General features: G+C 62.7%; 47 protein-coding genes, 1 tRNA gene and 1 pseudogene. 34 read left to right on the forward strand and 15 right to left on the reverse strand.

The window, feature by feature from the left end:
- Positions 1-167 precede the first annotated feature (167 nt).
- The 3 genes from AB3X89_RS33165 to AB3X89_RS33175 form a co-directional block, all read right to left on the reverse strand.
- The gene (locus tag AB3X89_RS33165; protein ID WP_368587033.1) at positions 168-1,730 is read right to left on the reverse strand and encodes a SulP family inorganic anion transporter; all 1,563 of its coding nucleotides are present in this window, start codon (positions 1,728-1,730) and stop codon (positions 168-170) included.
- A 108-nt stretch (positions 1,731-1,838) separates the two neighbouring features.
- Positions 1,839-2,474, reverse strand: a complete 636-nt coding sequence (locus AB3X89_RS33170; RefSeq protein WP_368587034.1) for a carbonic anhydrase — start codon at positions 2,472-2,474, stop codon at positions 1,839-1,841.
- 227 nt (positions 2,475-2,701) lie between these two features.
- Entirely contained in the window at positions 2,702-3,253 is a 552-nt protein-coding gene (locus tag AB3X89_RS33175) for a hypothetical protein (protein WP_176380822.1), read from the reverse strand.
- A 186-nt stretch (positions 3,254-3,439) separates the two neighbouring features.
- On the opposite strand from AB3X89_RS33175, the gene AB3X89_RS33180 reads away from it, so the two are divergent.
- The 30 genes and pseudogenes from AB3X89_RS33180 (at position 3,440) to AB3X89_RS33325 (ending at position 31,679) form a co-directional block, all read left to right on the forward strand.
- On the forward strand, positions 3,440-4,747 hold the full coding sequence (locus tag AB3X89_RS33180) for a branched-chain amino acid ABC transporter substrate-binding protein (RefSeq protein ID WP_368587035.1): 1,308 nt from the start codon (positions 3,440-3,442) through the stop codon (positions 4,745-4,747).
- A 194-nt stretch (positions 4,748-4,941) separates the two neighbouring features.
- Positions 4,942-5,214 (forward strand): 30S ribosomal protein S15, encoded by a 273-nt coding sequence (gene rpsO, locus AB3X89_RS33185; protein WP_008920609.1) that lies wholly within the window; start codon positions 4,942-4,944, stop codon positions 5,212-5,214.
- A 346-nt stretch (positions 5,215-5,560) separates the two neighbouring features.
- A complete protein-coding gene (gene pnp / locus AB3X89_RS33190; protein WP_368587036.1) occupies positions 5,561-7,696 on the forward strand; it encodes a polyribonucleotide nucleotidyltransferase in 2,136 nt (711 codons plus the stop codon).
- 150 nt (positions 7,697-7,846) lie between these two features.
- Positions 7,847-8,863 (forward strand): NAD(P)H-quinone oxidoreductase, encoded by a 1,017-nt coding sequence (locus tag AB3X89_RS33195; RefSeq protein ID WP_368587037.1) that lies wholly within the window; start codon positions 7,847-7,849, stop codon positions 8,861-8,863.
- 97 nt (positions 8,864-8,960) lie between these two features.
- Positions 8,961-9,737, forward strand: coding sequence for a triose-phosphate isomerase (gene tpiA, locus AB3X89_RS33200; protein ID WP_368587038.1), 777 nt, complete (start codon positions 8,961-8,963; stop codon positions 9,735-9,737).
- An 82-nt stretch (positions 9,738-9,819) separates the two neighbouring features.
- Positions 9,820-10,215, forward strand: a complete 396-nt coding sequence (gene secG, locus AB3X89_RS33205) for a preprotein translocase subunit SecG (RefSeq protein WP_018431499.1) — start codon at positions 9,820-9,822, stop codon at positions 10,213-10,215.
- 112 nt (positions 10,216-10,327) lie between these two features.
- Positions 10,328-10,412, forward strand: a tRNA-Leu gene (locus tag AB3X89_RS33210).
- 157 nt (positions 10,413-10,569) lie between these two features.
- Positions 10,570-10,929, forward strand: coding sequence for an NADH-quinone oxidoreductase subunit A (locus AB3X89_RS33215; RefSeq protein WP_018420012.1), 360 nt, complete (start codon positions 10,570-10,572; stop codon positions 10,927-10,929).
- 62 nt (positions 10,930-10,991) lie between these two features.
- Positions 10,992-11,471 carry an NADH-quinone oxidoreductase subunit B family protein gene (locus tag AB3X89_RS33220; RefSeq protein ID WP_006052903.1) on the forward strand — a complete coding sequence of 160 codons (480 nt, stop codon included), beginning with the start codon at positions 10,992-10,994 and terminating at the stop codon, positions 11,469-11,471.
- A 20-nt stretch (positions 11,472-11,491) separates the two neighbouring features.
- A complete protein-coding gene (locus AB3X89_RS33225; RefSeq protein WP_368587039.1) occupies positions 11,492-12,094 on the forward strand; it encodes an NADH-quinone oxidoreductase subunit C in 603 nt (200 codons plus the stop codon).
- A 9-nt stretch (positions 12,095-12,103) separates the two neighbouring features.
- The gene (locus AB3X89_RS33230) at positions 12,104-13,357 is read left to right on the forward strand and encodes an NADH-quinone oxidoreductase subunit D (protein ID WP_013088937.1); all 1,254 of its coding nucleotides are present in this window, start codon (positions 12,104-12,106) and stop codon (positions 13,355-13,357) included.
- Between the two features lie 133 nt (positions 13,358-13,490).
- Entirely contained in the window at positions 13,491-13,976 is a 486-nt protein-coding gene (gene nuoE / locus AB3X89_RS33235; protein WP_013088938.1) for an NADH-quinone oxidoreductase subunit NuoE, read from the forward strand.
- Complete coding sequence (gene nuoF / locus AB3X89_RS33240) at positions 13,973-15,301, forward strand: NADH-quinone oxidoreductase subunit NuoF (protein WP_176109123.1); 1,329 nt, start codon at positions 13,973-13,975, stop codon at positions 15,299-15,301. The genes nuoE and nuoF overlap by 4 nt, the downstream gene beginning before the upstream one ends.
- Positions 15,302-15,429: 128 nt before the next feature.
- Positions 15,430-17,763 carry an NADH-quinone oxidoreductase subunit NuoG gene (nuoG, locus tag AB3X89_RS33245; protein WP_368587040.1) on the forward strand — a complete coding sequence of 778 codons (2,334 nt, stop codon included), beginning with the start codon at positions 15,430-15,432 and terminating at the stop codon, positions 17,761-17,763.
- Positions 17,764-18,828 (forward strand): NADH-quinone oxidoreductase subunit NuoH, encoded by a 1,065-nt coding sequence (gene nuoH, locus AB3X89_RS33250; protein ID WP_368587041.1) that lies wholly within the window; start codon positions 17,764-17,766, stop codon positions 18,826-18,828.
- 15 nt (positions 18,829-18,843) lie between these two features.
- Positions 18,844-19,332, forward strand: coding sequence for an NADH-quinone oxidoreductase subunit NuoI (gene nuoI / locus AB3X89_RS33255; protein ID WP_013088942.1), 489 nt, complete (start codon positions 18,844-18,846; stop codon positions 19,330-19,332).
- Positions 19,333-19,524: 192 nt separating this feature from the next.
- The gene (locus AB3X89_RS33260; RefSeq protein ID WP_368587042.1) at positions 19,525-20,217 is read left to right on the forward strand and encodes an NADH-quinone oxidoreductase subunit J; all 693 of its coding nucleotides are present in this window, start codon (positions 19,525-19,527) and stop codon (positions 20,215-20,217) included.
- Between the two features lie 20 nt (positions 20,218-20,237).
- The gene (gene nuoK / locus AB3X89_RS33265) at positions 20,238-20,543 is read left to right on the forward strand and encodes an NADH-quinone oxidoreductase subunit NuoK (protein ID WP_006052894.1); all 306 of its coding nucleotides are present in this window, start codon (positions 20,238-20,240) and stop codon (positions 20,541-20,543) included.
- A 17-nt stretch (positions 20,544-20,560) separates the two neighbouring features.
- Complete coding sequence (gene nuoL / locus AB3X89_RS33270; protein ID WP_368587043.1) at positions 20,561-22,627, forward strand: NADH-quinone oxidoreductase subunit L; 2,067 nt, start codon at positions 20,561-20,563, stop codon at positions 22,625-22,627.
- Between the two features lie 14 nt (positions 22,628-22,641).
- Complete coding sequence (locus AB3X89_RS33275) at positions 22,642-24,132, forward strand: NADH-quinone oxidoreductase subunit M (protein ID WP_018431493.1); 1,491 nt, start codon at positions 22,642-22,644, stop codon at positions 24,130-24,132.
- A 24-nt stretch (positions 24,133-24,156) separates the two neighbouring features.
- Positions 24,157-25,629 carry an NADH-quinone oxidoreductase subunit NuoN gene (gene nuoN, locus AB3X89_RS33280; RefSeq protein WP_368587044.1) on the forward strand — a complete coding sequence of 491 codons (1,473 nt, stop codon included), beginning with the start codon at positions 24,157-24,159 and terminating at the stop codon, positions 25,627-25,629.
- Positions 25,629-25,925, forward strand: coding sequence for a DUF2818 family protein (locus tag AB3X89_RS33285; RefSeq protein ID WP_018420024.1), 297 nt, complete (start codon positions 25,629-25,631; stop codon positions 25,923-25,925). The genes nuoN and AB3X89_RS33285 overlap by 1 nt, the downstream gene beginning before the upstream one ends.
- Positions 25,926-25,970: 45 nt before the next feature.
- Positions 25,971-26,561 (forward strand): NUDIX domain-containing protein, encoded by a 591-nt coding sequence (locus AB3X89_RS33290; protein ID WP_368587045.1) that lies wholly within the window; start codon positions 25,971-25,973, stop codon positions 26,559-26,561.
- Between the two features lie 294 nt (positions 26,562-26,855).
- A pseudogene (locus AB3X89_RS33295) lies at positions 26,856-27,134 on the forward strand (hypothetical protein).
- Between the two features lie 29 nt (positions 27,135-27,163).
- The gene (locus AB3X89_RS33300; protein WP_368587046.1) at positions 27,164-27,688 is read left to right on the forward strand and encodes a helix-turn-helix transcriptional regulator; all 525 of its coding nucleotides are present in this window, start codon (positions 27,164-27,166) and stop codon (positions 27,686-27,688) included.
- 216 nt (positions 27,689-27,904) lie between these two features.
- Positions 27,905-28,330: a DUF1178 family protein gene (locus AB3X89_RS33305; protein ID WP_368587047.1), complete on the forward strand. Its 426-nt coding sequence runs from the start codon at positions 27,905-27,907 to the stop codon at positions 28,328-28,330.
- A 48-nt stretch (positions 28,331-28,378) separates the two neighbouring features.
- Positions 28,379-29,575 carry an acyl-CoA dehydrogenase family protein gene (locus AB3X89_RS33310; RefSeq protein WP_368587048.1) on the forward strand — a complete coding sequence of 399 codons (1,197 nt, stop codon included), beginning with the start codon at positions 28,379-28,381 and terminating at the stop codon, positions 29,573-29,575.
- Between the two features lie 10 nt (positions 29,576-29,585).
- Positions 29,586-30,713, forward strand: a complete 1,128-nt coding sequence (locus tag AB3X89_RS33315) for an acyl-CoA dehydrogenase family protein (RefSeq protein WP_368587049.1) — start codon at positions 29,586-29,588, stop codon at positions 30,711-30,713.
- A 34-nt stretch (positions 30,714-30,747) separates the two neighbouring features.
- The gene (locus AB3X89_RS33320) at positions 30,748-31,206 is read left to right on the forward strand and encodes a MaoC family dehydratase (RefSeq protein ID WP_368587050.1); all 459 of its coding nucleotides are present in this window, start codon (positions 30,748-30,750) and stop codon (positions 31,204-31,206) included.
- Positions 31,203-31,679, forward strand: coding sequence for a MaoC family dehydratase (locus AB3X89_RS33325; RefSeq protein ID WP_368587051.1), 477 nt, complete (start codon positions 31,203-31,205; stop codon positions 31,677-31,679). Before AB3X89_RS33320 ends, AB3X89_RS33325 begins: the two co-directional genes overlap by 4 nt.
- 98 nt (positions 31,680-31,777) lie before the next feature.
- On the opposite strand, the gene AB3X89_RS33330 is transcribed toward AB3X89_RS33325, so the two are convergent.
- The 6 genes from AB3X89_RS33330 to AB3X89_RS33355 all read right to left on the reverse strand — a co-directional run bounded on the left by AB3X89_RS33330 (position 31,778) and on the right by AB3X89_RS33355 (position 38,129).
- Entirely contained in the window at positions 31,778-32,479 is a 702-nt protein-coding gene (locus tag AB3X89_RS33330; protein ID WP_368587052.1) for a glutathione S-transferase N-terminal domain-containing protein, read from the reverse strand.
- A 125-nt stretch (positions 32,480-32,604) separates the two neighbouring features.
- Entirely contained in the window at positions 32,605-33,864 is a 1,260-nt protein-coding gene (locus tag AB3X89_RS33335; RefSeq protein WP_368587053.1) for an acyl-CoA dehydrogenase family protein, read from the reverse strand.
- 58 nt (positions 33,865-33,922) lie between these two features.
- Positions 33,923-35,029 carry a phosphotransferase gene (locus AB3X89_RS33340; protein WP_368587054.1) on the reverse strand — a complete coding sequence of 369 codons (1,107 nt, stop codon included), beginning with the start codon at positions 35,027-35,029 and terminating at the stop codon, positions 33,923-33,925.
- A 20-nt stretch (positions 35,030-35,049) separates the two neighbouring features.
- Positions 35,050-35,766 carry a histidine phosphatase family protein gene (locus AB3X89_RS33345; RefSeq protein ID WP_368587055.1) on the reverse strand — a complete coding sequence of 239 codons (717 nt, stop codon included), beginning with the start codon at positions 35,764-35,766 and terminating at the stop codon, positions 35,050-35,052.
- A gap of 21 nt (positions 35,767-35,787) precedes the next feature.
- Complete coding sequence (locus AB3X89_RS33350) at positions 35,788-36,576, reverse strand: oxepin-CoA hydrolase, alternative type (protein WP_368587056.1); 789 nt, start codon at positions 36,574-36,576, stop codon at positions 35,788-35,790.
- Positions 36,573-38,129 (reverse strand): 3-hydroxyacyl-CoA dehydrogenase, encoded by a 1,557-nt coding sequence (locus AB3X89_RS33355; protein WP_368587057.1) that lies wholly within the window; start codon positions 38,127-38,129, stop codon positions 36,573-36,575. Before AB3X89_RS33355 ends, AB3X89_RS33350 begins: the two co-directional genes overlap by 4 nt.
- 127 nt (positions 38,130-38,256) lie before the next feature.
- Between AB3X89_RS33355 and AB3X89_RS33360 the strand changes: the two genes are divergently transcribed.
- A complete protein-coding gene (locus AB3X89_RS33360; protein ID WP_368587058.1) occupies positions 38,257-38,904 on the forward strand; it encodes a glutathione S-transferase family protein in 648 nt (215 codons plus the stop codon).
- A 109-nt stretch (positions 38,905-39,013) separates the two neighbouring features.
- Here the strand turns inward: AB3X89_RS33360 and AB3X89_RS33365 are convergent, their stop codons facing one another.
- Complete coding sequence (locus AB3X89_RS33365) at positions 39,014-40,186, reverse strand: pyridoxal phosphate-dependent aminotransferase (protein WP_368587059.1); 1,173 nt, start codon at positions 40,184-40,186, stop codon at positions 39,014-39,016.
- Positions 40,187-40,325: 139 nt separating this feature from the next.
- Positions 40,326-40,832: a putative toxin-antitoxin system toxin component, PIN family gene (locus tag AB3X89_RS33370; protein ID WP_368587060.1), complete on the reverse strand. Its 507-nt coding sequence runs from the start codon at positions 40,830-40,832 to the stop codon at positions 40,326-40,328.
- A 57-nt stretch (positions 40,833-40,889) separates the two neighbouring features.
- On the opposite strand from AB3X89_RS33370, the gene yaaA reads away from it, so the two are divergent.
- Complete coding sequence (gene yaaA, locus AB3X89_RS33375; RefSeq protein WP_368587061.1) at positions 40,890-41,672, forward strand: peroxide stress protein YaaA; 783 nt, start codon at positions 40,890-40,892, stop codon at positions 41,670-41,672.
- Between the two features lie 51 nt (positions 41,673-41,723).
- Complete coding sequence (locus tag AB3X89_RS33380; RefSeq protein ID WP_368587062.1) at positions 41,724-42,890, forward strand: M14-type cytosolic carboxypeptidase; 1,167 nt, start codon at positions 41,724-41,726, stop codon at positions 42,888-42,890.
- 153 nt (positions 42,891-43,043) lie between these two features.
- On the opposite strand, the gene AB3X89_RS33385 is transcribed toward AB3X89_RS33380, so the two are convergent.
- The 4 genes from AB3X89_RS33385 to AB3X89_RS33400 all read right to left on the reverse strand — a co-directional run bounded on the left by AB3X89_RS33385 (position 43,044) and on the right by AB3X89_RS33400 (position 46,905).
- Positions 43,044-43,619 (reverse strand): hypothetical protein, encoded by a 576-nt coding sequence (locus AB3X89_RS33385; protein WP_368587063.1) that lies wholly within the window; start codon positions 43,617-43,619, stop codon positions 43,044-43,046.
- 174 nt (positions 43,620-43,793) lie between these two features.
- Positions 43,794-44,468, reverse strand: a complete 675-nt coding sequence (locus tag AB3X89_RS33390; protein ID WP_368587067.1) for an energy-coupling factor ABC transporter permease — start codon at positions 44,466-44,468, stop codon at positions 43,794-43,796.
- 127 nt (positions 44,469-44,595) lie between these two features.
- Positions 44,596-45,477 carry a LuxR C-terminal-related transcriptional regulator gene (locus tag AB3X89_RS33395; RefSeq protein WP_368587064.1) on the reverse strand — a complete coding sequence of 294 codons (882 nt, stop codon included), beginning with the start codon at positions 45,475-45,477 and terminating at the stop codon, positions 44,596-44,598.
- A gap of 213 nt (positions 45,478-45,690) precedes the next feature.
- Positions 45,691-46,905: a DUF2863 family protein gene (locus tag AB3X89_RS33400; RefSeq protein WP_368587065.1), complete on the reverse strand. Its 1,215-nt coding sequence runs from the start codon at positions 46,903-46,905 to the stop codon at positions 45,691-45,693.
- 271 nt (positions 46,906-47,176) lie between these two features.
- Here AB3X89_RS33400 and AB3X89_RS33405 point away from each other — a divergent pair, with 271 nt between their 5' ends.
- The gene (locus AB3X89_RS33405; RefSeq protein WP_368587066.1) at positions 47,177-48,292 is read left to right on the forward strand and encodes an AI-2E family transporter; all 1,116 of its coding nucleotides are present in this window, start codon (positions 47,177-47,179) and stop codon (positions 48,290-48,292) included.
- The last annotated feature ends 163 nt before the right edge of the window (positions 48,293-48,455 follow it).

The following is a 48,455-nucleotide window of genomic DNA, read 5'->3' on the forward strand; positions in this document are numbered from 1 at the left end:
CCAGCACCCCAGCGCCTGCAGTGCCTTGCGATCGAGCAATTCTCCCCCTGATGTCCCCTCAATTCAGGCATCAGATTACGCAATTGGCAAAAATCGCTCCACGCTTTTCTACGAAGAACCTTTTTTTCGCGGTCATCGCGCAAGCGCGGCGACCCGATACGCCGAGACTACTCCGCCGTCGTGCGCCGCAGCGACCAGCCGTTCGTTGCGCGCGCCTGCTCGCGGACCTGATATCTGAGGTCGACGGTGATCCCGCGGCGGGGCGCATCCGCGACGAACGCGTCCAGCAGTTCGCGCACGTCGTGATCGACGAAATCGGCGCGTGTCGCGTCGACGATGACGGTGGCGCCATCCGGAATCTGCTCCAGATAGTGCTTGAGCGGCACCTTGCCGAGAAACGACACGTCCTTGCGAAACGACAGCAGGTAGTGATCGCCATGCTGCGCGAGCACGATCGGGCCGCGCAGGTTTGCGTACAGCGCGAACAGCATGCTGCACAGGATGCCGAGCACGATACCGATCAGCAGATCGGTGACGAGCACACCAGCGACCGTGACGATAAACGGTGCGAACGGCGCGAATCCCTGTCGCGCGAGCCCGGCGAACAACGACGGCTTGGCGAGTTTGAAGCCGGTGAAGATCAGGATCGCGGCAAGGCAGGCGAGCGGGATCAGGTTGATCACGCTCGTGAGCGCGAACACGCTGATGAGAAGCAACACCCCATGAACGATCGCCGAGAGCCGGCTTTTTGCACCGGCATGCACGTTCGCGGAGCTACGCACGATCACTGCGGTGATCGGCAGTCCGCCGATCGCGCCCGCGATCAGATTGCCTACGCCCTGCGCCTTCAGTTCGCGATCGGGCGGTGCGCGGCGGCGTTCCGGATCGATCTGTTCGACCGCTTCGAGGCTCAGTAGCGTTTCGAGACTTGCGAGGATGGCGATCGTGATCGCAACGCGCCATATGTCTGGATTGATGAGCTGGGCGAACCGCGGTCCGAAGTCGGCCGACGCGAGCACGGCCTGCAGTGCCGCGAACGATTCGAGCGACGGCAACGCGACCCGCCGTTCGGCGGGCGGTGCCAACGATGGCGCGACGAGATCGAGCGTGAGGGTCGCGCCGATGCCGAGCAGCACCACCGCGAGCGGCGCCGGCATGATGCGCACGACGGCGAAGCGGCGCAGCGCGCGCGTTTCCCAGCCGGCGAGGATTGCGAGCGACAGCAGTGTGATCAGCACGGCGGTCAGCGAGATTGGGCCGAGCGGCGTTGCGACCTCCGCCGCCGAGAGGACGGAGTGAGCGGTGCCGGCCAACCCCAGCGCTACGGGAAACTGCTTCAGGATCAACAGCACGCCGATGGCCGCGAGCATCCCCTTGATCACCGGCGACGGCACGTAGGCCGCCAACCGACCAGCCCTGAGCATGCCGAAGCCGAACTGGATGACGCCCGACAGCAGTACGGCCAGCAGGAAAGCGGAAAAGCCGCCAAGCCGCGCGATGCCGTCGACGACGATCACGACGAGGCCGGCGGCCGGGCCGCTTACGCTCAGACGCGAGCCACTCAGCGCGGCAACCACGAGCCCGCCAATGATGCCCGACACCAGTCCGGCAAACGGGTCGACGCCCGATGCATGAGCAATGCCGAGGCAAAGCGGCAGCGCGACCAGAAAAACGGCCGTTCCGGCGAGCACGTCGCGCTGGAGCGCGGAGAAGGAGGTTTGAGTATCCATGGAGTCCAGAAGCGGGAGTAGGGTGGCGGGCGACGAACAGCGGTGGCTCGATGACGATTCCGCTGTCGGCTCCGTCCGCGGTTTGAATGGGGCGCGCGAGGCGCTTCGCTAGGCCGCGCTGTGCGCGGCGGTCGGGCAGGTCATCGCGTCGTCGGCGCTATAGCCGGAGGTGAGAACCTTGATGCGCCCGTCGTCGAGCGCAAAGATCCAGCCGTGCACGAGCGGCGGCGCATCAGCCTCGTGCACGATCGGGCTCGCCCGTAGCTGCCGCACCTGTTCGAGCACATTCAGCTCGGCGAGGCGGTTCACGCGATCCGATTCGCTCGCCGCGCCGTCCAGTTCCGGGCGATGCGTTCGCGCGAGCGCGCAGAGCGGCGCGATACGCCGGTTTACATGCGGCAGCGCGGGGTCGGGCGGCAGCAGCGCGGCGCGCACGCCGCCGCAGCCATAGTGCCCGCAGACGATCACATGGCCGACCTTGAGCACTCGCACCGCGTATTCGAGGACGCTCGCGACGTTGTCGTCGCCGGGATCAAACAGGTTGGCGATGTTGCGATGAACGAACAGATGGCCGGGCTCGCAATGTGTGATCGTTTCGGCGGGCACTCGGCTGTCCGCGCAGCCTATCCACAGAATGTGCGGATTCTGTCCGCGCATGAGGTCGCGAAAGAATGCCGGATTGCGCGTCGCGGTTTCATGGGCCCACGCGACGTTGGCGACCAGCAGGTGTTTGGGGCGGTTCATCGTAGCAACTCCGTAACACAGGCAATTGACCTGGCACCGGATCGAAACCGCGGCTGTGCGGTCGATCGCGAGCCGGTGCCTAACGGTGTTTACGATAACCTTTCTTTTGCGAAATGGTTGACGCGAGCAGGATAAAATTCTTCTCTATGCTCAAGGAATAAAAAAGCCGCCTATGGCTAGCGGCTTTTTTGAGATTGGCTTCTTCTTTCGAAAACGGCGCTCTGGACTCAGAACAGGCTGCGGCGGTCGGGCTCGTGCAGCGGGTCGGGAGTCTTCTGCGTGAGGCGCAAGATGCCCTGGTCGTCGAAGTAGAAGCTGTACAGCATGTACCAGACGTTGTCCTCGAGATACCGATAGGTCCACACTTCGCGCCTCATCATCGGGAAGTACGACGTTTCGACCGGACGGCCGAAGTTCACCAGCACGTCGCTGCGCGTCCATTTGCCGATCTCGGCGCGGTAGAACTCGTTGGGTTGCAACACCTGGCGCATGTTGACGATCTTGCCGGCCGCGTCGATGTCGGCGGCGGTGGTGGTTTCGCCCATCGGTTGGGTCGGCCACATCAGGCGCTTGCCGCCGTCGGGCAGGTCGTAGGTTTCGCGCGGCGGTCCGAGCCGCGCGATCACCGTCGATGCATCCGCTCCCTGTTGATACTGCTGCCACGGCTGGGCGCAGCCGGCGAGCGCGAGCACGCTCAGGCAAACGAACGCGGCGCGCCGCAGACTCGCGCCGGCCGGGGTTGTGATAGAGGCCGCCGTGCGGTGATGGCGGTTCGACATGTATTCCTCCGATGGCGTTTGCATAGCGGTTCTTATCATCGAGACGCACTATTTTGACACGCGCCACGGCGAAAGAATGGCGCTGCCCGAACGTGCGTCGCCTCCAAAGGGAACGGATGCGCCGGCTTGCCTATTCCGTGCGCGTGGTTCTATGATCCGCGCTTCGAAGATTCAGGCAGGACGACCATGACGGCGATGTGGCAACGGGCGGCGGCGGTTGCGCTGACGGCGATCTCAATGGCGGCGGTTGGCGTGGGCGTGGCGCGGGCGACGAGTTCGGAGGTGAATCCGATCGGCAAACCCTCGGGCGCCCCGATCCGGCTCGCGCTGATCGAAGGCATGTCTGGCCCGTTCGCGAACGCGGGCGCGGCAGTCGAGCGCAATCTGCGCTTCGGTGTCGAACAGGTCAACGCGCACGGCGGCGTGAAGCTCGCAGACGGCGCGCATCCGTTCGAACTCGTCGTGCTCGACAGCAAAGGCAGCACAGAGGAAGCGCTGACGCAATTGCGCGCAGCCGCGGATCGCCATATCGGCTACATCCTGCAGGGCAATAGCTCGGCGGTCGCCGCGGCGCTCATCGGCGCGATCGATAAGCACAACAGCCGCGAGCCGGACAACCGCGAACTGTTCCTGAACTACTCGGCCGACGACCCCGCGCTCACCAACACGAACTGCAGCTTCTGGCACTTCCGCTTCGACGCGCACGCGGGCATGCGGATGGCCGCGCTCGCCGAGGTGATCGAGCGCGACAAGACGGTGAAAAAGGTCTACCTGCTGAATCAGGACTACAGCTTCGGCCACGACGTAAGCAGCCTCGCGCGCTCGACGCTCGCGGCGAAGCGGCCTGACATCGCGGTGGTCGGCGACGAATTCCACCCGATCGGCCGAGTGAAGGACTTCGCGCCGTACATCGCGAAGATCCGCGCGAGCGGCGCGGACGCCGTGATCACCGGCAACTGGGGCAACGACCTGACGTTGCTCGTGAAGGCGGCGCGCGAGCAGGGCCTCGACACGAAGTTCTACACGTTCTACGGCAACAGCCTCGGCGCGCCGGCCGCCCTCGGCGACGCGGGCGTGGGTCACGTGATCGCCGTGGCCGAGTGGCATCCGAACGTCGGCGGCGCGGCTTCCGATGCATGGTACGCGGCGTTCCGCGCGCGCTATCCGGCCGCGCAGGACGACTATCCGGTGCTGCGTATGCCACTGCTGATCGACACACTCGCCGCCGCGATGAACCGCGCCGGCAGCGCCGATCCGACGGCGGTCGCGAAAGCGCTCGAGGGCATCCGCTTCGACAACGGTTTTCACGCATCGTGGATGCGCGCCGACGACCATCAGCTGATCCAGCCCCTTTACGTGATGCAGATGGACAAAGCCGGCACCCCCGGCGTGCATTTCGATAACGAAGGTTCCGGCTATGGCTTTCGCACGGTGCTGGCGCTGCCAGCCGAGCGCACGATATTGCCGACAGTCTGTCGGATGCGACGCCCCTGAGAGACGCGCGATCCGCCTTGCTAGCGCGGGCTTCGCGGCCGAAGTCGGCTGTGCTACAATACGCGTCCCGTTGTTGGGCTGGGTTCTCATTCAGCTAATTCAGCCACGAACGGGGCTCAGTAAATTGTGAAACGGGTATCCCACGGCACGGCCTTTCTTCCGTGACCGCCTGTCCAGTTATCAAGGAAATTGACATGTCCGCAGTTGAAGCAAGCAAGAAGTCCGAAGTCGTCGCGCAATTCGCACGCGCAGCCAACGACACCGGCTCCCCCGAAGTTCAGGTCGCGCTGCTCACGACCCGTATCAACGAACTGACCTCCCACTTCAAGGAGCACACGAAGGATCACCACAGCCGCCGCGGTCTGCTGCGCATGGTGAGCCGCCGTCGCAAACTGCTCGACTACCTGAAGGGCAAGGACGCGGATCGTTACCGCAGCCTGATCGAGAAGCTGGGTCTGCGTAAGTAATCGGCCAGTCGTTCAGCAAGATGCCTGTGTCAGTTTCGCTGATACAGGCATTTTGTTTTTGCACGGCGCGCTTCGTGTAACGCGCACCGCCTGTGATCCGCGGCGTATGCCGGTTCGCGCGGCGTCCACGGGCAAGCGTAGTAGCAGTAGCAGAGCAGCAGTAGAAAAGCAGTAACAGGAAACAAGGCCGGGCTTCAGGGCAGAGTTTTGTGTCATTCCAGCGGTTCGCGCGCGCTCGCAGCACGTGACTCTCTGGAATGGCATAGCACGACTCTTCCCATGCGGCGCCGGCCCCGGCGTTGCCGCGCCGCTTCCGGTCTGCGCGGCATTACGATGAGGAAAAGCAATGACTATGTTCAATAAGATCGTCAAAGAGTTTAAGTGGGGGCAGCACAACGTTCGCCTCGAAACCGGTGAAATCGCTCGCCAGGCGAGCGGCGCGGTGATCGTCGACGTCGAAGACACCGTGGTGCTCGCCACCGTGGTCGGCGCGAAGACCGCGAAGCCGGGTCAGGACTTCTTCCCCCTCACCGTCGATTACATCGAAAAGACCTACGCCGCCGGCAAGATCCCGGGTGGCTTCTTCCGTCGCGAAGGCCGTCCGTCGGAAGGCGAGACGCTGATCTCGCGCCTGATCGACCGTCCGCTGCGCCCGCTCTTCCCGGAAGGCTTCTACAACGAAGTGCAGGTCGTGATTCACGTGCTGTCGCTGAATCCGGAAATCCCCGCCGACATCCCGGCGCTGATCGGCGCATCGGCGGCGCTCGCGGTGTCCGGTCTGCCGTTCAACGGCCCGGTCGGCGCGGCACGCGTGGCCTACATCAACAACGAATACGTGCTGAACCCGACGCGTCCGCAGATGAAGGAATCGGCGCTCGACCTGGTCGTCGCCGGTACGGAACGCGCGGTGCTGATGGTCGAATCGGAAGCGCAGCAACTGAGCGAAGAGGTAATGCTCGGCGCCGTCGTGTTCGGTCATGAGCAGATGCAGACCGCGATCGACGCGATCCATGAACTGGTCCGCGAAGGCGGCAAGCCCGAGTGGGACTGGCAGCCGGCCGCGAAGAACGAAGCGCTGATCGCGCGCGTCACGGAACTCGCGCAAGCCGATCTGCTCGCGGCTTACCAGATCCGCGACAAGCAGGCTCGCTCGACCAAGCTGAAGGAAGTCTACGCGGCGACCTCGGCGAAGCTCGAGGAAGAAGCGGCGGCAGCCGGTACCGTGGCGGCCGACAAGGCGTCGGTCGGCAACGTGCTGTTCGACATCGAAGCGAAGATCGTCCGTACCCAGATCCTGAACGGCGAGCCGCGCATCGACGGCCGCGACACGCGCACCGTGCGCCCGATCGAAATCCGCACCGGCGTGCTGCCGCGTACCCACGGCTCGGCGCTGTTCACGCGCGGCGAGACGCAGGCGCTGGTGGTTGCGACGCTCGGCACGAAGGGTGACGAGCAGAGCATTGACGCGCTCGAAGGCGAATACCGTGAGCGCTTCATGCTCCACTACAACATGCCTCCGTTCGCGACCGGCGAAACGGGCCGCGTCGGTTCGCCGAAGCGCCGCGAAATCGGTCACGGCCGTCTCGCCAAGCGCGCGCTCGTGGCGTGCCTGCCGAGCGCCGACGAATTCGGCTACTCCATCCGCGTCGTGTCGGAAATCACGGAGTCGAACGGCTCGTCGTCGATGGCCTCGGTGTGCGGCGGCTGCCTCGCGCTGATGGACGCCGGCGTGCCGATGAAGGCGCACGTCGCCGGCATCGCGATGGGCCTGATTCTCGAAGGCAACCGCTTCGCGGTGCTGACCGACATCCTCGGCGACGAAGATCACCTCGGCGACATGGACTTCAAGGTCGCGGGTACGGAACAAGGCGTGACCGCGCTGCAGATGGACATCAAGATCCAGGGTATCACGAAGGAAATCATGCAGGTCGCGCTCGCGCAGGCGAAGGAAGGCCGCCTGCACATCCTCGGCAAGATGACCTCGGCGGTGTCGGGCGCGAACACCCAGCTGTCGGAGTTCGCCCCGCGCATGATCACCATCAAGATCAACCCGGAAAAGATCCGCGACGTGATCGGCAAGGGTGGCTCGGTAATCCGCGCGCTGACCGAAGAAACCGGCACCACGATCGACATTTCGGACGATGGCGTCGTCACGATCGCGAGCACGAACAGCGAAGGCATGGCCGAAGCGAAGCGTCGTATCGAAGCGATCACGATGGAAGTCGAAGTGGGTCAGGTGTACGAAGGCACCGTGCTCAAGCTGCTCGACTTCGGCGCGATCGTGAACATCCTGCCGGGTAAGGACGGTCTGCTGCATATCTCCGAGATCGCGAACGAGCGCATCAAGGACATCAACGACTATCTGAAGGATGGCCAGCAGGTGAAGGTCAAGGTCATCCAGACGGACGAGAAGGGTCGTGTGCGTCTGTCGGCGAAGGTACTGCTGAACGACGCGCCGCAAGGCGAACCGACGCCGCAGTAAGGCGGTAACGGACAAACGGCCGGCCGTGTCATGCACGCCGGCCGTTTTTCATGCAGGATGGATTGCGTTGCGCATTCGAATCGCAGTTGGGTGCCAGGGCGAACGGCAGCAACGGATAGGCAACGCAATCCAATCTTGGAGTTGACGCAGATGAAAGCGATCGAAATCACTGAATTCGGTGCCCCGGAAGTCCTCAAGCTGGCGGAGCGTCCGACGCCGCAGCCCAAGGCTGGCGAGGTGCTGATCAAGGTGGCGGCATCCGGCATCAATCGTCCGGACGTGTTTCAGCGCAAGGGCGGTTATGCGCCGCCACCCGGAGCGTCGGATCTGCCGGGGCTGGAGGTGGCGGGCGAGATCGTCGGCGGCACGATCGACGCGAAGAACAACCCGTTCGGTCTGAAGATTGGCGACCGCGTGTGCGCGCTGCTCGCGGGCGGCGGCTATGCGGAGTATGCGGCGGCGCCGCTTCTGCAATGCCTGCCCGTGCCGGCGGGATTGTCGGATGTCGAAGCGGCTTCGCTGCCCGAGACTTTCTTCACGGTGTGGAGCAACGTATTCAATCGCGCGCAGCTCGGCCAGGGTGAGGGTGGCGCGAACGAAACGCTGCTCGTACAGGGCGGATCGAGCGGCATCGGCGTGACGGCGATCCAGATTGCGCACGCGCTCGGGTTCCGTGTGTTCGCCACCGCTGGCTCGGACGAAAAGTGCCGCGCGTGCGAAGCGCTCGGCGCCGAACGGGCCATCAACTACAAGACGGAAGATTTTGTCGAAGTCATCAAGTCGCTGACCAACGATCGTGGGGTCGACGTGATCCTCGATATGGTCGCGGGCAGCTACGTGCCGCGCGAACTGTCGGCGCTCGCCGACGGTGGCCGCATCGTGCTGATTGCGCTGCTCGGCGGCGCGAAGGCGGAGCTGAACCTGAACGAAGTGCTGCGTCGCCGCCTGACCGTTACCGGTTCGACACTGCGGCCACGGCCGATCGAGTTCAAGGCACAGATCGCCGCGCAACTGAAAGAGCGCGTATGGCCGCATCTCGAAGCCGGGCGCATCAAGCCGGTCGTGCATCGCGTGTTTCCGGCCACCCAGGCTGCCGACGCCCACACGCTGATGGAAAGCAGCGCCCACGTTGGCAAGATCGTGTTGACGTGGGGTCAGGAGGCTTGACACCACCGGTTTGACCCGATCCACCCCACGCAGTAAAATTGCGCGTTTTGCGCGCGCCGGAGCAGGTCGGACTGGCAAGACAGGACAATACGAGACGATGTCGAATCAACAACGAGCCAAACTGGTAGTCGGTAATTGGAAGATGCATGGGCGGCTCGCCGCGAACGCCGCGTTGTTGCAGGCAGTGGTGCAGGGGGCCAATGAATTGCCGGCCGACGTGCGCGTCGGTGTCTGCGTGCCGAGCCTCTATATCGCGCAGGCGCAGTCGCTGCTCGAAGGCAGTCCGGTCGTGTGGGGCGTGCAGGACGTGTCCGCGTTCACGCATGGCGCCTATACCGGCGAAGTGGCTGCGCCGATGGTGACAGACTTTGGTGCCACGTTTGCGATCGTCGGGCACTCGGAGCGCCGCGCGTATCACCGCGAAAGCGCCGAGCTGGTCGCGGTGAAAACGCAGCGTGTGCTTGAGGCAGGGTTGACGCCGATCGTGTGCGTCGGCGAAACGCTCGAAGAACGCGAGGCTGGCTCGACCGAGCAGGTCGTCGGCGGTCAGCTCGACGAGGTGCTCGCGAAGCTGTCGGCCCAGGAGGCGGCTCGCCTCGTCGTCGCGTATGAGCCGGTGTGGGCAATTGGCACCGGCAAGAGCGCATCGGCGGCACAGGCGCAGGCCGTGCATGCGTTCCTGCGCGCACGTCTCGCGGCAAAAGGTGCGGCGGACGTGCCGTTGCTGTACGGCGGCAGCGTGAAGCCGGACAACGCGGAAGAACTGTTCCGTCAGAACGATATCGACGGCGGCCTGATCGGCGGCGCGTCGTTGAAAGATCAGGATTTCCTGGCAATCTGCAAGGCGGCCGCTGCGACCAGCGTGGCTGGTTAAGCAGAGCGTCTCGACAAGGATGGCTCCTTTTCGCGCAACACACAGTGTGCGGCGCGGTTAAATAAAGACTCAGGTGAGTGTGATGCTGTATTTGAAAACATTGATTATCGTCGTCCAGTTGTTGTCGGCGCTCGGGGTCATCGGCCTTGTGTTGCTGCAGCACGGCAAAGGGGCCGACATGGGCGCGGCTTTCGGCAGCGGCGCATCGGGTAGCCTGTTCGGTGCGACGGGTTCGGCGAACTTCCTGTCGCGTACCACGGCGGTGCTCGCAGCGCTGTTTTTTGCCACGACCTTGGCGCTCACTTACCTTGGTGCGTATCACGTGAAGCCGTCGGCAGGCGTGCTGGGCGCGGCAGCTACTGCACCGATCGCGGCTTCACCTGCTTCCGCACCGGCTGCAGGTTCAGCTCCGGTGGCGGCATCGCCCGCAGCGCCGGCTTCGCCCGCGTCGGTTCCAGCAACGGGTGTGCCGAAATAAATTTTCGGTAGGCGTGCTCTTGTGCGTTGAACAATCTGTTTAAACAAGTTACAATTCAAGTCTTGAAGCGATTCGCGGGTTTTACAAGTTGTTTTCCCGGATTGCATATAGTGCCGACGTGGTGAAATTGGTAGACACGCTATCTTGAGGGGGTAGTGGCGAAAGCTGTGCGAGTTCGAGTCTCGCCGTCGGCACCAAATGTTATCTAAATGCCAGCCGCTTGCTTCGCTTCGGCTGGCATTTTCACTTCTGGCGTATGGCTATGAGCTTGCGTCATGCGTGTTCAGGAAGTGATTTCGCGTCAGGGGTGCTATGCTCCTGACGGCACTCAGAACCAACCGATTGAGGATTGTCTTGAACCTCGCAGCCTATTTCCCCGTTTTGTTGTTCCTTATTGTGGGCACCGGTTTAGGCGTAGCGCTGGTCAGTATCGGCAAGCTCCTTGGTCCCAACAAACCCGACACTGAAAAAAACGCACCGTACGAGTGCGGCTTCGAAGCATTCGAAGATGCGCGCATGAAGTTCGATGTGCGCTACTACCTCGTCGCCATTCTCTTCATCATTTTCGATCTTGAAACCGCGTTCCTGTTCCCGTGGGGCGTGGCATTGCGTGACATCGGCTGGGCCGGGTTCACGGCAATGATGATTTTCCTGCTCGAGTTCCTGCTTGGTTTTGCCTACATCTGGAAGAAGGGCGGCCTCGACTGGGAATGATGGATTAATCGCCGGTTTGCGTGGGTGGCCAGGCTTGCCGCCCCGTCTGGAGTGGAAAGCAAATGAGTATCGAAGGGGTCTTGAAAGAAGGGTTTGTCACCACTACGGCAGACAAACTGATCAACTGGACGCGCACCGGCTCGCTGTGGCCGATGACGTTCGGTCTCGCATGCTGCGCGGTCGAGATGATGCATGCGGGCGCCGCCCGTTATGACCTTGACCGCTTCGGCGTGGTGTTCCGTCCGAGTCCGCGTCAGTCGGACGTGATGATCGTCGCCGGTACGCTGTGCAACAAGATGGCGCCCGCTCTGCGGAAGGTCTACGACCAGATGGCGGAACCGCGCTGGGTGATCTCGATGGGCTCGTGCGCGAACGGCGGCGGCTATTACCATTACTCGTACTCGGTGGTGCGCGGCTGCGACCGGATCGTCCCGGTCGACGTGTACGTGCCGGGTTGTCCGCCCACAGCGGAAGCGCTGGTGTACGGCGTGATCCAGCTGCAAGCCAAGATTCGCCGCACCAACACCATCGCCCGTCAATAAGGCCAAAGCCTCCCCACAATATGGCAAGCAAACTCGAGACCCTGAAAGCGAACCTCGAGGTGGCCTTTGGCGGCCTCCTGACGAGCGTGACCGAGTCGGTCGGTGAATTGACGATCGTCGTCAAGGCTGGCGACTACCTCAACGTGGCAAAGCGCCTGCGCGACGACCGCTCGCTCGGTTTCGAGCAGTGTGTCGACCTTTGCGGCGTCGATTACCAGACCTATGCTGAGGGCGCTTACGACGGCCCGCGTTTTGCAGCAGTGCTGCATCTGCTGTCGGTGCAGAACAACTGGCGTCTGCGTCTGCGCGTATTCGCGCCGGACGACGACATGCCGATCCTGCCGTCCGTCGTCGATATCTGGAATTCGGTCAACTGGTACGAGCGCGAAGCGTTCGACCTGTACGGCATCGTCTTCGAAGGTCATCCGGACTTGCGCCGCATTTTGACCGACTACGGTTTTATTGGTCATCCGTTCCGCAAGGATTTCCCTGTCTCCGGCTACGTCGAGATGCGTTACGACCCGGAAGAGAAGCGCGTCGTCTATCAACCGGTGACGATCGAGCCGCGGGAAATCACGCCGCGCGTGATCCGCGAGGATCGCTATGGCGGTCTGAAACACTAAGAGAACGTCATGGCAGAGATCAAGAACTACACGCTCAACTTCGGTCCGCAGCACCCGGCAGCGCACGGTGTGTTGCGTCTCGTGCTCGAACTCGACGGCGAAGTGATTCAGCGCGCCGATCCGCACATCGGTCTACTGCATCGCGCGACTGAAAAGCTCGCCGAAAGCAAGACGTTTATCCAGTCGGTGCCGTACATGGACCGTCTCGACTACGTGTCGATGATGGCCAACGAGCACGGCTACGTGCTCGCCATCGAGAAGTTGCTCGGCATCGACGTGCCGCTGCGCGCGCAATACATTCGCGTACTCTTCGACGAAGTCACGCGCGTGTTGAATCACCTGATGTGGATCGGCGCGCACGCGCTCGACGTCGGTGCGATGGCGGTGTTCCTGTATGCGTTCCGCGAGCGCGAAGACCTGATGGACGTGTACGAAGCGGTGTCCGGCGCACGGATGCACGCGGCCTACTACCGTCCGGGTGGCGTCTACCGCGATCTGCCTGACGCAATGCCGCAATACAAGGCGTCGAAGATTCGCAATGCGAAGGCGTTGTCGAAGATGAACGAGAACCGTCAGGGTTCGCTGCTCGACTTCATCGACGACTTCTTCACCCGTTTCCCGAAGTGCGTGGACGAATACGAAACGCTGCTCACCGACAACCGGATATGGAAGCAGCGTCTGGTCGGCATCGGTGTGGTCAGTCCGGAGCGCGCGCTGCAACTCGGCATGACCGGCGCGATGCTGCGTGGCTCGGGCGTCGAGTGGGACCTGCGCAAGAAGCAACCGTATGAAGTTTATGACAAGCTCGACTTCGATATTCCGGTCGGCGTGAATGGCGATTGCTACGACCGCTATCTGGTACGCGTCGAAGAAATGCGTCAATCGTGCCGGATCGCGAAACAGTGCATTGAGTGGCTGCGTAAAAATCCGGGCCCTGTGATGACGGACAATCACAAGGTGGCGCCGCCGTCTCGCGTCGGCATGAAGTCGAACATGGAAGATCTGATCCATCACTTCAAGCTGTTCACCGAGGGCTTCCACGTGCCGGAAGGCGAGGCGTACGCCGCAGTCGAACATCCGAAGGGGGAGTTCGGCATCTATCTGATCTCGGACGGCGCCAACAAGCCATATCGTCTGAAGATCCGCGCGCCGGGCTATGCACACCTGTCCTCGCTCGACGAAATGGCGCGCGGCCACATGATCGCCGATGCCGTGACGATCATCGGCACCCAGGACATCGTGTTCGGCGAAGTGGATCGCTAGGACATATTCATCGACGCGCGTCCGCGGTCGTTGCACTGCCACGCGCGTCAAGCAAAGGAACGCCGGGTCTGTCGCAGTATCACGTGAGCGACAGGTTTTCGTTCGGTAGGAATTGAAAGAGTCGTGTCTGAAAATGATCTCAGCTGAAGGCCTGAAAGAAATCGATCGTGCGGTCGCAAAGTACCCCGCCGATCAGAAACAGTCCGCCGTGATGTCGGCGTTGGCCACTGCTCAAACCGAGCATGGCTGGCTGTCGCCCGAACTCATGCAGTTCGTCGCGGATTATCTCGGCATGCCGGCAATCGCCGTGCAGGAGGTAGCGACCTTCTACACGATGTATGAGACCTCGCCGGTCGGTAAGTTCAAGATCACGCTCTGCACGAACCTGCCGTGCCAGCTCGGCCCGGACGGCGGTTCCGAAAGCGCCGCTGAATACCTGAAGCAGAAGCTCGGCATCGACTTCGGCGAAACCACGCCCGATGGCAAATTCACGCTGAAAGAGGGTGAGTGCATGGGTTCGTGCGGCGACGCGCCGGTGATGCTGGTGAACAACCAACGCATGTGCAGCTTCATGAGCCGCGAGAAGATCGACCAGCTGCTCGAGGAACTTTCGAAATGACGGCTTTACACGATCGTCACATCAAACCGCTGATTCTCGCCGGACTGAACGGCGACAACTGGCATCTCGAAGACTACGTGGCGCGCGGCGGTTACGCCCAGCTGCGCCGCATCCTGGAAGAGAAGATCGCGCCCGAGCAGGTGATCGCCGACGTCAAGGCGTCGGGTCTGCGCGGCCGCGGCGGCGCGGGCTTCCCGACCGGTCTCAAGTGGAGCTTCATGCCGCGCCAGTTCCCGGGCCAGAAATACCTCGTCTGTAATTCGGACGAGGGCGAGCCGGGTACGTTCAAGGACCGCGACATTCTGCGCTTCAATCCGCATTCGTTGATCGAAGGTATGGCGATCGGCGCGTACGCGATGGGCATCACGGTCGGCTACAACTATATCCACGGCGAAATCTGGGAAGTCTATAAGCGCTTCGAAGAAGCGTTGGAAGAAGCTCGCCGCGCCGGGTTCCTCGGCGACAACATCATGGGCTCGGGCTTCTCGTTCCAGCTGCATGCGCACCATGGTTACGGCGCGTATATCTGCGGCGAGGAAACCGCGCTGCTCGAATCGATCGAGGGCAAGAAGGGCCAACCGCGCTTCAAACCGCCGTTCCCGGCGAGCTTTGGCGTGTACGGCAAGCCCACCACGATCAACAACACCGAGACCTTCGCGGCGGTGCCGTTCCTGCTCGCGATCGGACCGCAGAATTACCTTGAGATCGGCAAGCCGAACAACGGCGGCACGAAGATCTTCTCGGTGTCGGGCGACGTCGAGCGTCCGGGCAACTACGAGATTCCGCTCGGCACGCCGTTCGCGACGCTGATGGAACTCGCCGGCGGCATGCGCGGCGGCAAGAAGATCAAGGCCGTGATTCCTGGAGGTTCATCCGCGCCGGTGATTCCGGGCGAGATGATGATGCAGACCGACATGGATTACGACTCGATCGCGAAGGCTGGCTCGATGCTCGGCTCGGGCGCGGTGATCGTGATGGACGAGACGCGCTGCATGGTGCGCTCGTTGCTGCGCCTGTCGTACTTCTACTACGAAGAGTCGTGCGGTCAATGCACGCCTTGCCGTGAAGGCACGGGCTGGCTGTATCGCGTCGTACATCGTATCGAGCATGGTCTCGGCCGCCAGGAAGATCTGGATCTGCTGAACTCCGTCGCGGAAAACATCATGGGCCGCACGATCTGCGCGCTCGGCGACGCGGCAGCGATGCCGGTTCGGGGCATGCTCAAGCACTACTGGGACGAATTCGAATATCACGTCGCCCACAAGCATTGCCTCGTCGGCGGCCATGCCGGCACGGCGGCGGCGCCCGAAACAGTGGCAGCCTGAGTCGCGCCGACAGATTTGGCTGACGAATAACTACCAGACGAACACCTCAACCGCAGGATTCATCGCCCGAAGCGGGCGATGAACAGGCGAACGATTGAGCGGTAACAGGTTAAGGAAGATTGACCATCATGGTTGAACTGGAAATAGACGGCAAGAAAGTCGAGGTGCCTGAAGGCAGCATGGTGATCCAGGCTGCGCATAAGGTCGACACCTACATTCCTCACTTCTGCTATCACAAGAAGCTGTCGATTGCGGCCAACTGCCGGATGTGTCTGGTCGATGTCGAGAAGATGCCGAAGGCCGTGCCCGCGTGCGCGACGCCGGTGTCGGCCGGCATGATCGTGCGCACCAAGTCGGACAAGGCGGTGAAGGGCCAGCAAGCTGTGATGGAATTCCTGCTGATCAACCATCCGCTCGACTGCCCGATCTGCGACCAGGGCGGCGAATGCCAGTTGCAGGATCTGGCCGTCGGTTACGGCAAGTCGTCGTCGCGCTATAGCGAAGAAAAGCGCGTGGTGTTCCACAAGAACGTGGGCCCGCTGATCTCGATGGAAGAGATGTCGCGCTGCATTCACTGCACGCGTTGCGTCCGCTTCGGCCAGGAAATCGCCGGCGTGATGGAACTCGGCATGCTGGGCCGCGGCGAGCATTCTGAAATCACGTCGTTCGTCGGCAAGACGGTCGACTCGGAACTGTCGGGCAACATGATCGACCTGTGCCCGGTCGGCGCGCTGACCAGCAAGCCGTTCCGCTACAGCGCCCGTACGTGGGAGCTGTCGCGCCGCAAGTCGGTGAGCCCGCACGATTCCGTCGGCGCGAACCTCATCGTGCAGGTGAAGAACAATCGCGTTATGCGCGTTCTGCCGTTCGAAAACGAAGCGATCAACGAGTGCTGGATTTCGGACAAGGACCGCTTCTCGTACGAAGGTCTGAACAGCCCCGAGCGTCTGACCAAACCGATGCTCAAGCAGGGCGGCCAGTGGGTCGAAACCGATTGGCAAACCGCGCTCGATTATGTGGTCAAGGGTCTGAAGGGCATCGCGGGCGACCACGGCGCGAACGCGCTTGCGGCGCTGTCGAGCGCGTACAGCACAGTCGAAGAACTGTTCCTGCTCAAGCAGATCGCGCAAGCGGTCGGCACGCCGAACGTCGACTTCCGTCTGCGCCAGTCGGATTTCTCGGCGCCCGTTACGGGCGCGCCGTGGCTCGGTACGACAATCGCCGATCTGTCGAACGTCGATGCGGCGCTCGTGATCGGCTCGGATCTGCGTCGTGATCATCCGCTGTTCGCCGCGCGTCTGCGCCAGGTCGCACGCGGCGGTTCGGCGCTCACGCTGATCCAGGCCACCAACGACGACGCGATGATCCCGCAGGCGCACCGTGTGGTCGCCGCACCGTCGGCATGGCTTGAGGCGTTGGCAGGGATCGCCGGCGCGGTGGGCGAAGCGAAGGGCGTCGCACTGCCGGAAGCATTTGCGGGCACGCAGCCGACGGACGCGCACAAGCAGATCGCTAAATCGCTGACCAACGGCGCCCTGCGCGTCGTGCTGCTCGGCAACGAAGCGGTCCGCCATCCGGACTTCGCGGCGATCCACGCCGCGGCGCAATGGATTGCAGAGGCAACCGGCGCTACGCTCGGTTTCCTGACCGAAGCGGCCAACACGGTCGGCGCGCACCTCGTGAACGCGCTGCCGGGCGAAGGCGGTCTGAATGCCCGCGAAGTGTTCGAACAGCCGCGCAAGGGTTATCTGCTGTTGAATCTCGAGCCGGAATTCGACACGGCCAATCCGGCGCAAGCGCTTGCCGCTCTGAAGCAGGCCGAGATGGTCGTCGTGATGTCGCCGTTCCAGACCGGCGCGGACTATGCCGACGTGCTGCTGCCGATTGCACCGTTCACCGAAACGGGCGGTTCGTTCGTCAACGCGGAAGGCACAGTGCAGGCTTTCAACGGCGTCGTGCGTCCGCTCGGCGACACGCGTCCGGCGTGGAAGGTGTTGCGCGTGCTGGGCAGCCTGCTCGGTGCGCCGGGCTTCGAATACGACACGGTCGAGGAAGTGCGCACAGCCGCGCTCGGCGACGGTGACCAGACTTCGAGGCTGTCGAACCGTACCGGCGTCGCGGTGACGCGCGGCCACGCCGTGAAGGCGGCGGAAGGCAAGTTCGAGCGTCTCGCGAACGTGCCGATCTATCATGCCGACGCGCTGGTGCGTCGCGCGGAGTCGCTGCATCTGACCGCGGCGGCCCGTACGGCGAATTCGGTCGGCCTGCCGGCTGCGCTGTTTGACAAACTGGGTTTGAAAGAGGGCGACGCGGTGCGCGTTCGTCAGGGCGAGCAAGCGGTGCAGTTGCCGGCCGTGCGCGACGCGAATCTTGCGGAGACGGTGGTCCGCGTATCGGCGGCTACGCCTGCCGGTGCAGCGCTGGGCAGCCTGTTCGGTGAACTGGTGGTGGAGAAGGCGTAAATGAGCTTGTTCGATACGATCAACTCGGGCGGCGCCCAGCTTCTCGGTGTGGCATGGCCCACGGTGTGGGCGCTCGTGCGCATCCTGGTGGTGGCCGTCGTGATCCTGCTGTGCGTCGCTTACCTGATCCTGTGGGAGCGTAAGCTGATCGGCTGGATGCACGTGCGTCTCGGTCCGAACCGCGTCGGCCCCGGCGGCCTGTTGCAGCCGATCGCCGACGTGCTGAAGCTTCTACTCAAGGAAGTGATCCAGCCCGCCCAGGCGAGCCGCTGGATCTACATCATCGCGCCGATCATGGTGGTGGTGCCGGCGTTCGCTGTGTGGGCGGTGATTCCGTTCCAGGCGGGCGCGGTGCTAGGCGACATCAACGCGGGTCTGCTGTACGCGATGGCGATTTCGTCGATCGGCGTGTATGGCGTGATTCTGGCCGGCTGGGCGTCGAACTCGAAATACGCGTTCCTCGGCGCGATGCGCGCTGCCGCGCAGATGGTCTCGTACGAAATCTCGATGGGCTTCGCGCTGGTGGTCGTGCTGATGACAGCCGGTACGCTGAACCTGTCGGGCATCGTCGGCTCGCAGGAGCAGGGCTTCTTCGCCTCGCACGGCCTGAATTTCCTGTCGTGGAACTGGCTGCCGCTGCTGCCGATGTTTGTCGTGTACTTCATCTCGGGCATCGCTGAAACGAACCGTCACCCGTTCGACGTGGTGGAGGGCGAATCGGAAATCGTCGCGGGCCACATGATCGATTACTCGGGTATGGCGTTCGCGCTGTTCTTCCTCGCCGAGTACATCAATATGATAGTGATCTCGGCATTGGCTGCAACACTGTTCCTCGGCGGCTGGAGCGCACCGTTCGGGTTCCTGTCGTTCATCCCGGGCATCGTCTGGCTCGTCGCCAAGGTTTTCTTCCTGTTGTCGGTGTTCATCTGGGCGCGTGCCACGTTCCCGCGCTACCGCTATGACCAGATCATGCGTCTCGGCTGGAAGGTCTTCATTCCGGTCTGCGTGGTGTGGCTGGTGGTGGTCGGCTTCTGGATCATGTCGCCGTTGAACATCTGGAAATAAAGGGCGGACGAACCTATGACCGCAATCCAAAACTTCTTCAAGACTTTCTTCCTCACGGAACTGCTGAAAGGCCTCGCGCTGACCGGACGCTACACGTTCCAGCGCAAGGTCACCGTGCAGTTCCCGGAAGAAAAGACCCCGATCTCGCCGCGTTTCCGCGGTCTGCATGCGCTGCGCCGGTATGAAAACGGCGAAGAGCGCTGCATCGCATGCAAGCTGTGCGAAGCAGTGTGCCCTGCGCTCGCGATCACGATCGAATCGGAAACGCGCGCGGACAACACGCGCCGCACGACGCGCTACGACATCGACCTGACCAAGTGCATCTTCTGCGGTTTCTGCGAAGAGAGCTGCCCGGTCGACTCGATCGTCGAGACGCACATTCTCGAGTATCACGGCGAGAAGCGCGGCGACCTGTACTTCACGAAGGAAATGCTGCTGGCCGTTGGCGATCGCTACGAAGCACAAATCGCCGCCAACAAGGCAGCCGACGCACCGTATCGTTGAAGCGCTTTTCCGCTGGTGCAGTAAATGCGGCAGCAAAAGCAGTAACACGGCCTGCTGTCGGGCCGACCGCCGCGGCCTGAACGCCGCGGCACGGCGCACCTGTGTGGCGGTACTGGCGGATTGCTCCGCTTTTGCCAACCACGCGTGCCAAAGAACAATGCCTGACGATGGCCTAACGATGAACCGGTAATCATGGAATTCACGACCGTACTGTTCTACATCTTCGCGCTGCTCCTCGTGGTTTCAGGGCTGAAGGTGATCACCTCGCGCAACCCGGTGGCGTGCGCACTGTTTCTGGTGCTGGCGTTCTTCAACGCAGCCGCGATCTGGATGCTGCTCGAGGCCGAGTTCCTCGCGATCCTGCTGGTGCTGGTCTACGTCGGCGCGGTGATGGTGCTGTTCCTGTTCGTCGTGATGATGCTGGACATCAATCTCGACGTGCTGCGCAAGGACTTCAAACGCTTCTTGCCGATGGCCTCGGCGGTGGGCGCAATCATCGTGATCGAAACCGCGCTGATTCTGTGGCACGGCTACGGCGCGACCGCCACCGCGCTGCACGACACGGCCTCGGCCGCTGCCGGTATGGGCGACTGGTCGAACACGCGCCTGATCGGCAAGGTCATCTACACCAACTACATCTTCGCGTTCGAAATCGCCGGCCTGATTCTGCTGGTCGCCATCATCGCGGCGATCGCGCTGACCAGGAGCCACAAGAAGGACAGCAAGCGTCAGAACGTCAGCGCGCAGGTCAAGGTGCGTGCCCAGGACCGCGTGCGCGTCGTGAAGATGCCGTCGGAGAAAACCGCGGCGACCATCGCGGCGGAACAAGCGGCTGCCGCGGCGGCCGCAGCAGCAGCCGACTCGGCAGCAGCCAAGAACAGCTGAGCGGACAGGAGATAGAAATCATGTTGACCCTTGCCCATTACCTTGTCCTCGGCGCGATCCTGTTTGCGATCAGCATCGTCGGCATTTTCCTGAACCGCCGCAACGTCATCATCATCCTGATGGCAATCGAACTGATGCTGCTCGCGGTGAACACCAATTTTGTCGCGTTCTCGCACTACCTGGGCGACGTGCACGGCCAGATTTTCGTCTTCTTCGTGCTGACGGTCGCGGCAGCCGAGGCGGCGATCGGTCTCGCAATTCTGGTGACCCTGTTCCGTAGTCTCGACACGATCAATGTCGAGGATCTCGATCAGCTCAAAGGTTAATTTCAGGAAAAGCGGTTATGTCCACGATACTCAATGAAAACCTGCTGTTGGCAATTCCGCTTGCACCGCTCGCCGGTTCCCTGGTTGCAGGGCTGTTCGGCAAGGCGATAGGGCGGGCGGGTGCGCATTCGGTCACGATCCTCGGCGTCGCGATTTCGCTCATCCTGTCGGTGATGGTCTTCTTCCAGGTGATGGACGGCGCGAGCTTCAACGCGACCGTTTATCAATGGATGTCGATCGGCAAGACGCAGCTCGAAGTCGGCTTCCTGGTCGACTCGCTGACCGCGATGATGATCGTCGTGGTCAACTTCGTGTCGCTGATGGTGCACATCTACACGATCGGCTACATGGCCGACGACGACGGCTACCAGCGCTTCTTCTCGTACATCTCGCTGTTCACGTTCTCGATGTTGATGCTCGTGATGAGCAACAACTTCCTGCAGCTGTTCTTCGGCTGGGAAGCGGTGGGTCTCGTTTCGTACCTGCTGATCGGCTTCTACTTCAAGCGTGAGAGCGCGATTTACGCGAACATGAAGGCGTTCATCGTGAACCGCGTCGGCGACTTCGGTTTCCTGCTCGGCATCGGTCTGCTGTTCGCGTTCGCTGGTTCGATGAACTACGGCGAAGTCTTCGCCAAGCGTACCGAACTCGCCGCGCTGAACTTCCCGGGTACCGACTGGGGCCTGCTGACGGTGGCTTGCATTTGCCTGTTCATCGGCGCGATGGGTAAGTCGGCTCAGTTCCCGCTGCACGTGTGGCTGCCGGACTCGATGGAAGGTCCGACGCCGATCTCCGCGCTGATTCACGCGGCGACCATGGTGACGGCCGGTATCTTCATGGTTACGCGCATGTCGCCGCTGTTCGAACTGTCGGATACGGCGTTGTCGTTCGTCATGGTCATTGGTGCGATTACCGCGCTGTTCATGGGCTTTCTCGGCATCGTCCAGAACGACATCAAGCGTGTGGTCGCTTATTCCACGCTGTCGCAGCTCGGTTACATGACCGTCGCGCTCGGCGCGTCGGCGTACTCGGTCGCCGTGTTCCACCTGATGACGCACGCGTTCTTCAAGGCGCTGCTGTTCCTCGGCGCGGGTTCGGTGATCATCGGCATGCATCACGATCAGGACATGCGCAACATGGGCGGCCTGCGCAAGTACATGCCGATTACGTGGATCACGTCGCTGATCGGTTCGCTCGCGCTGATCGGTACGCCGTTCTTCTCGGGCTTCTACTCGAAAGACTCGATCATCGACGCGGTGAAGCTGTCGCATCTGCCGGGCTCGGGTTTCGCGTACTTCGCGGTGGTCGCAAGCGTGTTCGTGACCGCGTTGTATTCGTTCCGTATGTATTTCATGGTGTTCCACGGCGAGGAGCGCTTCCGCAATCCGAAGCACCCTGAATCGCCGATGGGCGCAGAAGCCGCGTCGCATGCACATGGCGCGCACGGCCACGATGACCATGGCCATGGTCACGGCGACCACGCTCACGAACCGCACGAAACGCCGTGGGTCGTGTGGGTGCCGCTCGTGCTGCTGGCGATTCCGTCGATCGTGATCGGCGCGATCGGCGTCGGTCCGATGCTGTTCGGCGACTTCTTCCAGCACGGCGTCGCGTTCGACAAGGTGATCTACATCAGCGAGAACCATCCGGCGCTGCATGAGATGGCCGAAGAGTTCCAGGGCTGGGCGTCGATGGGTCTGCACTCGGTGTCGGGCCTGCCGGTGTGGCTCGCGCTGGCTGGCGTGGTAGTCGCATGGTTCCTGTATCTGGTCCGTCCGGATCTGCCCGCTGTCATCAAGCGCGCATTCGGCCCGATCTACACGTTGCTCGATAACAAGTACTACATGGACAAGATCAACGAAGTCGTGTTTGCGCGAGGCGCGGTGGCCATTGGCCGTGGTTTGTGGAAGGAAGGCGACGTGGTCGTGATCGACGGCATCGTCAACGGCAGCGCACGCTTTATCGGCTGGTTCGCTAGCGTGATCCGCTTCCTCCAATCCGGCTACATCTACCACTACGCGTTCGCCATGATCATCGGCATGCTGGGGCTCCTGACCCTGTTTGTAACGCTCGGCGGCAAATAAGGCGAGGGACACTCATGCACGCTTATCCGATTCTCAGCATCGCGATCTGGTTGCCGATCTTCTTCGGTCTGCTGGTCCTCGCGATCGGCAACGACGAGAACCCCGCTCCCGCGCGCTGGATCTCGCTGATCGGCTCGGTCCTGAGCTTCCTCGTCACGCTGCCGCTGATCACCAGCTTCGATTCGAGCACCGCCGACCTGCAGTTCGTCGAGCAGGCGAACTGGATCCAGCGCTTCCACATCATGTATCACCTCGGTGTGGACGGTATTTCGATGTGGTTCGTCTCGTTGACCGCGTTGATCACGGTGATCGTCGTGATCGCAGGGTGGGAAGTGATCACGAAGAACGTCGGCCAGTACCTCGCGGCGTTTCTGATCCTGTCGGGCATCATGGTCGGCGTGTTCAGCGCGGCCGACGGCATGCTGTTCTACGTGTTCTTCGAAGCGACGCTGATCCCGATGTACATCATCATCGGCGTGTGGGGTGGGGCGAACCGCGTGTACGCGGCGTTCAAGTTCTTCCTGTACACGCTGGCGGGTTCGCTGCTGATGCTGGTTGCGCTGATTTATCTGTACAACGAGACCGGCTCGTTCGATATCGCCACGTGGCAGCACGCGCAGATCGCGATGACGCCGCAGGTGCTACTGTTTATCGCGTTCTTCCTGGCCTTCGCGGTGAAGGTGCCGATGTGGCCGGTGCACACGTGGTTGCCGGACGCGCACGTGGAAGCGCCTACCGGCGGTTCGGTCGTGCTGGCCGCGATCATGCTGAAGCTCGGCGCGTATGGTTTCCTGCGCTTCTCGCTGCCGATCACGCCTGATGCGAGCCATTTCCTTGCACCGGTCATCATCACGCTGTCGTTGATCGCTGTGATCTACATCGGTCTCGTCGCGATGGTGCAGGCCGACATGAAGAAGCTGGTCGCGTATTCATCGATCGCGCACATGGGCTTTGTCACGCTCGGCTTCTTTATCTTCAATCAGCTCGGCGCGGAAGGCGCGATCGTGCAGATGATCTCGCACGGCTTCGTGTCGGGCGCAATGTTCCTGTGCATCGGCGTGCTGTACGACCGCATGCACTCGCGTCAGATCGCCGATTACGGCGGCGTCGTCAACGTGATGCCGAAGTTCGCGGCGTTCGTGATGCTGTTCGCGATGGCGAATTGCGGCTTGCCGGGCACGTCCGGTTTCGTCGGCGAATTCATGGTGATTCTGGCTTCCGTCCAGTACAACTTCTGGATCGCGAGCGGCGCGGCTGTCACGCTGATTCTCGGCGCGGCCTACACACTGTGGATGTACAAGCGTGTCTACTTCGGCGCGGTCGCGAACGACCACGTGAAGAGCCTGGTCGACATCGACCGTCGCGAATTTTTCATGCTGGCAGTGCTCGCCGCACTGACGCTGTTCATGGGCCTGTATCCGAAGCCCTTTACCGATGTGATGCACGTATCCGTGGAAAACCTCCTCTCCCACGTTGCGCAATCGAAGCTGCCGTTGCCTCAGTAACGACGAGCGGAGGAATTTAAGACCATGCAAAACGCCCCTATGACTGCTCTGTTGCCTGACGCATTGGTGATGTTCGCCATTGTCATCGCGTGGCTCAACGACACGTTCGTCGGCCCGGAGGGTCGCCGTACTACGTATTTCATCGCGTTCTTCTCGACGCTCGTCGCCGGGATCTGGTTCGCGGTGAATGCGTTCGACCCGCAAGTGCATTACTTCTTCGATCACATGTACGTGGTCGATCCGTTCGCCAACGTGATGAAGGCGGTGGTGTCGCTCGGCTACGCGGTGACGATCGTTTATTCGCGTCGCTACCTCGAAGACCGTAGCCTGTTCCGCGGTGACTTCTTCCTGCTCGGCATGTTCTCGCTGCTCGGCCAGATCGTGATGATCTCGGGCAACAACTTCCTGACGCTGTATCTCGGTCTGGAACTGATGTCGCTGTCGCTGTACGCGGTGATCGCGCTGCGTCGCGAAGTGGCGTCGTCGAACGAAGCGGCGATGAAGTACTACGTGCTCGGCGCGCTGGCTTCCGGTTTCCTGCTGTACGGTGTTTCGATGCTGTATGGCGCGACCGGCTCGCTGGACCTGAATGAAGTGTTCAAGGCGATTAACACGAGCCACTACGATCCGACCGTGCTGCTGTTCGGCGTGATCTTCATCGTGGCGGGCGTGGCGTTCAAGATGGGCGCGGTGCCGTTCCATATGTGGGTGCCCGACGTGTATCAGGGCGCACCGACGGCGATGACGCTCATCGTCGGTGGTGGCCCGAAGGTCGCGGCGTTCGCGTGGGGTCTGCGTTTCCTCGTGATGGGCCTGCTGCCGCTGGCGGTCGAATGGCAACAGATGCTGGTGATTCTGGCGGCGCTGTCGCTGATTGTCGGCAACATCACCGGTATCGTGCAGCGCAACGTCAAGCGGATGCTCGCGTATTCGGCGATCTCGAACATGGGCTTCGTGCTGCTCGGCCTGCTCGCCGGCGTGGTCGACCAGAAGACCACGGGCGCCGCGAGCGCGTACGGCTCGGCGATGTTCTACAGCATCATCTACCTGATCACGACGCTCGGTACCTTCGGCGTCATCATGCTGCTCGCGCGCCGCGACTTCGAAGCGGACACGCTGGAGGACTTCAAAGGCCTCAATCAGCGCAGCGCGGTATTCGCGTTCGTGATGATGATCATGATGTTCTCGCTCGCGGGTATTCCGCCGGCAGTCGGCTTCTACGCGAAGCTCGCCGTGCTGCAAGCGACGATGAACGCCGGCCTGACCTGGCTCACCGTGCTTGCCGTGATCACGTCGCTGTTCGGCGCGTTCTACTACCTGCGTATCGTCAAGCTGATGTACTTCGACGAGCCGCAAGACAAGTCGACGATCGCGGCAGACACGAGCACGCGCGCGTTGCTCGCGTTGAACGGCGTCGCCGTGCTGGCGCTCGGTATCGTGCCGGATCCGCTGTTGCGCGCCTGCCTGCAGGCGATCCAGCACACGCTGCTGCTCTGATGTCCGCTGCGGGCTGGTTTATCGTGCTGTTGGCGCTGGTCGGCGCCAACCTGCCCTTCCTGAATCAGCGCCTCTTCGCCGCGGTGCCGTTGAAAGCGGCGAAGAAAAGCGCCTGGCTCCGGATTGCCGAATTGATCGTGCTGTATTTCGTGGTCGGCGCGCTGGGCTTTCTGCTCGAAGCGCGCGCGGGAAATCGCTTCGAGCAGGGCTGGCAGTTCTATGCGATCACGTTCGCTCTGTTCGTCGTGTTCGCTTTTCCCGGCTTTACCTTCCAATATCTCGTCAAACGCCGCTGACGGCGTGCCGCCGTCGCGCGCGCCTGGCTGTTCTGAGGTCCGCACATGGCTGAACTTCCCAATCACGACGCCGCGCTAACCGAGACTTGTATCGACAGCAAGACGGTCCATCAGGGGCCGTTCATGACGGTCAAGTACGATACGGTCCGACTCCCGGACGGCAAACACGCGACGCGCGAATATGTTCAGCACCCGGGCGCCGTCATGGTGATCCCCTTGTTCGATGACGGTCGCGTGCTGCTCGAAAGTCAGTATCGCTATCCGATGGGCAAGGTGATGGTCGAATATCCGGCCGGCAAGCTCGACCCGAACGAGGGCGCGCTGGCATGCGCGGTGCGGGAACTGCGCGAGGAAACCGGCTATACCGCGCGCGAATACGTATACCTGACACGGATCCACCCGATCATTTCTTACTCGACCGAATTCATTGATATCTATCTGGCGCGGGGCTTGACCGCGGGCGAGCGCAAGCTCGACGAAGGTGAGTTTCTCGAACTGTTCACCGCGACCGTGGAACAAGTGTCCGAGTGGGTGCGCACGGGCAAGATCACCGATGTGAAGACGATCATCGGTACTTTCTGGCTCGAGAAAGTGCTGTCGGGCACGTGGCCGACGCAGGCGCCCGAGACGGTATAAGTTCGCGTCAGCCCGATAGCTGATTTAACCAAGCCCCTGTCGGTCGATGACCGGCAGGGGCTTTGTCATTGGCTCCGCCGTTTCTTTCTGGCTCAACAAAATGCCGTTCCCTATGCCATCTGGCTGGCTCGTCGCGGCCCCGCCGGCCGGCTAGTATGAACCCTCCGATCACCGAGTGCGTCGTCGATTTTGTTTGGGATAACCGACGCTACTCATCGGAACGATCTGATTCCAGCTCAACCTCTGGGTTGTCAATTGACAACTCGAAATTGAGCGGCTACATTGGAGGTGTCGATGGTTCGAGGAAGGCACAAGAAGAAAGAGATCGAGGCTGCATTGGCGTACGCGGAGCAGCACGGCTGGCGCATTCAGGAAGGCGGAAAAGGTCATGCGTGGGGAAAAATCTATTGCCCGTACAAAGACGCCGAATGTCGGTGCGATGAGTTCTGTATATCGAGCGTCTGAAGTACGCCGAAGAATCCCGGCAATCACGCCAGACATCTGCGGCGCATCGTCGGCAACTGCGCGGCACGGCGCTGTGCGTTCGTAGGCAGCAAACAGGAATCGCAATAACCTGGGCTCAACAAAGACAGGAGTACCGTATGGAATATGTATTCACCTTGAAGTACCGCCTCACCGCGGAAGATTGCGATGCAGATGCAATCGTCGAGAGGCTGGGCGAAGCGGGGTGCGACGACGCTACGATTGGCGTCGGGCAAGCAGGCCGCCTCGCGCTGCTTTTCACCCGTGAAGGCGCGAGCGCATTCGAGGCTGTCATCAGCGCGCTCAAGGACGTGAAACGCGCTGTGCCGTCCGCGCAACTGGTCGAGGCGGGACCTGACTTCGTGGGGCTGACAGACGTGGCCGAAATGGCGGGCGTGTCGCGGCAAAACATGCGCAAGCTGATGCTGAATAACGCCATCGACTTCCCTCCGCCGGTCCACGAAGGCAGTGCGTCGGTGTGGCATCTGACGGACGTGCTCGAATGGCTGACCGCGCGCGGCGGGTACGAGATTGAGATCGGTGTCGCGGATGTCGCAAAACTGGCGAAGCAGATCAATCTGGCGAAGGAGGCCCGTCAGATTGAACCGCGCGTAAGTCGCCAACTCGGCAATCTCGTGGTGTAGCGGTGCGCTTCAAGCGGGCTGGAGAACGGAGCAATTGTGGCACCGGTGACCGCTCGGGCCGCCTTCGGCAGCACATGCCGTAAAGCGTTAAAATCGCGCACCCACGTGATATTCCCTTTCGGCAGCTGGCGGCTGTGCGTCGGCCCTAAGGTTTTACGAACGATCGTTCACAAATTTCCATTTTGCGCTAAACTGGCACGCAAGCCCTGATTCCACATGAAGGTCCTCGATTTACAGTGTCCGCATGGCCATCGGTTCGAAGGTTGGTTTGCTTCGGCTGATGACTTCGAGTCGCAGCAGTCCCGCAAACTCGTCGAATGTCCGATCTGCGGTGCGCACGAGGTGAGCCGTTTGCCGTCGGCACCGCGTCTGAATCTGTCGGGCGCGACCGACTCAAAAGCGCCGGCGGGTGTGCAGCAAATGCAGGCGCACATGATCCGCGCGCTGCGCGAGGTACTGGAGAAGACCGAGAACGTGGGCGACCGCTTCGCCGAGGAAGCGCGGCGCATTCACTACAACGAAGCGCCCGCGCGCAGTATTCGCGGTGTCACGACACCCGAGGATGCGCGTGCCTTGGTCGAGGAAGGCATCGAAGTGATGCCGCTGCCGGTCCCGGCTGCGCTGAAGGAACCACTGCAGTAGCGCGGTGGCTCCAGGCGGCTGGGTGGTGGCGGCCAGGAGACACTACGCATGAATCTGGACTATTCCCCCGCTGAAGACGCGTTCCGCGCCGACATCCGCGCCTGGCTCGAAGCGAATCTGCCTCGCGAGCTGAGCGACAAGGTTCTCAATCACAAACGTCTTTCCCGCGAAGACTTCGCAAGCTGGCACAGGCTGCTCGGCACGCGAGGCTGGTCGGCGGTCGCGTGGCCGCGCGAATATGGCGGCCCCGGCTGGGACGCGACGAAACGACATATCTGGGAAGAAGAGTGCGCGCGTGTTGGCGCACCTACCGTGCTGCCTTTCGGCGTGTCGATGGTTGCGCCAGTGCTGATGAAATACGGTAACGAGGCGCAGAAACGCCATTATCTGCCGCGCATTCTCGACGGCACTGACTGGTGGTGTCAGGGCTATTCGGAGCCGGGATCGGGTTCCGACCTTGCGTCGCTGCGCACCCGCGCCGAGCGCGTCGGTGATCATTACGTGGTCAACGGTCAGAAGACCTGGACCACGCTCGGCCAGCACGCCGACATGATGTTCTGCCTCGTGCGCACCGACAGCGGCGCCAAAAAGCAGGAGGGCATCTCGTTCCTGCTGATCGACATGAAAACGCCGGGCATCACGGTGCGGCCCATCATCACGCTCGACGAAGATCACGAAGTCAATGAAGTGTTCTTCGAGGACGTCAAAGTGCCGCTCGACAATCTGGTCGGCGAAGAAAATCGCGGCTGGACCTATGCGAAATATTTGCTCGGGCACGAGCGTACTGGCATCGCGCGAGTCGGTGCGTCGAAGCGCGAACTGGTGTTTCTCAAGCGTGTCGCGCTGAATCAGAAAAAGAATGGCAAGCCGCTGCTGCACGATCCGGTGTTTGCGGCAAAGGTCGCGAGTCTGGAAATCGAGTTGATGGCGCTCGAAGTCACCGTGCAACGCGTGGTGGCGAACGAGGCGGGCGGACGCGGCCCGGGCCCGGAAGCGTCGATGCTGAAGATCAAGGGCACGGAAGTGCAACAGGGACTCACCGAACTGATGTTCGAAGCGATCGGTCCGCTGGCCGCGCCGTTCGACGTGCCGTTCCTCGAAGGCGAACGCGGGCACAGTCTTGCCGGCGACGACGATGCCGCGCCGCTTGCCGCGTACTACTTCAACTTCCGCAAGACGTCGATTTACGGCGGCTCGAACGAAATTCAAAAGAACATCATCGCGCAGATGATTCTCGGACTTTGAGGAGCGGCGCATGGACTTCACTTTCAACGACGAACAGCAGCAATTTGCCGATGCGCTGCGCCGCTATCTCGGGAAGAACTACGGCTTCGAAGCGCGCCAGGCGATCGTGCGCTCGGAGGCGGGCGTATCGGCCGATCATTGGGCCGCGTTCACCGAGTTGGGGCTGACCGCATTGCCGGTGCCGGAAGATCAAGGCGGTTTCAGCGGCGGCCCGATCGACATGCTCGTGGTCATGCAGGAGCTCGGCCGCGCGCTCGTCGTCGAGCCGTATTGGGCGACCGCGGTGGGCATCGAAGCGCTGCGGCTCGCCGGCACCGGCGACGGCGAAGATGCCGCGCTGCTCGAACGGGCGGCCCGGGGCGAAGGCAAACTGGCCGTGGCGTTTCATGAGCCGCATGCCCGCTACGATCTGTTCGACGTCGCGACGAACGCGAGCCGGCAGGGCGCGCAGCACATGCTGAGCGGCAGCAAATCTGTCGTGCTGCACGGCGCGCAGGCGGACCACTGGATCGTGCCGGCGCGCCTCGATGGCGAGATCGCACTCTTCGTCGTCGCCCGCGACGCGGCCGGCGTTACGCTCACCGAGTACCGCACGATCGACGGTCAACGCGCCGCGACGCTCGAATTCGACGGCACGCCCGCGCGCCGGCTCGCCGGCGAACATGCGGGGGCGGCAACGCTCGAGCAGATCGCCGACTACGGCACCCTGCTGCTGTGCGCGGAAGCGATCGGCGCGCTCGACGCGCTCAATCACGCCACCGTCGAATACACGAAAACGCGCCAGCAGTTCGGTCAGCCGATCGCGCGTTTCCAGGCGCTGCAGCACCGCATGGTCGAGATGCTGATCCACGCGGAGCAGGCGCGCTCGATCACGTATCTCGCAGCGATGCGCTACGCGAGCGAAGACGCGAACGAGCGCCGTCGCGCGATCTCCGCGGCCAAGGTTCGGGTCGGCCAGGCCGCGCGTTTCGTCGGTCAACAGGCGGTGCAGTTGCACGGCGGCATGGGCGTCACGAATGAAGTGGCGGCCGCGCATCTGTTCAAGCGCCTCGCGATCATCGAGACCACGCTCGGCGACGTCGATCATCATCTCGCGCGGTTTGCCACTCTGCCCGGATTTGCAGTCGCCGAAGTCTGATCGGGGCGTTCCACCGAACAAAGGAGATGCACTGATGAAAATCAGTTTCGAAGACATGGAAGTGGGCGCGAGCCACGAAATCGGCAAGCACACGTTCACGCGCGAGGAGATTGTCGAGTTCGCGCAGAAGTTCGATCCGCAGCCGTTTCATCTCGACGAAGCCGCCGCGGCCGAATCGCCGTTCCGCGGCCTCGTCGCGAGCGGCTGGCACACGTGCTCGGTGATGATGGGCATGCTCGTGCGCAAGGTGCTGGCGGATTCGACGTCGATGGGTTCGCCCGGGATCGACGAGATTCGCTGGTTGAAGCCGGTGCGAGTCGGCGACACGATCACGATGATGAACGTCATCGTCGACAAGCGCGTGTCGCAGAGCAAGCCCGATCGCGGCATCGTGTCGACGCGCTGGGAGGGCATCAATCAGCACGGCGACACGGTGATCACGGTGCGCTCGAACGGCATGTTCGGTCTGCGCAATCCGGGAGCGGCGGCATGACGGTGAGCGCGGCGACGATCTCCGCCTTCGACAGTGCGGACGCTCTGCGCGCACTCGTCGGCACGCAGTCGCTCGTCAGCGAATGGCTGAGCGTCGATCGGGACAGAGTCAACCGTTTCGCCGAGGCGACCGGCGATCATCAGTGGATTCACATCGATCCCGAGCGGGCCATACGCGAGTCGCCGTTTGGCGGGCCGATTGCGCATGGGTTTCTGACGTTGTCGCTAATTCCGGCGTTGCTCGGTAAGACTCTGAGAATCGAGCAGCGCATGGGCGTCAACTACGGCTTGAACCGCGTACGTTTCATGTCGCCGGTACTCGTGGGGTCATCGCTGCGCGCGAAGTTCGCCGTCGAGTCGGTGACCGACGTAGACAACAACGGCGTGCAGGTCGCGTGGAACGTGACGCTGGAGCGTCAGGGCGGCGATCGACCGGTGTGCGTCGCGGAGTTCATCACACGGCATTACTTCTAGCGTTTGCCCTTCGCAGATGCAATGAAAAAGCGCGAGTCGGCAGACATGCCGCTCGCGCTTTGTGTTGTGTCCAGCCGCGTCAGCCAGACGGCCTGCAACTAGTGTTTCGCGTACTGTGTCGCGCCAAACAGAATCTCTTTCGCCTTGTCGTCCATCAGCGGCACGCGCGCGGATGCGAGCACGTCGACGCCGCGCACTACTGCCGGCCGCGTGGCGATCTCCTCATGCCAGCGCTTCACGTTCGGCAACGAATCGAGGTCGACGCCCTGATTTTTCCACGAACGGGTCCACGGAAACGCGGCGATGTCCGCGATCGTATAGTCGTTGCCCGCGAGGTAACGCGTCTTGCCGAGTTGCGTGTCCATCACGCCGTACAGGCGTCGCGCTTCGTTGGTGTAGCGATTGACCGCGTATTCGATCTGCTCGGGTGCATACACGCGGAAGTGATGCGTTTGGCCGAGCATCGGACCCAGGCCGCCCATCTGGAACATCAGCCATTGCAGTGCCGCGTAGCGCGCGGCTGGGTCGGTCGGTAGAAATTTACCGGTCTTCTCGGCCAGATAAATCAGGATCGCGCCCGATTCGAATAGCGCGAACGGCCGTCCGTCGGCGCCTTTCGGACCTTCGGAATCGACCAGCGCGGGAATCTTGTTGTTGGGACTGATGGCAAGAAATTCGGGCTTGAACTGGTCACCTGCACCGATATTCACGGCATGCACGTTGTAGGGTAGGCCCGTCTCCTCGAGCATGATATGAACCTTGTGGCCGTTCGGGGTCGCCCAGCTATAGACATCGATCATCCTGGCTCCTTGTTCGTCAAAGCGGCGCCGCAAAGAGGGCGCCGCCGTTGTCGAAAATTAGAGCATAGATCGCGCGATGCTGCTTGCAGTGACCTCAACGGCGCACTCGCTTCGGGCCGAAGCACTCAAACGCGCGTGACCGGCATCTCCACGCGAGCCGCCGCGCCCGCATCCATATGACGCGCGAGTTCGAGCTTGGCGATCGCGTTGCGGTGCACTTCGTCGGGGCCGTCGGCGAAACGCAGCGTGCGCGCGGACGCGTACGCATACGCGAGCGGGAAATCGTCGCTGACGCCGCCGCCGCCGTGCGCCTGAATCGCCCAGTCGATCACCTGACACGCCATGTTCGGCGCGACCACCTTGATCATCGCGATCTCGCCGCGCGCGCCCTTGTTGCCGACGGTGTCCATCATGTACGCGGTCTTCAACGTAAGCAGACGCGCCTGCTCGATCATGCAGCGCGCTTCGGCGAGACGCTCCTGTGTGACGCCTTGCGACGCAACCGGCTTGCCGAACGCGACACGTTGCAGCGAGCGCTTCGCCATCAGTTCGAGCGCGCGTTCGGCGAGACCGATCAGGCGCATGCAGTGATGGATGCGCCCCGGGCCGAGACGGCCTTGCGCGATTTCGAAGCCGCGGCCTTCGCCGAGCAGCAGGTTGGTGGCGGGCACGCGCACATTGTCGAGTGTGATCTCCATGTGGCCGTGCGGCGCATCGTCGTAACCGAACACGGTGAGCGGACGATGCACGGTGATGCCGGTGGCGTCGGCGGGCACGAGGATCATCGACTGCTGCTGATGGCGCGGCGCGTCGGGATCGGTCTTGCCCATCACGATATAGATCGCGCAGCGTGGGTCGCCGGCACCCGACGACCACCACTTGTGGCCATTGATCACGTAATGGTCGCCATCGCGCACGATGCTGGTCTGGATGTTCGTCGCATCCGACGACGCGACCTCCGGCTCCGTCATCAGAAACGCCGAACGGATCTGCCCTTGCAGCAGCGGTTCGAGCCATTCGCGCTTGTTGTCTTCGCTGCCGTAGCGCTCGATCGTCTCCATGTTGCCGGTGTCTGGCGCGTTGCAGTTGAACACTTCAGGCGCCCAGGGCACGCGGCCCATGATCTCGCACAGCGGCGCGTATTCGAGATTCGTCAGGCCGGCGCCGCGCTGCGATTGCGGCAGGAACAGATTCCACAGACCGGCATCGCGCGCCTTCTGCTTCAGTTGCTCGATCAGTTCGGTGGGCACCCATGCGTTGCCGTTCTGGCGATTGCGCGCGATCTCCGCATAGAAGGCCTGCTCGTTCGGGTAAATGTGCTCGTCGAAAAAGGCGAGCAGTTTTTCGCGCAACGCCTGGACCTTCGGGGTGTAATCGAAATTCATCTGGGACCTCGCGGGTAACGGACTGCGAATGATGGGGGAGCGGGGCGAGCCCTCGAGTCTAGCGAACCTTCTGCGCGTAATTCCAGGCCAGTTCGGCCATCGGCTTCGCGCGCCGGCCGGCGTCGAGCGCCTGCGCGCTCGACGCGGTACCGTCGACGGCGCGCTTCATGATTCCTTGCAGGATCGCGGCGATGCGGAACATGTTGTAGGCCAGATAGAAATTCCAGTCGCCACGAATCTCGAAGCCGGTGCGTTGGCAATAACGCTCCACGTAGCGTGCTTCATCGGGGATGCCGAGCGCGGCCCAATCGAGTCCCGCGATGCCGCGGAACTGCGTCGGGTCGACATGCCACGCCATGCAGTGATACGCGAAATCGGCGAGCGGATCGCCGAGCGTCGACAGTTCCCAGTCGAGCACCGCGAGCACGCGCGGCTCGTTGCGATCGAAGATCAGGTTGTCGAGCCGGTAGTCGCCGTGCACGACCGACACGCGCTCGTTCGTTTCGGCCGGCATATGCTGCGGCAGCCATTCGATCAGGCGATGCATCGCGTCGATCGGTTCGGTCTCGGACGCCAGATACTGCTTGCTCCAGCGGCCGATCTGGCGCGCGAAGTAATTGCCTGGCTTGCCGTAGTCGGCGAGGCCGGCGGCGGTGACGTCGACACTGTGCAACGCCGCGATCACGCGATTCATTTCGTCGTAGATCGCCGCGCGCTCGCTGGGCGTCATGCCGGGCAGCGATTGATCCCACAGCACGCGGCCGTCGACGAACTCCATCACGTAGAACGCGCGGCCGATCACGCTTTCGTCTTCGCACAGCGCGAGCATGCGTGCGACCGGCACGTCGGTGGCGGCGAGCGCGTGCATCACGCGATATTCGCGTTCTATCGCGTGCGCGGATGGCAGCAGTTTCGCGGTGGGTCCGGGCTTCGCGCGCATCACGTACGAGCGCGACGGCGTGATCAGCTTGAACGTGGGATTGGATTGTCCGCCCGCGAATTGCTCGAGCGTCAGCGGTCCCGCGAAGCCGTCGACATGGCCCGCCAGCCACGCGGCGAGCGCGTCGGTGTCGAAGCGTTGCCGCTCGTTGACCGGGCGGGTGCCCTCGAAAGCCGAGTAGTCCTGTTTGCCTGCGGGTTCGCCGGTCTGCGTGGCTTGCGCCATGTGTCTCCTCCAGTTCGGTGTCAGCTACGCTGGAATCGGATGAATTGTGCGTAGAGGATTTCCATCGTGGTGTTGCGAACGTCGCGATGCAGCGGCGACGGCGGTGAATAGTTGAGCATGCGCAGCACCCAGTCGCGCGGCGCGGCGCCGACGTCGAGCGCGTTGATGCAGCCGGTCGCCTGCGACAGATGGCCGAAGAAGGTGCGGCCGCCCGCCGTCAGCGCATGCGACAGGATCGCGCGATTGACGCCGCCGTGCAGCACCAGCAGCACGGTGTCCCACGAGGTGTCTTCGCGCAGCGCCGCGATGGCCGGCAGCACGCGATCGAACAGCTCGCCGATCGTTTCGCCGTCGAGAAAGCGCATGCTCTCCGGCACGATGCCGTCGAACACGCCGAGAAACGCCGCCTCGATATCGCTCGGCGGAATGCTGCCGAGCCGCCCGCCGCGAATCTCCTGCAATGCGGGGTCGATCTCGGGTTCGATCTGCTGACCCGTTTCGGCGAGCACGCGCCGCGCGGTTTCGATCGTGCGCGGCAAGCCGCTGACGATCACGCGGTCGAAGCGCACCTGCTGCTCGGCGAACACGCGGCCGGCCGCGCTCGCCTGCTCGCGGCCGTTCGCGTTCAGCGGCACGGTTTCGGGATCGATCGCGCGGCCGGAGTCGTCGAAGTAGGTGACGTCGCCGTGACGCATCAGGAAAACGCGGCGCCGTTTCGGCAATTGATAGTCGGGCATGTCGGGCGGCTCTCTCGTCGCTTATTTGTAAATCGGCGCGCGCTTTTCGAGGAACGCGCTGATGCCTTCGAGACCGTCGCGATGATGCAGCGACGCGACGAAGTTATCGCGCTCGGCGACCAGGTGATCCGCGAGCGGCTGCGTGCCGGCCGCGGCGATCAGCCCTTTGATGCGCGCGACCGAATTGGGCGAGATCGCGCCGAGCTCATCGGCCCATGCGAGCGCGTTATCGCGCGCGGCGCCGGCTTTGGTGAGCCGGTTGACGACGCCGAGTTCGTGCAGACGCGTGGCGCCGATCGGCTTGGCTTCGATCAGTACCTCGGTGGCCAGCTGACGCGGCAGCGACTGCGCGAGGAACCACGAGCCGCCGCCGTCGGGCGTCAAGCCGACGCGCGCGTAGGACATCGCGAACTTCGCGTTGTCCGCGGCGACGATCAGATCACAGGCGAGCGCGAGCGAAAACCCCGCCCCGGCCGCCGCGCCTTCCACCGCGGCAATCACCGGCTTCGACGACAGCCGCAGCGCCGAAATCCATTGCGCGAGCATGTCGATGCTATCGGCCTGCACGGACGGATCTTTCGCGCGATTTTCGAGCAGCCGGTTCAGGTTGCCGCCCGCGCAGAAGAAGTCGTCGGCGCCGGTGATCACGACGGCGCGAATCGACGGATCGCGCTCGACGGTATCGAATGCCTCGATGCCGGCTGCGTACATATCCGGATGCAGCGCGTTGCGCGCACCGGGGTTCGAGAGCGTGAGGACCAGCGTGGATTCGCTGCTGGCGGGGCGTGAAGCGAGCAGGGCGGCGCTCATGATGGGGTCTCCGTTCGAATGTCGGCGGCGTCTCGCTGGGTGAGCGAGAGGCCGAGTTGCGCGCGTCTTGCGAGCCACGGCGACGGCCGATAGCGAGGTTCGCCGAGCACGCTGTGCATGTTGCGCAGGATCGTGAGAATGGTGGTGGCGCCGAGTGCATCGCCGAGCGCGAGCGGTCCGCGCGGATAGCCGAGACCGAGCATCACGGCGAGGTCGATGTCCTCTGGCGTTGCAATCTGTCTTTGCGCGATGTCGCAGCCGATGTTGACGATCGTCGCGACCACCCGCTGCGCGACGAAGCCGGTCGAATCGCGGATCACGGTGACGGGGATGCCGTCGGCGGCGAACAGCGCATGCGCGCAATCGCGCGCGGCGCGTGTCGTGGCGGGCGTGGTCATCAGCGTGCGGCGTTGTGCGCCGACGAGCGGGAACAGCGCGTCGACGGCGACCACGCGGCTCGCGTCGAGCGTTTCGTCGACCGCGGCCGTGGTCGCGTCGTGGCCGAACGGCGTGACGACGATCAGTGAACCGGCCGCAGGCGTTACGCCTTCGTCGAGCTTCACGCCCGCTTTGCCGACCAGTTGCACGACGGCCTGATACGCGTCGCGATAGCGCTGGCTGACCCACACGCTTTGCGGCAGCGTGGCCGGCGCGGGTGCTTCGGCGGGAACCTGTTGTTGGCCGTCCACGTAGCGATAAAAACCTTCGCCGCTCTTGCGGCCGAGCAGTCCGGCCGACAGCCGCGTGCCCGTAATCGGCGACGGCGTATAGCGCGGTTCTTCGTAGAACTGGTGATAGATCGACTCCATCACCGGATGCGACACGTCGAGCGCGGTCAGGTCCAGCAGCTCGAACGGTCCGAGGCGAAAGCCGGCCTGCTCGCGCATGATGCGGTCGATATCCGCAAAGCTCGCGACACCTTCGCTCGCCACGCGCAAACCCTCGGTATTCATGCCACGGCCCGCGTGATTGACGATGAAGCCGGGCATGTCCTTCGCGCGCACCGGCGTATGGCCCATGCGGCGCGCGAGATCCATCAGCGCGTCACCGGCCTCGGGGTCGCTGCGCAGGCCGTCGATGACTTCGACGACCTTCATCAGCGGCACCGGATTGAAGAAGTGATAGCCGACCACGCGCGACGGATCGGTGCAGCCCGCGGCAATCGCGGTGATCGACAGCGACGACGTATTCGACGCGAGGATGCAGCGGCCGCTGACCACGGTTTCGAGCTCGCGAAACAGCGCCTGCTTCACCTCGAGCTTTTCGACGATTGCCTCGACGATCAGATCGCAGCCGACCAGTTCGCTCACCGCCTGCACGCCGCTGACGTTGGCGAGCGCGGCGAGCGAGCGCGACTGTTCGAGCTTGCCTTTGGCCGTCAATGTGGCGAAAGTCTCCGCGAGATAGTCGCGCGCCGCGCCGACGGCGGCCGCGTTGGTGTCGTAGAGCCGCACACGCAGGCCAGCGAGCGCTGCGATCTGCGCGATCCCGCGGCCCATCGCGCCAGTGCCGACGATGCCGATGGTCTCGATGCTGAAATTGCGAGAGTTCATTGAGATGCCCGACTCCATGGTAATTTTAGAATAGCACGATCGTGCAGTTTCTTGGATGATTCGATGGAAAGCCGCTGCTTCAACCTCGACGCGCGGTCTCACACACCATGACACAAGGAGACACCCGATGATCAAACTGTGCGGTTTCGCACTTTCCAACTACTACAACAAGGTCAAGTTCGTGCTGCTCGAGCATGGCATCGAGTTCGAGGAGCATCTCGTGAAGCCGAGCCAGGACGAAGCGCTGCTGGAGCATTCGCCGCTCGGCAAGGTGCCATATCTGCAGACCGAGCACGGCGATCTGTGCGAGTCGCAGTGCATTGTCGAATACCTGGCCGCGGTTTTTCCCAACAAGCGAATCTTCTCCGCCGATCCGTGGCAGGCCGCCAAGGAGCGCGAAATGATCTTCTTCGTCGATGTGCATCTCGAACTGACGGTGCGCAATCTGTACAAGGAAGCATTTTTCGGCGGCACGGTCAGCGACGCGACGAAAGGGCGCGTCGAGAAGCTGCTCACGCATCACATCGCGGGCTTCAGGCGGATCGCGAAGTTCGCGCCGTATCTGTGCGGCGAGCAATTCAGCGTCGCGGATACCGCCGGTTACGTGAGCCTGCCGCTCGTCGGCATGGCGACGCGGACGATTTACGGCCGCGATTTTCTGCTCGAAGCGGGGATCGACTGGAAGAGCTACGTGAAGACGATCAACGCGCGGCCGGCTGCGCAGCGCGTGAGCGAGGATCGCAAGGCCTGTGTCGCGGCGTCGCGTGCGTCCTGAGGGTATGACCGCGATGTCGTGAAGCGCGCATGGGTGCCAAGGACACACCCATGCCGCAGAGCGCGATGGCAAGGAACGCAGGTTCGTTCGTGGCATCGCGCAAGACATCCTAGAGCCGCGTGAGCCGTTCGAGCGCGGTAGCGAGCGTGCCTTCCTGCTTGGCGAAGCAGAAGCGCACGACGCCCGACTCGTGAGCCTCGTGATAGAACGCCGAGACCGGAATCGCCGCGACGCCGATCTCGCCGGTCAGCCATTGCGCGAATTCGGCTTCAGGCAGGTCGCTGATCGCCGAATAGTCGACGCACTGAAAATACGTGCCCGTGCACGGCAGCAACCGGAAGCGCGAATTCGTGAGGCCAGCGCGGAAGAAGTCGCGCTTGCGCTGATAGAACGCCGGTAGCTCGACATACGGCGCCGGGTCCTTCATGTAATCCGCAAGGCCGATCTGCATCGGCGTGTTGACGGTGAATACGTTGAACTGGTGCACCTTGCGGAACTCGGCGGTCAGCGCGGCGGGCGCGGCCACATAGCCGACTTTCCAGCCGGTCACGTGGTAGGTCTTGCCGAAGCTCGACACGACGAAGCTGCGCTGCGCGAGTTCCGGATAACGGGCGACGCTTTCATGCGGCGCGCCGTCGTAGACCATGTGCTCGTACACCTCGTCGGACAAAATCAGCACGTTGGTGCCGCGCACGATCTCCTCGAGCTTGCGCATATCCTGTTCGCGCCACACCGTGCCGGTCGGATTGTGCGGCGTGTTGATCATGATGAGCCGCGTCTTCGGCGTGATCGCGGCGGCGAGCTTGTCGAACGGGATCGCGTAGTCGGGTGCGTCGAGCGTGACGAAGACCGGCTTGCCGCCAGCCAGTTCGATCGACGGCAGATAGCTGTCGTAGGTCGGTTCGATCACGATCACTTCGTCGCCCGCATGGACCGTGCAAAGAATCGCGGTCAGCAACGCCTGCGTGGCGCCCGCGGTCACGGTAATTTCGCTGTTCGCGTCGTAGCGGCGGCCGTACAGATTCGCGATCTTGTCCGAAATCGCCTGACGCAGCGGCAGTACGCCGGCCATCGGCGGATATTGGTTGTGGCCGTCGCGCATCGCGTTCGCGACCGCGTCGACGATGCGCGGATCGCAGGCGAAGTCGGGAAAGCCCTGACCCAGGTTGACCGCGCCCTTTTCTGCGGCGAGCGCGCTCATCACGGTGAAAATCGTCGTGCCGACGTTCGGCAGGCGAGACGGAAACGTGGGGCTCGTGGGCGTGTCGTGCGGTGCGTTCATGGCGTCGTGGGTAGCGGGGCGATAAGGTGGGCCTGATCTGTCCGGGATTCTCGAACTGTCGTTGCGAAGGGCGAAGCCTGATTGTAGGGAATGGCGACACGCTGTGCGCGCTGCGGGTGTCACCTACGGGCGGCCGGATTCACGCGCTGACGGCCTCGCCCCCAGCATTCTGCAGGATGCGGGCTTCCGCGGCGAACGGTGCCGGCTGTGCGATCCTGAAGCTGAAATCGCGCGCGATGCGTTTCGCGAGCTTCAACACCGCGCGGTCTTTCGACACGAGCCAGTCGGCCCCTGCCGCATGCGCGAGCTCGAGAAACTTCTGGTCGTCGCGATCCTTGCATTGGGGCAGCGGCCGGGCGTTATCGCTGGACCCGGTCGGCTCAGGCGGTTCGACCAGTTGCGCCAGCCGCGCGACGACCGCGAGCGCAGCCGCTTTGTCGACGTTGCGATGCGCGAACTGCGGATAGTCGAGCACGTAGGCGAGCTCGGCGAGGCAACGCGCGTCGATTAGCGCAATAAGCGCGCCGCTTTCGAGCGCGGCGGCGATCGGCCGCGTGTGCGGGTCGTCGAATACGAGAATATCGATCCACACATTGGAATCGAGTACGACGCGCAACGCGCCGCTTGAGGCGAGGGAACCGGGCATTCGTTACAATCGGGCTTTCGTCTTTGACCGCCAGGCACGGCGTGCCTGCAAGCCTCTATGATAATCGTTCTGTCGCCGGCGAAATCGCTCGACTACGACACCCCGCCGCACGTCAAAAAGCACACGATCCCCGATTTCGTCGATGACGCCGCCGAACTGATCAGCGGCCTGCGCCGTTTGTCGCCGCAACAGATCGCTTCGCTGATGAGCATTTCCGATCAGCTCGCGCACCTCAATTTCCAGCGTTACGCGGACTGGTCGCCGCAATTCGGCACGCACAACGCCAAGCAGGCGGTGCTCGCTTTCAATGGCGACGTGTATGAAGGTTTCGATGCGAAGTCGTTGTCGTCGACCGATCTCGATTATGCGCAGAATCATGTGCGCGTGCTGTCGGGCCTCTATGGCCTGCTGCGTCCGCTTGATCTGCTGCAGCCTTACCGGCTCGAAATGGGCACGCGCTTCGTCAATCCGCGCGGCAAGGATCTCTACGCGTTCTGGGGCGAGCGGATCACGCACGCGTTGAACGCGCAGTTGAAGAAGAATGCGGCCACCTCGCGCGTGCTGGTCAATTGCGCGTCGAGCGAATACTTCAAATCGGTCAAGCCGAAGCTGCTCGACGCGCCGGTGGTCACGCCGGTGTTCGAAGACTGGAAGGGCGGCCGCTACAAGATCATCAGCTTCCATGCAAAACGTGCGCGCGGCTTGATGGCGCGCTTCGCGGTGGAAAACCGCGTCGATCGTCCCGAGCAGCTGAAGGACTTCGACACCGAAGGCTACGCGTTCAGCGCTGAAGCTTCGAACGACTCCACTTTCGTATTTCGCCGCCGCGTTGCGGAATGAGCATGCCGCTGCGCTAACAAGACAGCGTGCAATCAGGCAGGGAAGACTCTGATGACCTTATCGATTACGAGCAATTTCGACGCAGGCGCAATCGATGTGCTGTCCTGCGAGGACGCCGGCCATATTCGCCTGCGCGTGCGGCCCGACAGCCACGCCGAGTTCGCGCAGTGGTTCTATTTCCGCCTGTCGGGCGCGGCGGGCGAGCGCTGCGTGATGAGCTTCGAGAACGCCGCCGCGTGCGCGTTCGCGGAGGGCTGGCGCGACTATCGGGCAGTCGCGAGCTATGACCGCGTGAACTGGTTTCGCGTGCCGACCTCGTACGACGGCCGCGTGCTGACGATCGACCATACGCCCGAATTCGACAGCATCTACTACGCGTACTTCGAACCGTACAGCGAGGAGCGTCATGCCGAGTTTCTCGGCGCCGTGCAGCAGATGCCGCACGCGTCGCTGACCGAGCTCGGCAAGACGGTCGAAGGGCGGCCGATTTCGCTGCTCACGCTCGGCACGCCGCCCGCGGACGATGCCGCCAACGCCGCGCCCAAAAAGAACATCTGGCTGATCGCGCGCCAGCATCCGGGCGAGACGATGGCCGAGTGGTTCATCGAGGGGTTGGTGAAGCGGCTGGTGGGCTGGGGAGACTGGGCGGGCGACCCGGTCGCGCGCAAGCTGTACGATCACGCGGTGTTCCACATCGTGCCGAACATGAATCCGGACGGCAGCGTGCGCGGCAATCTGCGCACCAACGCGGCCGGCGCGAACCTGAATCGCGAATGGATGGAGCCGGACGCCGCGCGCAGTCCCGAGGTGCTGGTGGTGCGCGACGCGATCCACGCGGCAGGCTGCGACCTGTTCTTCGATATTCACGGCGACGAAGCTTTGCCGTATGTGTTCGTCGCGGGCTCCGAAATGCTGCCGGGCTTTACCGAGCGGCAGGGGCGCGAGCAGAAGGCGTTCATCGAGGCGTTCAAGCACGCGAGTCCGGATTTTCAGGACAAGTATGGCTATGCGGCGAGCAAGTATCGAGAGGATGCGTTGAAGCTTGCGTCGAAGTACATTGGCAATGAATTCGGCTGTCTGTCGTTGACGTTGGAAATGCCGTTCAAGGACAACGCGAATCTGCCCGACGAGCGCGTGGGCTGGAACGGAGAGCGCAGCGCGTCGCTTGGCGCCGCAATGTTGCAGGCGATTCTGCGTCATGTGGAGACGTTCGCCTGAAGCAGCGGACGGCTGGACACAAAAAACGAGGCACGCACGGGAAAAGTGCGTGCCTCGTTTTTTATTGGGGCGACTGATCGGACGGTGGCGCGGCTCGATCAGCGCCAGATGCAGTTAGCTCTTCTTCTTCGAGTTCTTGTTTGCCGATTTGCTCTACGTCGTGCGCGACGATTGGCCCGAGCCTGACTTCGACGACTTCTTCGGCGTCTTGCCGCCGACCGCGTGCTTGCCTTTGCCGCTTTTGTGCTTGCCCGATCCCTCGCTGCGCGCGCGGTTCGGCGGTACCGGGTCGTTCCAGCTGAACGCGAGCATTTGCGATCCCACGTAGCCGCAGCGGAATTTCAGATCGGCGGGCTCGCCCGAGTTGTTCTGGCGCACACCGACGCCTTCGACGGTGACGATGCTGTCCACCTTGACGCGCTGCTTGCCTTCGTCGAACGAGTCGTTCCACGGCGTGACGGAGGAGTGCGCGCTGTCGAACGAACTGGACGGAAATTCGACGTGGTCGAACGCGGTCGATGTGCTGGCGACGAAGTCGCCGTGGGCGGCGCAGTCCGCGACGAGCGGATCCGCGTGCATTTCGGTGATAAATCTTTTGACGAGGTCGTTGTGCTGTTCGAGCTGATCAGCGAATGCGGGAGCCGCGCAGATGAGCGAGAGACTCGCTGCGCAGGCTGCCACCCGGCCGATCACCCGCAGCAACCGGCTCGGTACATTGGTGCGATCCATCTAGTTCTTTAGACGCAAATGGGAGATGAGGCAAATAAGATGCCCCGCGCAAGGGTTGAGTTCAATGTTGCAGCAAATATTCTGTCTTGTCCTGATGGGCGCGCCCGGAAAGTCTCCAGCGAAGAGGCGCTGATTATCACAGATCCGCCGCACGCGACGCCAAAGCGCGCATTCTCAGGTGCGCGGGCCGCCCAGACGATAGCGCCGGACGTCGTAGGTGGTAACCCACGCCGGACGGTAGACCGCGATCAGCGCGGTCGCCATGCCGGTGAACCATGCTTCGCCGGTGGCGAGCAGCAGCACGCTGAGCGCGTAGCCGACTGGCACCACGGTCATCGAGCCGCCGGACACTGCGATATGGATGCCGAGCGCAGCCGCGGCGGTGAAGGACACGGCGATGGCGGGCGAAACGAAGCCCTGGCCGAAGATGAACATGAAAAGGTTGCGCGGCAGCCACGCGGTGCAGAGGCGCTGGAGCAAGGTGGAGACGGCGACGGGCAGGGCGCCGTACACGAGGAACGTCAGCGCAATGCCTTGCCACGGTGCATCGAAGACGACGGCGGCGAGGCCCGTGACCAGTGCCATCGCGATCAGGGCGAGCCCCCAGTCGAATAGCGTGACGACGAGTGTGGCGCCGAGCAGGTGCATCACGGTGCCGTCGTCCAGCCAGGCGTTGCTCGCCCACAGCACAGACACCGCGACGATTATCGCGAGCCAGACATGCTGGAGCGTGCCGTCCTGAAGTCTTTTGAAAGGATTTTTCCACAGCGCGAGCGCGATCACCATCGCGGTGGCAGTCCAGCCACCGACAGCGACCCAGAACGGAAGCGGTGTGTAGAGGAAACCCATGTGTCTCATATTACTCGTTGGACGACAAAAGGTGTGAGCGGATTCCATGCCAGCTCACCCTCGACGCTGCGCGCATGCCGCTGCGGGCATGCGGATGTTCTAACCCATTTGCGCGGCGCGACCCGCGTCATGCGGAGTCCGGCCTGACCGACTTGCGCGCGGGCCAGCCGTGTGGCGTTTCACTGTACGACGTGGCGGGCTCCGCGGCCATCGGCAGCGCGGCGCTGGCGTCGCTGCCGGGCAACGGATACTGGAAACGCGCGCGTTGCCGTCGCCGGAGCGGAACCGGGCCGGGCTGCCCGCGTATGACCGGCCGCGCGCTGTGCTCGCCGTTGTTGCGCAGCACTTGCAAATGATTCGTGAGCCAGCCGTTGTAAAGCGCGACCGCGGCGGCGCGATTGGGCGCCCCGAGTTGCTGGAATATGCTCGTCAGGTGGATCTTGACCGTGCCTTCGCTAATGCCGAGCGTGCGTGCGATCATCTTGTTGGTGCTGCCCATGTGCACGCAGCGCATGATCTGCTCTTGCCGCGGCGACAGCCCGCTCGAGAGTTTGTTGCGGCGGGGCGGCGGACTTTCTTCATCGAACGTACGGATCGTGGTGTCGGTCGGCAGCGGCGGATCGATCGCCAGCGCGCCGGGCGGCACGTAGTGACCGCCGAGCAGCACCATTTCCAATGCGCGCACGATCAGGCAGGGATCGGTGTCGCGTGGAACGACGCCGAGCACACCCTCGTCCATTAGCGCACGCACGAGCGCTGGCAAGGTCCCGTCGGTGAGCACGCTGATGCGCAGGTCGGGAAAGTGGCTGAGCAGCGCGCGAACTTGTGCAACCGACATCCAGTCCTCCCAGTCGATCACGACGAGATCGGGCCGATAACGCTTGAACGGACGTTCGAGCAGACGCCATTCGTCGGCCTCGGTGAAGCGTGCCAGCCGGTCGATCTGCCGCAGCAAGGCTTTGAGTCCATCACGTCGTTCTGCATTTGAATTGAGAATCGCGAAGCGCATGCATGTCTCCAGATGTGTCGGGCGAAATGGCGCGACGCATCTGTGGGACTCGTTAAGCTGACTCGATCACGGCGATGCGTCACCGTGCCTATGATGACAAATTCCCTCCGTTTTGACGGCTGTCCAAAAGGCATAAGAAAAGCGGACATTCAACGAAAAAAGCCCCGTCTATACGGGGCTTTTTGCGATAAGGCGTGGATGTCGACGTCGGGGTTAGTGGAAATGCGGTTGCGCGGGCTCGGCATCCTCGGGCATTTCCGCGTGGACGATTTCGCCGAGCGGGTCCGCATACAGCGGCACGCCGCAGTCGTCGCAGTATTCCGGCTCGAAGCGGCCTGCGTGGCGGCGCACATCCGTGATGCCGGTTTCCTTCAGCAGCGCGACGATTTCTTCGAGCGGCTCGTCCGAGCCGGTGACTTCTTCCGGCTCCTCGTCGATGCCGGCCTCGCCGTTTTCGCGGCCGTAGAGCGGCCACACGACACCATAAATCACCTCGTTGCTGCCCTTGCGGGTGAAGCCGACGCGGTACTCGTCGATGCGCCGTTCACCGAAGCCGGCGACCACCGCGCGCAGATCCTGCGGCGCCGCGCCAATCGTGTCGAAAAGATAACGCACGGCGGTACGCACGGTGTGAGGACGCACACTTTCGTCGGCGTCGCGGCAGGCCGAGTAGTAAGCATCCGGCAGCAGACATTCGAATTCGCAGCCCGGCAGCACGACCGACAGGTTCGCGCCGCCTTGCGTGGCCCATTGCTCGAGACATTGGCCGCGTTCGATCCGCGTGCCGTGCTCTTCTTCCTGCCAGCGGAACGTCGCTTCGCCGACGGGCGCGGCGACTACGGCAAGCAGAAAGCGCGGGTCCGCCAGAATCGGCGAGGTCTCCGGCAGTTCTCCGAAATTGAGCTTCGCGTTGCCGCCGCTGACCGCGGCCTGCGCAAGTTGCTGAGCGATGCGCCACGTTTCGACGTGATGGCGCGGCAACTGGTCGATGCTGTACAGGAACGGAGCCATTGCCACGCGCGTGTTGGCGGCGAGCACGTGCGCTTGCAGATGTGCGCGCAGGGCGTCGGCGGCGTCCGACTTGAGCGGGCCGGACGGGATCACGTAGCGGGTCCAGGCGAGTACGGGAGCCGCGATCAGCAGCGCTTCGTACGGCACGCCTTCGTGTTCGATGACGAACGATTCGCTATGTGTTTCCGCCATGTCGGCGAGCGCGCCGTAGGCATCCGGATGGTTTTGCTGCAGATGGTCGAGCGCGGCGTCCAGCGTAGTCTGGTTGGCGTTGCGCACAATTTTGGCCAGCAGCGCGTCGAGCTTCGCTTCCCAGAAGCGATCTTCGGTACGGCTGCCCGACGCGAAAAGCGCGAGCGAGAGACCGACGAGCTTGTCGGCGTCGGGAGGGAGACGTTTGGCGATTCGCGAGCGCATAAATCCAGAAAAATTGGGGGCACGGAACCTTATATTCTAGTCTTTTCCAGGCAGCTATATGGCTTGGTCGGCAATCTTGAGGCAGATTCGAGTTCTTTCGTCTCAACAAATGCGTTCGCCACTGGCACGACGCACGCGACTGATAACGCTCTGGCCGGATGGGATTCAACACCCCGGATACCCGACTCGCTTCTATACTTACGGCGTTTAGCGGGCGCCTGACGGGCGTGTGCCATTTCATCGCCACGTCTGGTGCAATAGGAGATCCATCGTGAAATCGGACCAACTAATCGAGCGACTAGCCGCGGTATTCGCGTTAATTGTGCTCGTAGGTGGGTCGTTGCTGGTGCTGGCGCCATTTACGACCGCGCTGCTGTGGGGCGCCATCCTCAGCTACAGCTCCTGGGGACTCTACCGGCGACTCACTGGCGTGGTTGGGGGCCGGCGCAAGCTGGCCGCGACCTTGATCGTGCTGATCATCCTGGTCGTGGTGCTCGGGCCGTTCGTCTATGCGGGTTTCGCGTTCGGTACCCATGTTCACGAGATCGTCGCGCTGGTGCAAAGACTGTTCGAGTCGGGGTTGCCCGATCTGCCGCCGTGGGTGCAGCGGATTCCGCTGGTTGGTTCGAGCATCGAAGCTTTTTGGGAGCGCTTGACCAGTAGCAATTCTGAGCTGATTGCGCAGTTGCGCACGCTCGCCGCGCCGGCTGGCAAGTGGATTCTCGCGGCGGCGCTGGCGGTGACGCATGGGCTGGGGCTCCTCGCGTTGAGCATCGTGCTTGCGTTCTTCTTTTATACCGGGGGCGAGGGTGCGGCCGCGTGGCTGAACGCTGGCATGCGTCGAGTCGCCGGCGAGCGTGCCGAGTATCTGCTGGCGCTGGCGGGCAGCACCGTGAAGGGTGTGGTCTACGGAATTCTTGGTACGGCCCTGGTGCAGGGGGTTCTCGCGGGATTCGGTTTCTGGATGGCGGGCGTGCCGGCGCCGGCGTTGCTCGGGCTCGTGACGTTCTTTCTGTCGGTGATACCGGGCGGTCCAGTCGTTGTCTGGTTGCCGGCAGCGATCTGGCTCTATCAGGGTGGGTCGACTGGATGGGCGATTTTTCTGGTTATATGGGGTCTGCTGGTAGTCGGCATGGCCGACAACGTCATCAAGCCGATCCTGATTGGCAAGAACAGCGATATGCCCCTGATTCTGGTCATGCTTGGCATCCTCGGCGGCGCGTTTGCGTTTGGTTTCCTTGGCGTTTTCATCGGCCCAACGTTGTTGGCGGTCGCTCATACCGTGCTGCATGATTGGACGATCGGGGCATCCGCCGCGCAGACGGCGGCGCCAGAAGTAAAAACGCCGGCGATAGACGATCCGGGCCGTGTGGGAAAGACCCCTTAAGGAAAACCCTAGATTTCACTTGCAAGTTCTGGCCGTGGCGACTAGAATTCCGCTCTTTCGTGCTCCGGACACCGGAGCGCGGGGAAGCGGGAAGCCTTTATGGCGAGGGCTTTAGCGGCGTGGGCAGGTTAAGCGAGTGATAAAAACCTGTTGACGATCTGGC

This window comes from Paraburkholderia sp. BR14320 (genome assembly GCF_040948665.1).
Classification (GTDB): Bacteria; Pseudomonadota; Gammaproteobacteria; order Burkholderiales; family Burkholderiaceae; genus Paraburkholderia; species Paraburkholderia youngii.

Coding starts and splice junctions, on each gene's coding strand:
- AB3X89_RS33165 (WP_368587033.1), bottom strand. CDS start 1,730: ATGGATACTCAAACCTCCTTCTCCGCGCTCCAGCGCGACGTGCTCGCC.
- AB3X89_RS33170 (WP_368587034.1), bottom strand. CDS start 2,474: ATGAACCGCCCCAAACACCTGCTGGTCGCCAACGTCGCGTGGGCCCAT.
- AB3X89_RS33175 (WP_176380822.1), bottom strand. CDS start 3,253: ATGTCGAACCGCCATCACCGCACGGCGGCCTCTATCACAACCCCGGCC.
- AB3X89_RS33180 (WP_368587035.1), top strand. CDS start 3,440: ATGACGGCGATGTGGCAACGGGCGGCGGCGGTTGCGCTGACGGCGATC.
- rpsO (WP_008920609.1), top strand. CDS start 4,942: ATGTCCGCAGTTGAAGCAAGCAAGAAGTCCGAAGTCGTCGCGCAATTC.
- pnp (WP_368587036.1), top strand. CDS start 5,561: ATGACTATGTTCAATAAGATCGTCAAAGAGTTTAAGTGGGGGCAGCAC.
- AB3X89_RS33195 (WP_368587037.1), top strand. CDS start 7,847: ATGAAAGCGATCGAAATCACTGAATTCGGTGCCCCGGAAGTCCTCAAG.
- tpiA (WP_368587038.1), top strand. CDS start 8,961: ATGTCGAATCAACAACGAGCCAAACTGGTAGTCGGTAATTGGAAGATG.
- secG (WP_018431499.1), top strand. CDS start 9,820: ATGCTGTATTTGAAAACATTGATTATCGTCGTCCAGTTGTTGTCGGCG.
- AB3X89_RS33220 (WP_006052903.1), top strand. CDS start 10,992: ATGAGTATCGAAGGGGTCTTGAAAGAAGGGTTTGTCACCACTACGGCA.
- AB3X89_RS33225 (WP_368587039.1), top strand. CDS start 11,492: ATGGCAAGCAAACTCGAGACCCTGAAAGCGAACCTCGAGGTGGCCTTT.
- AB3X89_RS33230 (WP_013088937.1), top strand. CDS start 12,104: ATGGCAGAGATCAAGAACTACACGCTCAACTTCGGTCCGCAGCACCCG.
- nuoE (WP_013088938.1), top strand. CDS start 13,491: ATGATCTCAGCTGAAGGCCTGAAAGAAATCGATCGTGCGGTCGCAAAG.
- nuoF (WP_176109123.1), top strand. CDS start 13,973: ATGACGGCTTTACACGATCGTCACATCAAACCGCTGATTCTCGCCGGA.
- nuoG (WP_368587040.1), top strand. CDS start 15,430: ATGGTTGAACTGGAAATAGACGGCAAGAAAGTCGAGGTGCCTGAAGGC.
- nuoH (WP_368587041.1), top strand. CDS start 17,764: ATGAGCTTGTTCGATACGATCAACTCGGGCGGCGCCCAGCTTCTCGGT.
- nuoI (WP_013088942.1), top strand. CDS start 18,844: ATGACCGCAATCCAAAACTTCTTCAAGACTTTCTTCCTCACGGAACTG.
- AB3X89_RS33260 (WP_368587042.1), top strand. CDS start 19,525: ATGGAATTCACGACCGTACTGTTCTACATCTTCGCGCTGCTCCTCGTG.
- nuoK (WP_006052894.1), top strand. CDS start 20,238: ATGTTGACCCTTGCCCATTACCTTGTCCTCGGCGCGATCCTGTTTGCG.
- nuoL (WP_368587043.1), top strand. CDS start 20,561: ATGTCCACGATACTCAATGAAAACCTGCTGTTGGCAATTCCGCTTGCA.
- AB3X89_RS33275 (WP_018431493.1), top strand. CDS start 22,642: ATGCACGCTTATCCGATTCTCAGCATCGCGATCTGGTTGCCGATCTTC.
- nuoN (WP_368587044.1), top strand. CDS start 24,157: ATGCAAAACGCCCCTATGACTGCTCTGTTGCCTGACGCATTGGTGATG.
- AB3X89_RS33285 (WP_018420024.1), top strand. CDS start 25,629: ATGTCCGCTGCGGGCTGGTTTATCGTGCTGTTGGCGCTGGTCGGCGCC.
- AB3X89_RS33290 (WP_368587045.1), top strand. CDS start 25,971: ATGGCTGAACTTCCCAATCACGACGCCGCGCTAACCGAGACTTGTATC.
- AB3X89_RS33300 (WP_368587046.1), top strand. CDS start 27,164: ATGGAATATGTATTCACCTTGAAGTACCGCCTCACCGCGGAAGATTGC.
- AB3X89_RS33305 (WP_368587047.1), top strand. CDS start 27,905: ATGAAGGTCCTCGATTTACAGTGTCCGCATGGCCATCGGTTCGAAGGT.
- AB3X89_RS33310 (WP_368587048.1), top strand. CDS start 28,379: ATGAATCTGGACTATTCCCCCGCTGAAGACGCGTTCCGCGCCGACATC.
- AB3X89_RS33315 (WP_368587049.1), top strand. CDS start 29,586: ATGGACTTCACTTTCAACGACGAACAGCAGCAATTTGCCGATGCGCTG.
- AB3X89_RS33320 (WP_368587050.1), top strand. CDS start 30,748: ATGAAAATCAGTTTCGAAGACATGGAAGTGGGCGCGAGCCACGAAATC.
- AB3X89_RS33325 (WP_368587051.1), top strand. CDS start 31,203: ATGACGGTGAGCGCGGCGACGATCTCCGCCTTCGACAGTGCGGACGCT.
- AB3X89_RS33330 (WP_368587052.1), bottom strand. CDS start 32,479: ATGATCGATGTCTATAGCTGGGCGACCCCGAACGGCCACAAGGTTCAT.
- AB3X89_RS33335 (WP_368587053.1), bottom strand. CDS start 33,864: ATGAATTTCGATTACACCCCGAAGGTCCAGGCGTTGCGCGAAAAACTG.
- AB3X89_RS33340 (WP_368587054.1), bottom strand. CDS start 35,029: ATGGCGCAAGCCACGCAGACCGGCGAACCCGCAGGCAAACAGGACTAC.
- AB3X89_RS33345 (WP_368587055.1), bottom strand. CDS start 35,766: ATGCCCGACTATCAATTGCCGAAACGGCGCCGCGTTTTCCTGATGCGT.
- AB3X89_RS33350 (WP_368587056.1), bottom strand. CDS start 36,576: ATGAGCGCCGCCCTGCTCGCTTCACGCCCCGCCAGCAGCGAATCCACG.
- AB3X89_RS33355 (WP_368587057.1), bottom strand. CDS start 38,129: ATGAACTCTCGCAATTTCAGCATCGAGACCATCGGCATCGTCGGCACT.
- AB3X89_RS33360 (WP_368587058.1), top strand. CDS start 38,257: ATGATCAAACTGTGCGGTTTCGCACTTTCCAACTACTACAACAAGGTC.
- AB3X89_RS33365 (WP_368587059.1), bottom strand. CDS start 40,186: ATGAACGCACCGCACGACACGCCCACGAGCCCCACGTTTCCGTCTCGC.
- AB3X89_RS33370 (WP_368587060.1), bottom strand. CDS start 40,832: ATGCCCGGTTCCCTCGCCTCAAGCGGCGCGTTGCGCGTCGTACTCGAT.
- yaaA (WP_368587061.1), top strand. CDS start 40,890: ATGATAATCGTTCTGTCGCCGGCGAAATCGCTCGACTACGACACCCCG.
- AB3X89_RS33380 (WP_368587062.1), top strand. CDS start 41,724: ATGACCTTATCGATTACGAGCAATTTCGACGCAGGCGCAATCGATGTG.
- AB3X89_RS33385 (WP_368587063.1), bottom strand. CDS start 43,619: ATGGATCGCACCAATGTACCGAGCCGGTTGCTGCGGGTGATCGGCCGG.
- AB3X89_RS33390 (WP_368587067.1), bottom strand. CDS start 44,468: ATGGGTTTCCTCTACACACCGCTTCCGTTCTGGGTCGCTGTCGGTGGC.
- AB3X89_RS33395 (WP_368587064.1), bottom strand. CDS start 45,477: ATGCGCTTCGCGATTCTCAATTCAAATGCAGAACGACGTGATGGACTC.
- AB3X89_RS33400 (WP_368587065.1), bottom strand. CDS start 46,905: ATGCGCTCGCGAATCGCCAAACGTCTCCCTCCCGACGCCGACAAGCTC.